The sequence below is a fragment of the Streptomonospora sediminis genome (assembly GCF_054778995.1).
In genome coordinates, this window is sequence record NZ_BAAGYZ010000066.1 from 1 (window position 1) to 57,506 (window position 57,506).

Sequence of the window (57,506 nt, forward strand, 5' to 3'; positions counted from 1 at the left end):
CGGCGCCCGGCCCGGGTCCGGGGCCGGGCACCGGTGCCGCGTGCTCGACCGGGTGCTCGGCGGGCGGCGCGGGTGCGGCCGGGTCCTGTGCCGGGTCCGGACCGGGCGCAGGCGGCTGCGCGGCGGGGGTCGTCCCGGCGGTCGGAGCGCCGCCGGCGGGATCGCGGCGGCCCAGCAACCGCATCAGCAAGTCGGCCGAGGTGGGCCGCTGCGCCGGATCCTTGGCCAAGCAGCGCCCGGCGATGGAGCGCCAAGGCTCCGCAACGGCGGCCAGATCCGGATCGGCCGACATGACCTGGTGGATGACGGCGGGGACCGAGTCGCCGGAGAATGGGGCGCGCCCGGTGGCCGCGAACACCATCACCGCTCCCCAGGCGAAGATGTCCATGGCCGGATGCACGGCCTGGCCGTCGATCTGTTCGGGCGCCATGTAACCGGGCGTGCCGATGGCCGACTGCGTCTGCGAGCGGGTCACGTCGCCGGTCTGGGAGATCCCGAAGTCGATGACCCGCGGCCCCTCCGGCGCCAGCAGCACGTTGGCGGGTTTGAAGTCGCGGTGCACGATGCCCGCTTCGTGCACGGCCACCAGCGCGGTCGCGGTGGCGACGGCCAAGCGGTGCAGCTCGGTTCCCGAGCGCGGCCCGTTGCGTTCGACCTCCTCTTTCAGCGACGGGCCCGGCACGTACTCGCTGACGATGTAGGGCTGTTCGATGTCGAAGGCGGCGTCGAGGACCTGCGCGGTGCAGAAGGACGCCACTCGCCGGGCCGACTGCGCCTCGCGCTCGAACCGCCGCCGAAAGTTCGGGTCGTCCGCCCACTCGTGGCCGAGCACCTTGACCGCAACGGCGGTGCCGTCGGGCGCGATACCCGCATAGACGATGCCCTGGCCGCCCTGTCCCAGTCGGCCCGTCAGCCGGTACCCGCCCACACTCGCGGGATCGCCTGTCTGCAATGGCCGGCCTGCCGGCATCCGTCCCCCTCGTGGCTGCTCTGAACGCCGCACGGCGGTATCCGCCCGCCGGGGCCCACCCATCCATCGCCGCCCGTCCCCCGGACGCCGACCGCGGCCGTCGGAGCCGGCGCCGCACCTGCACCGACCCAACTCCGCTGCGGTGCATAAGACGCACTATGTCCGATTCCGGTTTCGTTGGGCACCGGATGTTACGTGATCGATGCCGGGTCCGGTGTCCAAGTACCCCTCGGCGAAGCAGACCGCAACCGGGCCGCGGCGCGGCGCGGCGTTGTGCTGAAAGTGCTGCCTACCACTGGTTCATGCGGTTCCCTGCAGTCATGCATGCGTGCACGCTATGGTGCCCGCCATGGGCGAGATGACCGCGATCCGGATAGGCGGCCTGCCCGCCGAGGCGGTCGAAACCCTCCGGGCCCGAGCCGCGGACACGGGGCGGTCGCTGAACGCGTATTTGCGCGAACTGATCGTGGAAGAGGCGGCCCTCCCGGAACCCGCCGAAACCATGGAACGGATCGCATCCGACGAGCCCGTCCACTACTCGCCGGAAGACCTGCGGAAGTTCCGGGCGGACGGGCGCCGATGAGCGGGTCCCACCGCGACTCTCCCCGGTCGGCTCAACCCACGATCGGGCGCTCCTCCGGGAGGTCGTAGAGCCGCACCTGGCCGCGCAGGGCAAGGGCCGAAGCCAGGGTGATCGGGCCGATCCGGCCGACGAACATCAGAAAGACCAGGATCAGCTCGCCCGGCACCGGCAGGTCGGCGGTGATACCGGTCGACAGGCCCACGGTCGAGAACGCCGAGATCGCCTCGAAGAGCACCTCGTCCAGCGTGAACGGGGTTATCACGAGCAGGCAGAAGGTGGCCGTGAACACCAGGCCGATGGCCAGCGTCAGCACCGTCACCGCCTGCTCCGCCACCCCCGACGCCAGGCGGCGGCCCGCGATGTGCACGCTCGACTCGCCGCGGATGTTGGTGTAGATGATGAACGCCAGCAGTGCGAACGTGGTCACCTTAATGCCGCCGGCCGTGCCTGCGCTGCCGCCGCCGATGAGCATCAGCATGTCCGTGGCCAGCAGGGTCTGCGGGTTCATCTCGCCGAACGGCAGCGAGTTGAACCCGGCGGTGCGCGGCATCACGCCCTGGAAGACCCCGGCGATCAGCTTGCCGCCGGTGTCCATGCGCCCCATCGTCTGCGGGTTGTTCCACTCCAGCACCGTATAGACAGCGACCCCGGCCGCCAGCAGCACCGCCGTGGTGACCAGCGTGAGCTTGGCGTGCAGCGACCAGGCCAGGCGTTCGCGGCGGGTGCGGCGGGAGTGGCGCCACAGCTCCAGCCACACCGGGAAACCGAGGCCGCCGGCGACCACCGCGGCGGCGATCGGCAGCGAGATCCACGGGTCGGCCGCGAAGCCTTCCAAACTGTCGGAGTACAGCGCGAACCCGGCGTTGTTGAACGCCGAGACCGCGTGGAAGACACCGAGCCGCACCGCCTGGCCCGCCGACTCGCCGTACCCGGCCCAGAACCGCGCGGTGAGCACCGCGGCCAGCGTGACCTCGAAAGCAAGGCTGACGAGCACGATCCCCTTGACCAGCTGGCGGACCTCGCCCAGCGACAGGCTCCGGGTCTCGGAACTGGCGCGCACCTGCATGGACAGCCGCATCTTGCGGGTGACCACCAGGCTCAGCACGGTCGCCAGCGACATGATCCCCAACCCGCCGATCTGGATCAGGCCCAGGATCACCCATTCGCCCAAACCCGACCAGTAGGCCGGGGTGTCGACCACGATCAGACCGGTCACACACACCGCCGAGGTCGCGGTGAACAAGGCCGTGACGAACCCGGCGCTGACACCCTCCTCGGTCGCCGCCGGCAGCGCGAGCAGCGCGGTCCCCAGCGCGATCGCGGCACCGAAGGCTCCGGCCGTCAGCTGCGGCGGCTTGCCCCACGACGCCAAGCGGCGCAGGCCCAGCTCCATCGCCAGTTGCCGGCGCCTGCGCCAGCGCGCCCACCGCGACCGGCCGCCCGCCTCGGACCGGCGCCCCCTGACCGGAGTCCCCAACTGGTCTCTCCCTGCGCGTTCGCACTGCCTCCTGACACAACCGCCCCGCAGCGGAATCCGCCCGCCGCGGCTTGGGCTCCACACCGCCACGCGGCCCGCCGGAGCGTTAGGGTTGCCAACGCCCGGTCGGGCGGCCCTGCCCCCGTGGAAACGGATGCCGCAGGACAAACTAAACCACCCGTGAGCGGGGCCGCAGACGGCGGCGGGCCGCTGGGCGTGGCGTACCGCGCGCCGGCCCGCCCCACGCGGGTAGACCGTCGGAGAAGCGGCGGCGCGGCGGCCGGCCGCGCAGAGACAGCCGAAGCACCGGACGAAGCACCGGACACACACCAGCACGAGGGGAGATCCGACCCATGCCTGGACGCTACGGGGGACAGGAGCGCCGCCAGGGCCACGGACGCCCGGAGCGGCGCGGCGGCCCGGGCGGCGGCGGAGGCGGCCGCCGCGACGAGCCCGAAATCCGCGGCCGCCGCGACGACGCACGCCTGGCCGAGGAACTGCGCAAGATGGACGGGTCCTCCTACGGCCGCTACAAGTCCCTCACCGGCGACTGGACCTTCCCCGACTTCACCCTGACCATCGAGCGCGTACAGTCCGACCCCTTTGCGCCGCCGTCCCGCGTGGCCGTGCGCATGCCCGCCGACGTCGCCGCCCTGCCCGACTCCGCCTGGCACTCGCCGGTGCGGCGCCGGGCCACCGCCGACTACCTGGTGCGCCGCGCCTACCGCGAACTCAAGGGCGCCCGGCTGCGCATCGACGCCGGCGGCCAAGAGGTGCTCGACCGCGCCGCCTGCCAGATCCGCGACGGCGAGGTGCTGCTGCGGCTGGGCATCGAACTGCCCGGCCACGGGCGCCGCATCGACGGCCGCACCGCCGAGCGCGAACTGTGCGAACTGCTGCCCGACATGGTCGACGCGCTGCGCTGGCCCGAACTGGACGAGGCCGAGGCCGGCGCCTTCGCCGACACCGTCGAGGACACCTGCGCTCTGCGCGACCGGCTGGCCGGGCTCGGCCTGGTGGCCTTTGTCGCCGACGGCTCGGTGCTGCCGCGCCGCAGCGGTGTCAGCGACCTGCCCATGCAGGGCACCGCGGTCCCCTTCCGCTCGCCCGAGAGCCTGCGCACCACCGTCGAGCTGCCCCACTCCGGCGAGGTCAGCGGGCTCGGCATCCCCGAAGGCATCACCCTCATCGTCGGCGGCGGTTTCCACGGCAAATCCACCCTGCTGCACGCCCTGGAACGCGGCGTCTACGACCACGTGCCCGGCGACGGGCGCGAGCTGGTGGTCTCCCGCGCCGACGCCGTCAAGATCCGCGCCGAAGAGGGCCGCCACGTCGAGCGCACCGACGTCAGCGCGTTCGTGCGCAACCTGCCCACCGGCGCCGACACCTCCGACTTCTCCACCGAGAACGCCTCGGGCTCCACTTCGCAGGCCGCCAACATCGCCGAAGCACTGGAAGCCGGCTCGCGCACCCTGCTCATCGACGAGGACACCACGGCTACCAACCTGATGATCCGCGACGCGCGGATGCAGCGCCTCGTGCACGGCGACCGCGAGCCGCTGACCCCGTTCGTGGACCTGGTGCGCCCGCTGCGGAAGGGCCACCAGGTCTCCACCGTGCTGGTGATGGGCGGCAGCGGCGACTACTTCGACGTCGCCGACCAGGTGATCATGCTCGACGGCTACCGCCCCTACGACGTCACCGAGCGCGCCCGCGAACTGGCCGCCGCCCGCACCGACGCCGACTTCGCCGCACCCGCCCGGCGCGTGGTCGACGCCCGCTCCGTGGACGCCACCGCGCGCGGCCGGTCCCGGATCAAACGCCGCGACATGGACGTGCTGACGTTCGGCGAAAACGACGTGGACGTGCGCAACCTGGCGCAACTGGTCGACCCCGGCCAGATCATCGGTGTGGGCTTGGCCATGCGGCTGCTCGCCGAGGGCGGCCTGCTCGACGGCGACCGGACCTTGGGCGAGGCGCTGGATGCGCTGGAGGAGCGGCTGGGCGACGACGGCGTCACAGCGCTCGGCCGGGGCTATGCGGGCGACTACGTGCTGCCGCGGCGCTACGAGATCGCCGGCGCCCTGAACCGGCTGCGCAGCCTGCGGGTACTGCGTTCGGGCCACCCCGGCTAAATGGGCCCGCCCCGATGGCGGACCCGCGCGTGCCGGATCCGGCGGAGGCGGCGGCCGCCGTCCGGAATTGGGGGCGCGCCCAGCTTGCTGGACTATTCTGGAATACATCCACCCGCGCGTTACACCGCCGCGCGTTCCAGTCACTCCGTGTGCGAATGGAGACTCTTCCAGGTGCGTGACCACGCTGACCTTTACCAGCTCCGTCCCGGTGCCGACGAAACCACCGCGACGGCCATGCTGGTCGTTCTCGACGGGTTCGTGGACGCCGGGACGGTCGGCCGCCAGGCCGTCGACGCGCTCTTTGCCGCGTTCGACGCCCAGGAGGTCGCCGCCTTCGACGCCGACCGGCTGATCGACCACCGCTCCCGCCGGCCCGTCATGACCTTCGTCGAGAACGCCTACACCGAGTACACGCCGCCCAAGCTGTCGCTGTACCGCATGCACGACAGCGAGAACACCCCGTTCCTGCTGCTGCACGGTCTCGAACCCGACCACGAGTGGGAGGCGTTCGCCGCGGCGGTGCGCGACCTCATCGAGCGGTTCTCGGTCACCCTGACCGTGGGCGTGCACGGCATCCCCATGGCGGTACCCCACACCCGCCCGGCCACCGCCACCGCCCACGCCACCCGCGCCGAGCTGGTGTCCGACCACACCCCCTGGGTCGGCCAGGTCAGCGTGCCCGCCAGCGCCGCGGCTCTGCTCGAACTGCGCCTGGGCGAATCCGGGCACGACGCGCTCGGCTATGCCGTCCACGTGCCCAGCTATCTGTCGCAGTCGGAGTACCCGCGTGCGGCGATCGCGGCGCTGGACTACGTCGCCGGCGCCACCGGCCTGGCCCTTCCGGGCGCCAGCCTGGAGGCGACCGCACTGCGTACCGACGCCGAGATCGAGGAGCAGGTCCAGGCCTCCGACGAGGTGCAGCGGGTCGTGGCCAACCTGGAGCAGCAGTACGACGAGTTCATGGCGGCCCGCGAGAACGCCGGCGAGTCCGGCGCCGACCGCCCGCTGTTCGGCGAAGACGGCGGCGACCTGCCCACCGCCGACGAGCTCGGCGCCGAACTGGAGCGCTACCTGGCCGACCGCGAACACGGCGACGGCTGACCGCTGCGGCGCGGTGCCGTGGCCGCCGCGCCGCAGCGGACCCGCCGTGTGCCCTGCAACCCCATCCGAACGGCGCCGCCCCGGCAGGGGCAGGCGCCCGCAACCGCAGTCGAATCCGGGAATCCCGTGCTCTACCAGTTCCTCTTCTCCGCAGTGCTGCGGCGCACCGACGCCGAATCCATCCACCGGTTGAGCTTTGCCGCACTGCGCGGCATCGCAGCGGTGCCCGGCGCCGCCGATGCCATGCGCGGGATCCTCGCCCCCCGCCGGCCCGAACTCGCAGTGCGGGCCTTCGGCCGCGAACTGCCGGGTCCGCTGGGCATGGCGGCCGGGTTCGACAAGAACGCCGAGGGTGTCACCGGACTCACCGCCCTCGGGTTCGGCCACGTCGAGGTCGGCACCGTCACCGCCCACCCGCAGCCGGGCAACCCCAAACCGCGCCTGTTCCGGCTGACCGCCGACTCGGCGATCGTCAACCGCATGGGCTTCAACAACCTCGGCTCGGTCGTGGCAGCCGACCACCTGCGCGAACTGCGCTCGCGCCGCGGCGGGCACCGCCCTGTCGTCGGCGCCAACATCGGCAAGACCAAGTCGGTCCCCGAATCCGAGGCCGCCGCCGACTATGTCGCGGGCGCTCGCCGCCTTGCCCCCTTCGCCGACTACCTGGTGGCCAACGTCAGCTCGCCGAACACGCCCGGGCTGCGCGACCTGCAGGCCGTGGAACGGCTGCGGCCGCTGCTGGCCGCGGTCCGCGCCGCCTTGGACGAGGACGGCCGCACGGCCATGCCGCTGCTGGTAAAGATCGCCCCCGACCTCGCCGACTCCGACATCGACGCCGTCGCCGACCTCGCCGTCGAGCTTGGCCTGGACGGGATCGTCGCCACCAACACCACGGTCTCGCGCGAAGGCCTGCGCAGCCCGGCCGGCGAGGTCGCCGCGGCCGGCAGCGGCGGCCTGTCCGGCGCCCCGCTGCGCGCCCGCTCGCTGGAGGTGCTGCGCCGCCTGCGGGCCCGCGCCGGCGACCGGCTGCTGCTGATCGCGGTCGGCGGTATCGCCACCCCCGAGGACGCCTGGGCGCGCATCCGAGCGGGTGCCACTCTCGTGCAGGGCTACACCGGCCTCATCTACGGCGGGCCGCTGTGGCCCCGCCGCATGCACCGCGGTCTGGCCCGGCTGGTCCGCGCCGCAGGCTACGCATCGGTGGCCGAAGCGGTCGGCGCCGACGCCCCCGCCTGTGCCGCGGCCGGCTGATTCCGCCGCTGCGGCCGCCCCGGCGGATCAGGGGCAGCCGGCCAGCCGGATGCATTCGGTGTTGGCCGCCGGGTCGGCGCTGTAGTAAAGGCCGCCCGGCTCGGTGCGTCCAAGCAGGTCGGAGACCGTTACCAGGGTGTAGCCCTGCGAGTCGAAGTACTCCAGGATCCGCGGCAGCGCCGCGACCGTGGCCTTCTCGCCGTCGTGCATCAGCACCAGGCCGTTGGGCGGCGTCTCGGAGGTCACGTTGGCGGTGATCTGCGCGGCGCTGATTCCGGTCCAGTCGCGGGAGTCGGTATCCCAGATAACCTGCGTCTGGCCGTGTTCGGCCGCGGCAGTGGCGACCGATTCGTCGGTGTCGCCGAACGGCGGGCGGACGAGGCCCACCGGCACCCCGATTTCGCGGCGGATCAGCGCGTCAACGGCCGCCAGCTCCGCCTCCAGCTCCGAGCGGCGCAGCTCCGGGAAGGACTCGTGGGTCTCGCCGTGGCTGCCGATCTCGTGGCCTTGGGCCCACGCGCGGCCCACCGGCTGCGGCCGGTTGCGGATGGCGTTGCCCGACAGGAAGAACGTGGCCGGCGCGCCGTGTTCGGCGAGCACGTCCAGCAGTTCGCCGGTGCGCTTGCCGGGCCCGTCGTCGAACGTCAGCGCCACGCACGTGGTTTCGGTCCCGCACTTGTGGTCGGGGCCGCCGTGGCTTGACCCGGGGACGTCGGGGATGCCGGGGTCGTCTGCAGCGCCGCCGTCGGGCGGGGAATCCACGGAGAACGCCCGCGGTCGCCGCTGCGAGGCCGACAGCGCGCGCTCGCCCAGATCGGACAGGAGCGGCCGGGCGTCGGCGGCGGCGATGACGGCGGTGGTGCGGCCTGCGCCGATGGGTGCCGCCTTGCCCGCGTCGAACTCCACGAGCAGGTCGCCGTCGCCGTTGAACCCGATGGAGTCGTAGAGCCGGAACCCGGGGTGCAGGGCCGCCGGCTCGCTCCGGGGGGCCGTCAGCGCCGCAGCGGCCATCCGGTCCAGCTTCTGCAGTTCGGTGTCGCCCGCCAGCAGCTCGGTGGAGTACGCCAGGCGGCCGGTGCGGGTGTCGTAGTAGTAGGTGGAGTAGGAGTCGTGGCTGCCGCGGTGGTCGGTCTCGGTGCGGGTGAGCCGCACGCCGACCAGTCCGCTGCCCGCAGCGGTCAGCTCCCAGTCGGCCTCCAGCCGTTCGGCGGTTTCCACGGCGTTGCGGAAGTCGGCCGCCTCGCGCTCCAGGATCTCGGTGAGGCGCTCGGTGAGCCGGCCGGCGTTGGGGATCTCGGGCACCGTCGCGCGGACGGTGAGGCCGCCGCCGCTCAGGTCGCCGCCGATGCTGCGCTCGCCGAGGCCGGGCAGGTTCTCGGCGGCAAACGAGGTGAACTGCGTGGGCGGGGGAGCGGGCAGCGCCAGCGCGTTGCAGCCGGTCGCGGCGGCCAGCGCAGCCGCGCATACCAGCAGCTTGGCGCGCCGGGCGGTGCCGGACCGGCGGGGGAGCGGGGCGGGGGTGTTCGGTGCGGCGCAGACGGGGGAGGGGGACATGCGCCGGGGTCCTTCCACGTGTCCGGGCGGCCCGGCACGCGCCCGGACAAGGGCGCCGAACAGGCTGCGCCGCCGCCGGGTCCGGGCTGTGCGCCGGATTCTTCCCCAGAAACGTAGAACACCCGGTCGGCGCGCAGAACAGCAAGCCGCCAACTGACCACATCAGGTCAATGGACCGGCAGCGGGCAACGCGGCGCGCACGACCGCGTCCCGGGCCAGCGGGGTTACCGGGGAGCCAGCGGCAGCGCGGAGTAGTCCAGTTCGGCGCCCAGCAGCGGGCCGGCCAGGTGGGAGGAACGTATCCGCACACCGGTGACCCGGTCGGCCAGCGCCAGCACCGCGGCTCCGGGGTCGGTGTCGGGGGCGGCACCGCCGAGTCCGACGGCGTTCATATGGGTGTCGAGCGTGTCGGGGCGGGTACCCCGGCGCACCCGCGGAGCGCGGGCGTCGAAGAAGGTCTGCAGTACGCCGTCGATTACCCAGCGGAACTCGTAGCGGTGGTCCATCAGCACCCGCACCGACACGAGTTCGGTCTCGGCCGAAAGCGTGCGGTAGCACTCGGGCCGGGTGACCCGGCAACCCGTGGGCTCGACGATGACGGTCCAACCGCCCACCGACAGCGCGTGGACGGTCATCGGGGGGCGGCCCTCGGTGCACAGGGCGGCTTCGACGGCCTCGGCGATGGGCAGTAGACGCAGGTCGCGTTCAGCGACGCCGAGCCGGCCCAGTGCGGTGGCCTTGCTGAGTCCTCGGACGTAGGAGAGGCAGTACGCTTCGGCGAGGTCCGGCTGGGTTTCCCGCAACCAGGCATAGTCGCGGGCCAACGCAACGGCCATCGAAATTCCCTTCACATCCACGGGGCACGCTGTGGCTGCTCTCATCGTCGGGAACGGCCGCCCTTTACCATCGCGTTCCCCCAGGGCCGCCTGGCAAGCGGCCGGTTGAGGACACGAATAGGGCGGTTGGGCGGCCCTTGCGCGGGTAACCGGGTATCCGGCGAAGTGTGTCCCTGCACCACGGCGCACACCCTACGCGCGAGCGCGGGGTGCCCCGCACTTGGGACACCCCGCGCCCGGATGATCCGCGTCGCACTGTACGTGACCGCCGCCGATCGCAAAAGCCCAGGTGGCGCCGGTGGTCAGTCCGACTTCTCGGTCGAGGGCGAGGGCGAGGGCTCCGGTGGGTAGCCGTCGATGTACTCCTCGCCGGGCTCGGTCTCGCTGAGCAGTTGCGACACCGTGACCATGGTGTAACCCTTCTCGGTCAGCCGCTCCAGGATGTCGGGTACGGCGTCGATGGTGCTGCTGTGGATGTCGTGCATCAGCACGATGGATCCGGGCTTGGCACGCTCCACCGCCCGGTCGCTCACGACCTCCGGATCGTGGTCGCGCCAGTCGTTGGTGTCGATGCTCCACAGGATCTGCGCCTGCCCCAGCTCCTCGGTGACCTTGGCGACGGCGTTGTTGGTGGCTCCGTAGGGCGGGCGCATCACGTCCATGCTCAGCCCGGTCTCGCGGCGCACCAGGCCGTTGACCGTGGTCAGCTCCTCCAGAGTGCCGTCGTCGCTCAGCGAGGTGAGGTCGGGGTGGTGCACGGTGTGGTTGCCCAGTTCGTGCCCCTCGGCGTACTCGCGGCGCACGGTCTCGGGGTACTCGCGCACCGGGGTCCCCGTGACGAAGAATGTCGCCTTGGCGTCGTGCTCGGCCAGGGCGTCCAACAGCTCCGGCGTGCGCGGGCCGGGGCCGTCGTCGAAGGTCAGCGCGATGCACTTGGAGTCGGCGGCGCGGCAGTCGACCTTCTCGCCGTCGGTGCCGGTGGCGAACATGCCCGGCACGCTGCCCTCGGCCGGGCCGCCCTTGGGAGCGGCCGCCTTGTCGATACTGAACTTGGGCGTGACCACCACGGCGGCCGACTGCGCGCGCTTTCCGAACGGGGAAAGCAGCGGATCGGCGTCCTTCTTGGGCACCACCGCGTGGATGCGGCCGGCCTTGGCGGGTGCGATCTGGCCCTCGTTGAACTCCACCACCAGGTCGCCGTCGGGGTTGAACCCGATGGAGTCGTAGAGCTTGGCGATGGGGTGCAGCTTGGTGGTGTCGGCGTCGCCGTCCTTGAGTTGCTTCTTGACCAGCGAGTCGAGCTTTTCCAGCTCCTGCTGGCCGGCGAGCAGCTCGCTGGAGTACGCGGTGTGTCCGGACTCTGTGTTGTACCAGTAGGTGGAGTAGCCGGTGCGCTCGCCGTCGCCGTCCTTCTCGTGCTGGGTGAGCCGGACCGCCATCACGTTGCCGCCGGCCACGCTGACCTCCCAGTCGACGGTGTAGGACTTCGCGCCCGCCGCGGCTTCGGCGAAGTCCTGCGCCCCTTGCTCGCTGACCTCGGCGAGCCGGTCGGCGAACGGGCCGGCCTTGGGGATCCGCGGGTAGGCGAGCTCGACGTCGACGCCGCCGTCGATGTCCTCGGTCGAGGTCTCCTCCTTCAGGCCGGAGATCCGGTCGGCGTCGACGGCGGTCAGCTCATCGTCCTTGCCAGTGGCGGGTGTCGGCTGGGGAGACCCCCCGGACGATGCAGGGTCCGTGCCGCCTCCCGTGCAGGCAGTGAGCGTTAGCAGTGCCAGCGCAGCCGCTGCGGAGGCGGCGCGCAGCGCCACCGAACGGCGGGGCGAGGTCTCAAGGGCCGGGGTACGGGACGACGGGTGCGGGCCGACGGGCTGGTGCTTCAACGGATGAGCGTCCTTCAATGGTCTGAATACGGGTGCCGGTGACTCTGTCGCCCTAGGAATCCGCGCAGGTTCTGCGAATGATATTGCAATTCGGACACGGTCCATCGGTCGAGCGTAGAACGCGGAATGGAAGCGCAGGCAACACGGAGCGTAATGAAGCTGGCAACAACCGCACAAGGTTCGCCAATGGGTCCGCAGCGTGGCACAAGACGCACAGGGGCATGGCGGGGCCTCGTCGGCTCTGGCGGGCACCCGGGCGCTCCGTGGGCAGGAGGCGCCCTCCGGCGCTCGTGACGGACTCGTCTATAGTTGCAGCCGCGGTTGGTACACGCACGGCCTGCTGTGCGTGTCGCAAGAGGGAACCCGGTGCGAATCCGGGACTGCCCCGCAGCGGTAAGTGGGAACGAAAGCCGCCAACGGCACTGGGCGCCGAGCCTGGGAAGCCGCGGCCGGTAGGAGGAGCGGTCCGACAGGGCCGCGCCGTGCCCGCAAGTCCGAATACCTGCCACCGCCCGCGAGCGCGGATGCGCCCGCGGTGGTCCGTGCGCCTCGAGGGAGGGCCAGGGCGGTGGCCTGCTCGTTCGGGCACCTCTCCCGCGGCCGCGGATCGTCGGGCTTATCGACGAGGGAGAGAACAAGCCATGCGATACGGCCACAACGCGGCCCAGGGCGGTGCCGCCCGATGAACACGACCGTCCACGGGTATCCGCGCATCGGACCCGACCGCGAACTGAAGCGGGCCTGCGAGTCCTACTGGGCCGGCGACAGCACCGCCGCCGACCTCGACGCGGTTGCGGCGCGGCTGCGCCGCGGCACCTGGGAGTCGCTGCACGGCGCCGGTATCGGCACCGTGCCCTCCAACACCTTCTCCTACTACGACCACATCCTCGACACCGCGGCTCTGTTCGGCCTGGTGCCCGAGCGCTTCCGGGCGCTGGTCGAGGGCGCGCACGACCGCGAGTCCGAACTCGCGGCCTACTTCGCGATGGCACGCGGCACCGGCGAGCTGCAGCCGCTGGAGATGACCAAGTGGTTCGACACCAACTACCACTACCTGGTCCCGGAGCTGTCGCCCGCTGACCGGCCCCGCCTGGCCGGCGGCAAGCCGCTGTCGGAGTACACCCAGGCCAAGGCGCTGGGCATCGACACCCGCCCGGTCCTGGTCGGTCCGCTGACGTTCCTGCTGCTGGCCAAGCCCGCCGCGGACGCGCCCGAGGGCTGGCGGCCGCTGGACCTGCTCGACGACCTGCTGGAGTGCTACGCCGAGCTGCTCGCACGGCTCTCGGCGGCCGGGGCCGGCTCCGTACAGCTCGACGAGCCGGTCCTGGCCGCCGACGAGGGCCGCGCGCGGACGGGCGCGCTGGAGCGCGCCTACACCTATCTGGGCGGCCTTGCAGCCCGGCCCGACCTGCTGGTCTCAACCTACTTCGGTGCGATCGGCACAGAGGCCCTGGAGGTGCTCAAGAACAGCGGTGCCGAGCAGATCGGGCTGGACCTGGTCAGCGGCCCCGAGGGGGTCGGCGAACTGGCCCGGGTCTCGGGCCTGGGCGACAAGACCCTGGTGGCGGGCATCGTCGACGGGCGCAACGTTTGGCGCGCCGACATCCCCGCCAAACTGTCGACACTGGGATCCCTGCTGGGTCTGGCGGGCGAAGTGGTGGTGAGCACGTCGTGCTCGCTGCTGCACGTGCCCATCGACCTGGACGCCGAACCCGGCATGGACCCGCTGCTGCGCGAGCGCCTGGCGTTCGCCCGCCAGAAGGCCGACGAGGTCGTGCTGCTCGGCAGGGCGCTGCGCGGCGACCCCGTCGGCCCCCAGCTGCGGGCGGCGGCACGGGCCGGCTCGCCCGCGTCTTTTGCCAATCCCCGGGTGCGCGCCCGCCTGGAGGCGCTGGGTGCGCAGATTAGGCGCGTGGGCGACGGCCGGCGCACCGCGGCAGGCAAGGAGCCCGACCTGGCCACGACCACCATCGGCTCCTTCCCGCAGACGGCCGAGGTGCGGCGCACCCGCGCCGAGCACCGGGCCGGGCGCATCACCGATGCCGAATACCAGCGGCTGATGCGCGCCGAGGTCGACCGGGTCATCGCGCTCCAGGAGGACATCGGCCTGGACGTGCTGGTGCACGGCGAGCCCGAGCGCAACGACATGGTGCAGTACTTCGCCGAGCGGCTCGACGGCTACACCACCACCGCCAACGGCTGGGTGCAGTCCTACGGGTCGCGGTGCGTGCGCCCGCCGATCCTCTACGGCGATGTGTCGCGCCCTGCGCCGATGACGGTGGAGTGGATCACCTACGCCCAGTCGCGTACCGACAAGCCCGTAAAGGGCATGCTCACCGGTCCGGTGACCATGCTGGCGTGGTCGTTCGTCCGCGACGACCAGCCGTTGGGCGAGACCGCCCGCCAGGTTGCGCTGGCGCTGCGGGACGAGATCGCCGATCTGGAGCGCGAGGGCATCCGGCACATCCAGGTCGACGAGGCTGCGCTGCGCGAGCTGCTGCCGCTGCGCGAGGAGCTGCGCTCGGCCTACCTGGACTGGGCCGTGGGCTCCTTCCGACTGGCGACTTCGGGCGTCGCGGCGAGCACCCGCATCCACACGCACATGTGCTACTCGGAGTTCGGCCGGATCGTCGGCGCGATCGAGGCCCTGGACGCCGATGTGACCAGTGTGGAGGCCGCACGGTCGCACATGGAGCTGGTCGACGACCTCGCCGCTTCGGGCTTCCGGCGCGGGATCGGGCCGGGCGTCTACGACATCCACTCGCCCCGGGTGCCTTCGGTCGAGGAGATCGAGGCGGCGCTGCGCAAGGCGCTGCGCGTGCTCTCGCCGGAGCAGCTGTGGGTCAACCCCGACTGCGGGTTGAAGACCCGCGGTTACGCCGAGGTGGAGCCGGCACTGCGCAACATGGTCGAGGCCGTGCGGCGGGTCCGCGCCGAGCCGGGCCGCTGAGCCCGCCGGGCCGGGGCGCCGTCCCCGGCCCGGACCTCCGCCGACCGCGCAACCGCGGGCAGGTCCGGCAGGCCCGCCGGCTTGCCGAAGCGCGGCACGCGGCTCGCAACCGGCGCGGGACATGAGCGGGACGCGAAAGGGGGTGCGGCCCGCGGGCCGCACCCCCTTTCGCCGATCCAATGCCGGTCCACCACTGCGACCGGCCGCCTACTAGCCGCCGATCGGGCTCAGCGACTCCTCGCCCAAGTCGTGCATCATCGACTCGACGTCGGAGAACTTCAGCGGGGCCGGGGTGTCCTCGCCGGCATTGAGGCCGGGGGAGAGGGTGTAGCGCACCTCGACGTTCATGTTGCCCTTGCGGATGAGCATCGTGGCCACGGAGTCCTGCGTGGTCAGCACCACCTCGGTGGAGAAGACCAGCACGGCCTCGTCGCCGAGGTCGGCCTCCTCCTCGTTGTGGACCGTGAGCTCGCTGTAGCTGTTGCTCTCGTCGGTGGCGTAGTCGACGTTGTTCTGGAACTCCTCCTTGGCGGCCTCAACGGAGTCTGACCCGGAGTAGGGGGTCTGGTAGGTGACCGAGAAACCGCCGTAGGTGTCGCCCTCGCCTTCGACGTACCAGTTGCAGGCCGAGGAGGCATCGGTCAGGTTCTTGCTGCCGTCCTGGATGCCGTGCTCGGAGAGCGTGTCCGACGAGAAGGCGCTGCACGGGTCCTCGGGCAGCGCGTAGGGCGCGCCGCTGTCGGCCGGCTCCGCCGGACCCCCGCTGGGAGTGTCGTCAGCGGAGGGCTGGGGCTGCGAGGGGCTCGCCGGCCCGGGTACGGGCGGCTCTTCGTCGGGCTGGCGCACCAGCACCACCAGCACGGCGATCACCAGCACCACGATGACCAGCCCGCCGCCGATGACGACGAACAGCCCGGCGTTGCTCTTCTTGGGCGGCGGGTAGCCGCCGCCCGGGTCCATCGGGCCGCCCGGCCCGGGGCCGTAGGGCGGCTGCCCGCCCGCGTACATCTGCTGCTCGGGCGGCGGCTGGAACTGGGGGCCGCCCTGCGGCTGCTGCGGACCGTATCCGGGAGGCGGAGGACCGTAACCGGGCTGGCCTCCGGTGGGATCACCGTAGGGACCGCCCTGCTGCTGGGGGTAGGGCTGTTGCGGACCCTGGTAAGGGCCGCCCCCGTAGGGCTGGCCCGGATGGGGCCCCGCCTGGTCGGGGCCGGGTTGGCCGTGGCCGCCGCCGTAGGGCGGCTGCTGCCCGCCGGGGCCGCCCTCTCCCCCCTCCGGGTACTGCGGAGGCTGTGTGTAGGGCCCGTTGTCGCTCATGACTCCCCTCGCGCCGGCTACGTACTGAATGCTTCCTACGACGCGCTTGGGCGCGTTCCTGGTTCCACCACCGTGCGGCCTTGCCGCGGCCGCCGCTTGCGGCCGGCGTGCCAGGCTCCGCATCCGGTTCCGGAACGTGTCCGGAACCCGTCGATGGAGCCCGCACCGTTGGCGCGGGTCGATCGCCGCCCCGGGCGCACCGCCGCCGCCCGGCTCCGCGCTGCGGCGGGCCGGGGGATCGGGGGCAGGAGCCGGGGATTGGCATCCTAACGTCCGATTCTGACCGGGTACGGGGCCGCGGTGGCTGCGGAGCCGCGGATCGTCACCGTATCGTCGTCGGAACGTACTCTTCCGTGCTCCGTACTGCGCGGATGTCCGCGCTGGCAGCAGGGCCGTGCCGCCGGGGCGCGCGGAACCGTCGGCGGGTCCGGTGCCGCGATCGTTGCGCGATCGAAATCGCCCGTTTTAGCGGGTCCGTTCGCGGCCGCGTGCAGCCGACTACGGTAGGAAGCGCCCGCTGCCTGTCTTCGTCCGCCGTCCTACCGCCCCGCGCCCGCTGCGGCGCCAGGGCAGAAAAGGCCCGCCGATGCCCTCTTCGGACTCCCCGCCACCCACCGGCCCGCGGCGCGGGTACGGCGTTGGGGCCTGGACCGTGTTCGTGCTGGCGATCGTCTCAGTGCTGACGCTGCTCGGCGGCTGCCTCTCGGTGCTATACGGGCCGTTGCTGACCGGAGGCTGAGTGGGCCCGCGGACGCGCGCCTGCGCAACCGCGTACGGCGGGACCGGGCCACCGCCGCAACGCCACACACGCGACACAGAAGGACCGAGCATGACCGAAGACGTGCCGCAGCCTGCGGGCGAGGGCTACTTGGCGCTGCGTTTCCAACGGCGGTTCGCGCACCCGCGCGAGGTGGTCTGGCGCGCCCTGACCGAACCGGCGGGGCTGGGCTTCTGGTACCCGTTCGAGGTCGACACCATCGACCTGCGTGTCGGCGGGCAGATCGTCTTCGACGCCGAGGAGGGCGGCGCGCCGGACACCCGGATCACCGAGCTGGACTCCCCGCAGGTCTTCGCCTTCGACCAGTTCGACGACGAAACGGCGGAGACCCACGGACTGCACTTCCGCCTTGAGGCCGAACCCGGCGGCTGCACGCTGTTCTTCACGCACACGTTTTCCGAGCGGCTCTGGGACGAGGGCGCGCAGGAGTCCGGCTGGCGCTACTGCCTCGACGACCTCGAAATGCTGCTGGAAAACCCGGAGGCGGCGCAGCCCGAGGGCGCGCCGGCGCAGCCGTAGAGCCGACCGCCGCCGCGGACGAGGACGCACGAGCACGCGGAAATGCCGGGATCCAGCGCTGGATCCCGGCATTTCCGCATGGTCACCGCCCATCGGGGCGGACTAGAACATCGAGATGTGCACGTGGTCGAAGTGGTTCTCGGTGATGCTGCCGCGGTCGGACATGTCGCGCCAGCCCTCGTCGCCCCGGCGGATATCCCAGATCTGCTGGCGGTAGATCACGTACATGATCCCCAGCCGGTCGGCGTTGTCCTGGGCCCAGTCGGCGATCCGCTGGCCGCGTTTGTTCTCCTCGGGCGGCGGCATCTGGCCGTTGGCGTTGACCATGAAGTCGCAGGCCCGCCCCTTGGGGTGCTCGCCCACTACGTAGCCGCCGTCCGGCCGGTAGCAGCCCACGCCGCCGGTTTCGGGGCTCTCGCCGAATTTCTCGATGATCAGCTCGCGCATCTGCTCGGTGCGCGGCGTGATGTTGTAAGGCCCCTGCATCTCCTGGGCGGGGTAGTCGGCGATCAGCTTCTGCACGTCGGCGCGCTGGCTCTCCAACTCGTCCAGGTCCTTTTCGACCTTGTCCGCCTTCTCCTGCGCGTTCTCCTGGGCCTTCTCATCGCGCGCGATGGCCTGTTCGAGCTGGTCCACCTTGTCCTGGTTGGTGTTTGAAAGGTGTCCCACCAACTGGGCCTGGTCGATGATGGCCTGCGGGTCGTCCTCGACGAACATGGCCAGGGCGGGGTCGATGCCGCCGCTGGTGTAGCTGGCCGCCGCCAGTCGGCGGACCTGTTCCTGCGCCTTGTTGACCTCTTCGCGGGTGCTGTCGGCACGTTCCTTGGCTGCGTCGGCCGTGTCGATCACGGCCTCCATGTCGCGCAGTTCGCCGCGGTACTCGTCGCTCAGGTTGTCGGCGCGGTCGCGCAGCTCTTCCAGGCTGGCGTCGGTCGGCAGCGGGGCGGCCAGGCCGGCCGAGGGCACGGCGACCAGTGTGCAGGACGCCAGTACCGCCGCGGCCAGGACCGCGGCGGAGCGGCGGTGGCGCGGCGGGACGGCGGAGGTTTCGGGCGTGTCGTCGAGGTGGCGCGGGCACGGGGGGTCGGGCGCCCAGAAATCGGCGAAGTCGTCCGCATGGGCGGATCGGTGGGGCTCCACGTGGGTCGCTCCTCGGCTTGCGCGGCGCCGGTTCGGGCGGGGGCGCGCGCACTCGGTCGGATGCGTCGGATGCTTGAGCGGCGCGGCGATCGGGGCGGGCACCTGCGAGTGCCCCCGATCGGCGGCGCGGCCCGATGCAGGGTAGGGCAGTTAACCCCGTTTGCCAATTGAACGCCTGCGCTTGGGCCGCACTTTGATTGTACGGAGGTGGCGGCCCTGCGCGGGTCGCGGACAGGCCGAACCGCAGACCGCCAACGACCGGCAGCGCCGGCCCCGCAGCCCGCGCCGCCGCCCACCGCGGGCGGCGGAGACGGGTGTACGGACGGATACGGGGCGGCGGCTTGGCGGTTGCACGGCGAAGGCGCCGGGATGTCGGCGACATTGCCGCTCGGAGCGGCCGATCCGGGGCGCCCGAGGTGTTTCGCCCGCGCCCGCCGCGAGCGGCGCCGGGTTCCGTTGGGAAACAGCAGGTCATCAGGTTGGTCCGGCGGGCATGCGCCCCTGGAAGGCGTGTGACGCGGGGGGTTTGGGATGCCTGCTGTGCCCCGTCTCCGGTAACGGTTGGGTTTCTTCGGTATGTCCGGGCATTGACTGCGGCAGTGTGACCGGATTCTCTTATGGGAGCGCTCCCAAAAGACGGTACGGGGACGCGGTCAGTCAGGAATCCTCGTGTGACATAAGGGGTCGCAGATGATCAAGCTTAGGCGCGGTGCCAGAGCGGCCACCGCGGTAATCGGTGGCGGAGCCCTGCTCCTTGCCACGGCCTGCGGCGGTGGCGGAGACAGCGGTTCGGACGGCCAGGTCGAACTGGTTCTCGACACGTTCGGCGTGATGGGCTACGACGCGCTCATCAAGCAGTTCGAGGAAGAGAACCCCAACGTCACCATCGAAGAGCGCAACGTCACCGACGTCGGGAACTACACGCCGCAGCTCCAGCAGAACATGGCTGCCGGCAGCGGCGCAGGCGACGTGGTAGCGATCGAGGAAGCCAACGCCGCGCAGTTCTTCGCCCAGCCCGACCAGTTCGTCGACCTCAACGAGCACGGCGGCGCCGAGCTCGAGGACAACTACCTGGACTGGAAGTGGGAGCAGGGCCACGGCGCCGACGGGCAGCTGCTGGGCCTGGGCACCGACATCGGGTCGTTGGGCATGTGCTACAACGTCGAACTCTTCAGGCAGGCCGACCTGCCCACCGAACCCGGCGAGGTCGGCGAGCTGTGGCCCACCTGGGACGACTTCGTCTCCACGGGTGAAGAGTTCATGGATGCCGATACCGGCGCCTCGTTCGTCTCGACCATCCAGCCCAACTTCCGCGCGGTGCTCGCTCAGCACGGCGGCGCGCCATACCAGAACCGCAACGGCGAGTTGGTCATCGAGCAGACGGATACCACCCGCGCCGCCTACGACACAGTGACCGCGATGTCGGAGGCCGGGCTGTCGGCCAGCCTGCCGATCTGGTCGCAGGAGTGGAACGCCGGCATCCAGAACAACACCTTCGCCACCCTGCCCTGCCCGGCATGGATGCTCGGCCACATCGAGTCCACCGCGGGCGACGAAGGCAACGGCCAGTGGAACGTCGCCGACGTCCCCGGCGAAGGCGGCAACTGGGGCGGCTCCTTCCTGGCCGTCCCCACTCAGGGAGAGAACCAGGAGACGGCCATCGAGCTGGCGAAGTTCCTGTCCAGCAAGGAAGGCCAGCTCGGCGCATGGGAGGAGGCCAATGTGCTGCCTTCCAACCCCGAGGCGCTGAAGGACCCGGCGGTCACCGAGTTCACCCGCGGCTACTTCAACGACGCTCCGGTGGGCGAGATCTACAGCACTACCGCCAGGGAACTGAAGCCGGTCTACTTCGGCCCCGACACTCCTGCGATCGACGCGGGGTTCCAATCCGCCCTGCAGGCCGTCGAGCAGGGCAACGTCTCGCCCGACGAGGGCTGGAACAACGCGCTGGAAGAGGCTAAGCGCGCCACCGGCGAACGCTGACCTTCCGGCTGATTTCCCCGGCTGATTTCCCCGGTTCACCTTTCCGGCGGATCTCCGCCGACCCGGCGGCCCGGCCCCTCCCCTTTTTGCGGTGGTGGCGAAGCCAATTCGCCACCACCGGGCCGGGCCGCTTCGCACGTCGGCACAGGCCCCGCCCGTGCCGGCCACCCGGTCCGTACATCCCCCAAAGAAAAGGAAAGGAGCGCGACGCGTGACCTCACTGCAGCCCGGCGCCCCGCCGTCACCCGCGCCGGGGCCGGCGAACGGCGCCGGTACGAAGCCTCCCGACTCGCCGGAGCGGGCGCGCGCGCGTGCGCGCCGCAGCCGGATGTTGAGCCGGCTCGACATCCGCACCTCGCCCTATCTGTTCATCGCCCCGTTCTTCCTGCTCTTCGGAGTTTTCGGGCTGTTCCCGCTGCTGTACACCGTGTGGGTCTCCCTGCACGACTGGAGCCTCATCGGCGGCAACGAGGGCTTCGCCGGCCTGGACAACTACGTCCGCCTGGTGAGCGACGAGGTGTTCTGGAACGCCCTTTACAACACCCTGGGCATCTTCGTCATCGCGGTCGTCCCCCAGCTCCTCTTCGCCCTGCTGCTGGCCGACACGCTCAACCGCCGTATCCGCTTCGCCGGCGTCTTCCGGATGACGCTGATCCTGCCCTACATCACCTCTGTCGCCGCGCTGGCCATCGTCTTCGGCACGATCTTCGGCGGCGAGCAGTTCGGACTGATCAACCAGGTGCTGACATCGGTGGGGCTCGACCCGATCGCCTGGCGCAGCGACCGCTACTGGTCCTGGACTGCCATCGCGGTGATGATCGACTGGCGCTGGATCGGATACAACGCGCTGATCTACCTGGCGGCAATGCAGGCGGTTCCCAAGGACGTCTACGAGGCGGCCGATCTCGACGGGGCCTCGCGTATCCGCCAGTTCGTACAGATCACCATCCCGCTGCTGCGGCCCACCATCATGTTCACGGTCATCATCTCCACCATCGGGCAGATGCAGCTGTTCACCGAGCCCACCATCTTCGCCGCGAGCCAGGGCTACGCCGGCGGCAACCAGGGCCAGTTCCAGACCGTGATGATGCTGGTCTTCCAGGAGACCTTCAACTACCAGAACTTCGGCTACGCCGCGGCGGTCTCGTGGGTGCTGTTCATGATCGTGGTGGTCCTGGGCCTGATCAACGTGTGGCTCACCAGCCGGATCAAGGGGGCGTAATGACGGCCACGACAAGTGCGCGGCCCGCGGAGCGGCGCCGGCCCCAGCACCGCAGCCCGCGGAACAAGCGCCGCGGCGGCCGCATGCGCCGCATGCGCCAGGCCACGCCGCTGACCTACTTCGCGCTGCTGATGACGTTCGTCCTCTCGGTCTTCCCGCTGTGGTGGATGTTCGTCATCGCAACACGCACCACCACCGCCGCCACCCAGTTCCCGCCGGCGATGTTTCCCGGCGGCAACTTCATCGAGAACACCCGCCGGCTGTTCGAGAACGCCTCGGCGAACTTCCTGACCGGCCTGATGAACTCGCTGATCGCCTCTACCACGGTCGCGGTCTCGGTGGTGTTCTTCTGCTCGCTGGCCGGGTTCGCCCTGGCCAAGCTGAACTTCAAGGGCCGCGGGTTCTTCACCATCGCGGTGATCGTCACCATGGCCGTGCCGGTGCAGATCGGCCTGGTGCCGCTGCTGATCCTGATGGACTGGCTGAGCTGGCGCGGCGAGCTGCAGTCGGTGATCGTCCCGTTCATGGTCAGCGGGTTCGGCGTGTTCATGATGCGCCAGTACGTGCTGCAGACCATTCCCGACGATCTGATGGAGGCCGCCCGCATCGACGGGTGCTCCACCTTCCGCATCTACTGGAGCGTCGTGCTGCCGGCGCTGCGGCCGGCCATGATCGTGCTGGGGCTGCTGACGTTCATGCAGACCTGGAACGAGTTCATCTGGGCGCTGGCGGTGCTCTCCCCGGAGAACCCGACGGTGCAGTTCTCCATCCAGCAGCTGAACCAGTCCGCCTTCGCGCGCGACTTCGCCCTGATGTTCACCGGCGCGACCTTCGCGACCCTGCCCCTGCTGGTCATTTTCTTCTTGTTCGGCCGCCAGTTGGTCGGACGCATCATGGAAGGTGCGATCAAAGCGTGACCCAATCACACGTGTCCACCGTCGCCGATCCGACCACCGGCACCGATCGGGAGGCCGCGGTCCGCTTCCCCGAGGGCTTCGTGTGGGGCGCCTCTACCGCGTCCTTCCAGATCGAGGGGGCCACTACCGCCGACGGCCGCGGCCCCAGCATCTGGGACACCTTCGCGGCGGCCCCGGGCAAGGTGCTCAACGGAGACACCGGCGAGCCCGCAGTCGACCACTACCGGCGCTACACCGAGGACGTCGCCATCATGCGCGACATGGGTATCGGCGCCTACCGGTTCTCCCTGGCCTGGCCGCGGATCCTGCCCGAGGGCGGGGGAGCGGTCAACCAGGCGGGGCTGGACTTCTACGACAGGCTGCTGGACAGCCTGCTGGAGGCCGGCATCACCCCCTGGCCCACCCTCTACCACTGGGACCTGCCCCAAGCCCTGGAGGACAAGGGCGGCTGGCCCAACCGCGACACCGCCTACCGCTTCGCCGAGTTCGCCGAAGTGCTGCGCGAGGCGTTCGGCGACCGGGTCCGCGACTGGACGACGCTGAACGAGCCCTGGTGCGCCGCCTTCCTCGGCTATGCCCAGGGCGTGCACGCGCCGGGCAGGCGCGAGCCGGCCGCCGCGCTGGCCGCGGCCCACCACCTGCTACTGGGCCACGGCCTGGCGGCGGGGGTGCTGCGCGATCCGGGCGGCGACCGCCGCGTGGGGCTGACCCTCAACCAGACCACGCTGCGGCCCTACACCACCTCGCCGGCCGACGTGGCGGTGGCCCGCCGCGCCGACGCTGTGCGCAACCGGGTCTTCACCGGCCCGCTGTTCCAGGGGAGCTACCCCGCTGACATGGTCGAGGACCTCGCCGGCATCAGCGACTTCGGGTTCGTCCGCGACGGCGACCTGGAAGTGGTCTCGGCGCCGCTGGACCACCTGGGCGTCAACTACTACACCCCGCACTGGGTATCGGCCACCACCGACGGCATCGACCCGGCGCGTATCGAAAGCGGCGGCGACGGCGGGGCCTTCGTCGGCTGCGACGACGTCGTCTTCGTCAGCCAGGGCCTGCCGCGCACCGGAATCGGCTGGGAGATCGACTCCACCGGGCTGTACGAGGTCCTGGTGCGGCTGGCGGCCGAGTGCCCGGGCGTACCCATGTACATCCATGAGAACGGTGCGGCCTACGACGACGAGGTCAGCGCCGACGACCAGGTGCACGACCCCGACCGGGTGGCCTACATCGATGCCCATCTGCGCATCGTGCACGAGGCACTCAAGGCCGGTGTGCCCATGCACGGGTACTTCGTCTGGTCGCTACTGGACAATTTCGAGTGGGCCTGGGGCTACTCTCAGCGTTTCGGGGTCGTACACGTCGACTACGAGACCCAGCGCCGCCGTGTCAAGGACAGCGGGCACTGGTACGCCGATGTGGTCCGCCGGGGTGGTCTGCCCAGGTCGTAGCCGTGCAATGCTTGTAGGGGTGTGACCGCGGGGGCCGCGGTCACACCCGACGCTGCGGGGTATGGGGGAAAGGTGTTGCGATGAGTGGCCTCCGGCGACCGACGCTGGAGATGGTGGCAACGCGGGCCGGGGTAGGTCGCGGCACCGTTTCACGGGTCATCAACGGGTCGGACCAGGTCAGCCCGGCGACGCGCGAGGCTGTGCGCGATGCCATCGCCGAGTTGGGCTATGTGCCCAACCATGCCGCGCGCACGCTCGTGACCCGGCGCACGGACACGGTCGCGCTGGTCGTGCCCGAGCCCAACGACCGCCTTTTCGCCCAGCCGTTCTTCGCCCACATCGTCCGCGGTGTCAGCGCCGCGCTCAACGAGCGCGATCTGCAACTGCTGTTGACGACGGTGCGCTCCCCCGACGAGTACGGCCGGCTGGGCGACTACCTGACCGCCCACCACGTCGACGGTGTGCTGCTGGTCTCGCTGCACGCCGACGACCCGCTGCCGGACCGCCTGGCCGAAGCGGGGGTGCCGTGCGTGATCGGCGGCCGGCCCTCGTGGCAGACACACCACCCCATCCACTATGTCGACATCGACAACATCGGCGGGGCGCGTACCGCCACCACCCGACTTGTCGAGACCGGGCGGCGGTGTATCGGCACGGTGGCCGGACCGCCCGACATGGTCGCCGGCGAGGACCGGCTGGAGGGCTACCTGACGGCCATGCGCGACAGCGGTCTGCCCACCCCCACGACCCAGATCGCCCGCGGCGACTTCAGCTACGAGAGCGGCGAGGCCGCGATGCGGGCGCTGCTCGAATCCGCCCCCGGGCTCGAAGCCGTGTTCGTCGCCTCCGACCCCATGGCGCTGGCGGTGATGCGGGTCCTGCGGGCATCGGGGCGGCGCATACCCGACGACGTCGCCGTCATCGGCTACGACAACTCCTCCTTCGCCTCGCACAGCGACCCGCCGCTGACGAGCGTGCACCAGCCCACCGAGCGCATGGGCGGCGAGATGGCGCGCATCCTGGCCGATGTCGCGATCCCGGGCCACGCCGATTTCAGCGAACAGGTCCTGGACACCCATCTGGTCATCCGCGAATCCGGCTGAACACACCGGCCGGAAGTGTGCGGGATCAAAGATCCGCGCATGCAGACTTGCGGGAGGGCAATAGCGGTCCGGCGACCCCTTTCACCGGGATAGCGTGAAGCTGGGAGGAAATGGCCGAAAGGCCCAGCGGCTGCGGGGAGGGGAGCATTCGATGCGGTGGGTCACCTACCTTTCGCCGAGTGGCGGTGAGAAGCGCTCGGGCGTCATCGACGACGGCTGCGTCTTCGGATATCCGGGCGCGCAGAGCGTTTCGGAACTGCTGAAGCAGAGCCGCGACATGCTCGCCGACGCGTACCACAAGGCGCTTGCCGCCCCGGTCGAGATCATCGTCGAGTTCGAGACCCGGCTGTGCGCGCCGGTGCATTTGGAGCGGCCGATATCCGCCCGGGTGGACGGCGCCTGGACAACCCTCGACCCGGCGCTGGTCCGCGGCACCGACGACGGTGTCGTGCTGCCCGCCGGAGGATCGGCCGTCACCGCCACGGTCGGGGTCCTGGCCCTGTTCGGCGGCCAGGGATACCACGCGGGCTACACCCCGGCGTGCCTGTGGCGCACGCCTGAGGGCGGCCAGGTGGCGCTGAGCCTGGGCCCGGCCATAGTCACCCACGACGAGTTCGACGGTTCGCCGCTGCGTGTGGAAGCCGCGGTCGAGGGTACGGCGCTGGCCCAGGCCGAGCTGGACGGCGGCCCGGACTGGGCCGCGGTCGGCCGCGAGGGCTTTGCCGTGGCGGCGCTGACCTCCTGCACCCGGCCGCTCGAACGCGGCGAGGAGCTCTACATCGACGGTGGCGGCCTCGGCGAGTTCGAGGTGCGCGTCGGCGCAGGGGTCTGAGGCCTGCACGGGGCGGCGCGTGACGACGGTCTCTTCTGGGGGAGTGATCCCGGTGATCATGGCCCTGTGCAGCAGCGAGGCCCCCGGGTGGACCGCCCGCCGCCCTCGGCGCCGCTAACACACACTTCCCAAACAGGGCTTAAGCCGTGTACTCCCAGTGCCAGGGCTCGAACCCGCCGCGCGCCCATGGCGGGTTGTGCCATCCGTGTCCAGGGGCGTTGCGCAGCATCCAGCGGTACTCGGGCGAGCCGTTCCGGTTGATACCGCCGCACAGGTCCACCGCCGTCCCGCTGCCGTGGGCGCTCGTTCCCGGGCTCGCCGCCTTGCCCGCCGCTTTCTCGCGGAAGAGCCGGACCTGCTCGGAGAACGGCCGGTAGGAGTCGGTCACACAGATCGGACGTCCGAAATGTTCGCGGAACGCGCCATCGAGCGCGGTGAAGGCCGCGGCGGCGCCGGGCCGCAGCAGTTGGCCTGACTGGGGCAGCGGGCACAGCGCCGCGGCCGGGATGCGGCCGTTGGGATGGGTGCCGGGACCGGCTTCCGCCGCCGGCGCGCATACGCCTTGGGCCCGGCCGGAACCCGCACCGCCCGCACCGCCCGCTTCGGCTGCGCCGCCCGTTTCGCCTGCACCGGAGCCGCGTGCGCCGGCCAGGTCGGCCAGGTCGGCCTGGATGGCCGACTGCTCGGCGGTGAGGTCGGCCAGGGCGTCCTCCTGCTCGGCGACGGCCTCCAGCGCGTCGTCCTCGGCCCGGGCCGCTTCCTCGGCTGCGGTGCGCCGGTCGGCCTCGGCCGCGTCCGCGCGTTCGCTGAGGGTTTCCGCGGCGCTGAGCGCTGCTGCGGCGGTGCCGACCGCGCTGCTGCGCCGGTGCCCGATGAGCGCCAGGTCGGCGCCGCGGTCCAGGGCCTGCTGGGGTCCCTCGGCCGTGCTCCAGGCCAGGGCCGGCCCGGTGTCGGCGCCCTTGTAGGCGGCCGCGGCATAGGCGGCGGCGTCCTTGCGGGTTTCGGCGGTCCGGTCCCGCGCGCGTTCGGCGGCCAGGTCGGCCGACCTGCTGTCCTCCTCGGCCTGTTCCAGTTCTGCGGCGGCATCGGCGTAGTCGAGGATCCGATCGTCGGCACGGGCGTAGAGGCGGTCCAGGCGGGCGTGCACCCCCGCGAGGCGGTCCGCCAATGTGTCCGCGGAGTGCTGCCCGCGGCCGCCGGTGGAGGCGGCACCGGCCGGTGCCGCAACGAAGGTTGCGGCGCACAGTGCCAGGCACAGGATCTCCGCTGCGCGGCCGCACCGGCTGCGGTGGCGGCCGGGCCGCAGCGCATGCCGTCGCCTCTGGTCCACATGCGCCCCCTCGGCTCGCCACGGCTCTCACCTGGGACGATGACACGAAGCGGTGGTAGATGTACCCATAGTCGGGGGCGTGTCCAAAAAGTTATTTTTGTGATTCGGGCGGACCGATATCCGTCGGATCGCCCCGGCATGGACCGCGGGTCGGGCCTGGTGGCGGCACTGCCGCACGCGCGGAGCGGGCGGTGCGCCCGCCGTGTGTCCGAAGGTGAGCGGCGCGGCATCTGCGCGGATTGGTACGCTATCAACCTCACGTGCACCATTTTTGGTTTATGGTGCACAACGCCTCTTCATTCCCCCTGAGGGTGCACCCGGGCGCGGAATCCCACCCTATTCCGCGCCGACCGCCGCATGCGGCGGGCCGAGTCGGGTTCGACCCCATAGGCCCAATCGGCTTCACGCGGATCCGGTATCGCCCACGGGGAAACAGGAATCCGGCGGTTGAGGCGGTGAAACACGAAAGGTTGCGAGGGTCCGTGCCGACACGAGCGACAGATGACGGAGGCGGTGCGCCTCCGAGCGCACCGCAAGCCGACCGCGGTGCCGCGCCGGCGGAGCCCCGGCGGCGGTGGTGGTCGCTGCGCGAATGGCGCGTGCGGCCCCGGTTGGTCGCCCTCATCGTGATCCCCACAGCGGTCGCCCTGATCCTGGGCGGCCTGCGGATCTCGGAGAGCATCGTCAACACCGTGACCCACGACCGGATCGAGGGAGCGGCCGCTCTGGGCGAGGCGGTTGTCGGTCTGGCCGCCGAGCTGGGGAGCGAACGGGTGGCGGCCGCCGGCTACATCGCCGACAACCCCAACTACGAGGAGCGCTCCCAGCAGTCGCTGGAGCTGCTCCAGGAGCAGATCCAGGAGAGCCGCCAGGCCCAGCAGGAGGTCCAGAACCTCATCGACGGCATGAGCGACCCCGGTAGCCAGCTGGCAGCCAACCGCCTGAGCAGCATGCAGGCCGCGATGAGCAACCTCGACCGGGTACGCGACGAGGTGCAGAACACCCGCTTGACCGTGCTGCCGATGGCGACCAAGTACGGCCAGGTCCTCGATTCGCTTTCCGACTTCAACCAGACCATCGCAGAGGGCACCAGCGACACCGAGCTGCGCGAGAGCGTGCGGGCGCTGACGGGTATCAGCAAGGCGGGCGAGCAGGTCTCCTACGAGGGCGCGCTCATGCTGCACTCGCTGCTGCGCGGCAACATGTCCGAGGGCATCCGCTCCGAGGTTGAGGACAGCCGCGCAACCTTCGAGAACGAGCGCGAGAACTTCCGAAACAGCGCGACCACCGCCCAGCGCCAGTTCTACGAGGAGACGTTCGTCGGCGCGGAGGTCAGCCAGATGGCCACCACCCGCCTGCGCATCGTCATGCGCGCCCGGGACGGCCAGAACCTCAGCGGGCTGACCCCCGGCGACACCCCCGCGGCCTACGAAAAGGTCGTCGGAGTGGTGCTGGACCGGATGGCCGATATCGAGTCGAACCTCGCCTCCTCGGTCCGCGCCCAGGCCGACGGGCTGCGCACCGGCGCACTGAACCGGGCCGTACTGGAGTCCGCTCTCGTGCTGGCCGTGCTCATCGCCGTCTTCATGCTGACCACCACGGTGGTGCGCTCCCTGGTACGCCCGCTGCGCGTACTGCGGGAGGGCGCACTGCGCGTCGCAGAGGACGACCTGCCCGGCGCGATCTCGCGCATGCAGGAGTCCAGTACGCCGGACGGCGAACCGGACGTCGTACCCATCGAGGTCCTCAGCCGCGACGAGATCGGCGAGGTCGCCCGGTCCTTCGACGAGGTCCACCGCGTGGCGCTGCGCCTGGCATCGGACGAAGCCGCGCTGCGCAGCAACGTCAACGCGATGTTCGTCAACCTCTCCCGGCGCAGCCAGACCCTGGTGGAACGCCAGTTGCGGCTGATCGACGGTCTGGAGCAGGGCGAGCAGGACTCCGAGCGGCTGTCCGACCTGTTCCAGCTCGACCACCTCGCCACCCGCATGCGCCGCAACAACGAGAACCTGCTGGTGCTTTCCGGTCAGGACAACACGCGCAAGTGGGCCCAGCCGGTTCCGCTCGTCGACGTGCTGCGCGGCGCCATCTCCGAGGTCGAGGAGTACGAGCGCATCAACGTGCGGGCACCTTCGCACATCTCGGTGCTGGGCCGCCCGGTCAACGACGTCATCCACCTGGTGGCCGAGCTGGTCGAGAACGCCACGTCCTTCTCCTCCAACGAGTCCCAGGTCGCCGTCAGCGCCCAGGTGCTGGAGAACGGCGGGGTGCGCGTGGAGGTCATCGACAGCGGTATCGGCATGCCGCCGGAGGAGATCCGCGCCGTCAACGAGCGGCTGTCCCAGCCGCCGGTCATCGACGTCGGCGTTTCGCGCCGGATGGGCCTGTTCGTGGTCAGCCGCCTGGCCGCCCGGCACGGTATCCGGGTGCGCCTGGACGAGGCGCACAACGGCGGTGTCACCGCCATCGCGATCTTCCCGCCCGACCTGCTGATCACGCCGGTGGAGCAGCCGCCGGCGCTGGAGGCCCCGGCCCAACCCGGCGCCCCGGACACCTATGCCGAGGCCACGGCGGCGTTCGCGGCCAACCCCGCCCCGCCGGAGCCCTCCATCTGGGGCGAGCGGCGCGAGCCCGCCCAGCCCCAGCTCCCCAAGCGCGACCCGGGCACAAGCAACCGCGCCGGCCAGGCCGCCGAGGAGCACCCGCCCAGCGGTGAGGACCTGTGGTCGGGCAGCGGCTGGAACCTGCCGCCCGCCAACCCCGAACCGAGCCGGCCGCCGCAACCTCCGGCCGCACCGGCCCAGCCTCCGGCCGCACCACCGGCGCAGCCCGCTGAGCCGCCCCGTGCCGAGCAGCCTCCCAGCGCAACGTCGCAGTGGGACGCCTGGGACACCGGGCAGCGGCGCCAGCAGCAACGGCGCCCCGAACCGCAGCAGCGCCCCGAGGAGCAGCAGCGGCAGGACTCGGCATCCGCTGCGCCCTTCGGCCGGCCGGCCGAGGACTCGAACCCCTGGGGCGCCGCGCCGCCCGCGCCGCCCGCATCGGCTCCGGCCGACCGCGGCTGGGCCAACGGCGCCAACGGAACCAATGGTGCCAATGGTGCCAACGGGTACGAGCAGCCCCGCGAGTACCGTCCTCAGGAACACCGCCCCGAGGAGCACCGCGCGCAGGCCGCCGGTGCCGACGGAGGGCGCCAGGAGCGGAACGAGCCCGAGAACCGCGACGGCTACGGCTCGACCGCCTACCTGTCGCGGCGCTACGGCGGCGGCTCGGGTGCAGGCGCCGGGCAGAACACCGTCGTGCCGCCCTCGCCCGAAGGCGGCTCGGAGACCCTGCCGATCTTCGATGCAATAGAGTCCAACTGGTTCCGCCGGCGCAGCGGCGGCCCCGCGGCCGAGCCCGAGACCGGGCCGCTGCCGAGATTCGGAGCCGACCCCGGTGCCGGTGCCGCGGCCCAACGCGGTCGCCCGGAGCAGCCGCAGCAGCGCCCCCAGGCGGCGGAACGGCCGCGCTACGACGCCGCCCCCGCCGAAACGGGCGGCGCGAACGGATCCACTGGGCCCCACGGTGATGAGCACATGCAGCACGACCAGGGCCCGCAGGGCGCCGCCCAGCCGCCGGCCGAACCCCCGGCCCGGCCGCGGGCCGAAACCCCGGCACAGCCCCAGAACGGCACCGATCCTGCTGCCGCGCAGCCCTACCGCACCGAGGACGAGTGGCACTCGGAGGCCGACCGCGGCTGGCAGGCGGCGCAGACCGCCGCCGAGCCCATGGCGGGCGGACTGACGACTTCGGGCTTGCCAAAACGCGTTCCGAAGGCAAACCTTGTGCCCGGAACCGCTCCGACACCGGAGAACGTCAAGCAAGTCCCGACCCGCTCCGCCGACCGGGTGCGCAACCGCTTCTCGGGTTTCCAGCGCGGGGTGCGGGAAGGCCGCAACCAGGCCGGCGATCCGCAGAACGAGGAGAACTAGTGCTCAGTGCGAGTACGGTCAGGCGCGGTCCGACTCGCCGCGGACCCGAACCGAAACCCATCCCCCCACCACCCCGAGGCCCTGACATACCACGGAAAAGCGATGGATTACCATCAGCGGAACGTCCCGTGATGATCAGCAGCAAGCAACCGAATAAGGTCACTACAGGAGCCCACTCGGCCGACGGCCGGCCTGCGGGCCGCCGCCGATCCCCCGGCCGAAACGGACAGGAGAGCAGATGAATCAACCGGTGAACGAGCTCAACTGGCTGATCACTGACTTCGCAAACCGCGTTCCGGATGTTGCGCACGCGATCGTCGTCTCGTCGGACGGGCTCCCACTCGCTTCCTCGACCGGGTTCCCCGCGGACCGGGCCGACCAGTTGGCCGCCATCGCCTCGGGGTTGTCGAGCCTGACCCAAGGGGCCTCCAGGGTCTTCGAGGGCGGCGCCGTCGCGCAGACCGTCGTTGAGATGGAGCGCGGGCTCCTGCTGATCATGTCGATCAGCGACGGTTCCTGCCTGGCCGTACTCGCGGCCGCTGAGTGCGACCTCGGGCTGGTCGCCTATGAAATGACGCTGCTCGTCGAGCGGGCCGGGCGTGCGCTGACTCCAGCGGCGCGTACCTCGGGAATCCACTGAACCACCACCGACAGGAGGACGTGGTGGCACCTCACAGTCGAGATGCCGGGAACGCCTCGTGGTTCGGGCAGCAGCAGTCCGCCGGCGCCGCCAGGCCGCCGGCGGCCGGCCCGGGCGGCGCGGACGTTCCACGACCAACCCAGAACAACGCCGACCAGCAGGCGGCGGCCAACAGCTCCCACAGTTCCCTGGTGCGCCCCTATGCTGTGACCAAGGGGCGCACCAAGCCGAAGTCCCAGTTGCCACTGGAGACCCTGATCTCCTCGACCGACACGGCGCGCGCCGAATCGGGGACCCTCACTCCCGAGTGCCAGGCCATCAGCGATCTGTGCCGCGAATGGCGCTCCGTGGCCGAGGTTTCGGCACTGCTGCGTATTCCGCTCGGTGTCGCGCGGGTGCTCGTTGCGGACATGTCCGAACAGGGACTGCTGCAGATCAGGTCGTCGAACAACACCGACAGTCGGCCCAACGCCAACCTTCTTGAAAGGGTGCTCAGTGGACTTCGCAAGCTCTAGCGCGGCCGACGAGGGCGCTGCCGCGGCGAGTGCGATGACGTCGGTCAAGATCGTCGTCGCCGGAGGCTTCGGTGTCGGAAAGACGACCTTCGTCGGCTCCGTCTCCGAGATCGTGCCGCTGACCACCGAGGCGGTCATGACCAGCGCCAGCGTCGGGGTCGACGACCTCGCCAAGACGCCGGACAAGCAGACCACCACCGTGGCGATGGACTTCGGCCGGGTGTCCCTGGACTCCGACCTGATCCTCTACCTGTTCGGTACCCCGGGCCAGCACCGCTTCTGGTTCATGTGGGACGACCTGGTCAAAGGCGCCATCGGCGCCGTGGTACTGGTCGACACCCGCCGCTTGGCCGACTGCTTCCCGGCCATCGACTACTTCGAAGAGGCGCGGCTGCCCTTCATCGTGGCGATCAACGGCTTCGACGGGTACTACCCGCACGCCGCCGCCGAGGTACGCGACGCACTCACCCTCAGCCCGGAGATCCCCATCGTCCAGCTGGACGCGCGCGACCGATCCTCCACCAAGCAGACCCTCATCACCCTGGTGGAGCACGCCATCACCGTCGGAGACCCCGGCAGTGCGGGCCAGCCCACGTCAACGGGCGGGCAGGGCTCCTGGAGGTAAGCCGGGCCGGCCGGGCATCCGGAGGCAGGCAACGATATGCGGGCCGGCGCCCGACCCGCCGCGGGTCGGCGCGGCCCCGGCACGGGCCGGCGGGATGACCCGCCGGCCCGTGCCGTTCGTGCTCGGGGCGGTGCCCGCCACGAGGTGGCGGTGCCGGTGCCCGCGGCGGCTTACACGGTTGTGCCCGTACCCGTTTGCATGGCCACGGCGCGAACCGGTGCGCCGTCGCCGCTGCTGAGGTGGATCGGCAGGGCGCAGAACAGCGGGTCGGCGAAGTCGATCCCCTCCAGGCCGCAGAGGTTCTCGATGATGGTGCCGCCCGCTCCCAGCACGGCCAGGTGTGCCGCCCAGTCGCCCTGCGGATGCGGGCCGTGCGGTGTGGAGTCGGGGCTGGGCGCGTCGATGCCCACGCAGCGGACCCCCGAATCTGCGAGCAGCCGCGCCGCCGAGCCGTCGAGATAAGGGTGGTCGAAGTAGCGCGGCGTGCCGTAGTAAGCCGCCCACCCCGTGTGCACCAGCACCACCGCACCCGGCACGAAACGGTCGCGCCAGGCACCGAGGTCATCGGCGGTGATGGGGGAGCGGTCGGCGCGTCCGGTCGCCTCGACCACCACCGCGGGCCCGGTGAACCGCTCCAACGGCAGTTCCTGCAGCCGCGGGCCGTCCGGGAGGAAGTGGTAAGGCGCGTCGGCGTGGGTACCGCTGTGCGAGCTCATGTGCACGCCCGTGGAGTTGTACCCGTCGGCTGCGACTGTGGCCGAGCGCTCCAGGTGCGGCTGGAGGTCGCCCGGAAAGGCCTGGGTCTCGGGGCCGATCGGCCTGCTCAGGTCGACGATGCGGATGATGCGGGTGCTGTGCACGGATGTCCTCTCTCAGCTCGCGCGCCGGCGCCGGCCCGGCGCCGCGGTACCGGCACCCGCGACCCTGTGGACAAGGGGTGCGCCGCAGGCGCTGAGGAGGCAAGATAGCAGGCGATGACTTCCGACCCTTCCCAGGACCAGCCCGATCCCGGCGCCAACGCCATGACCGACCGCTTCCACTCGGCCGGCGAACGCATCCTCGACGCGCTGCTCGAGGACGCCCCCGAATGGGCCGACGAACTCGGCGACCACCGCTTCGCCGACCGGCTCCCGGATCACTCCGCCGATGCCGATTCCCGGCGGGCCGGCGTGCTCACCGACGCCCTCGGCGCCCTCGACGAAATCGACGACCTGCTGCTGCCCCCGGCCGACCGTGTCGACCTTGAGATGCTGCGCAACCGCGTTTTCGCCGACCTGTGGCAGCTCACCGAACTCCGCCCGCAGACCTGGGACCCCCTGCTGCACCTGCCCGGCGACGCCCTTTACGGCCTGATCGCCGGCGAAGACCTGCCCGCCGGCGACCGCCTGCGCGCCCTGACCGCGCGCTGCGCCGCCGTCCCCGACTTCCTCGACACCGCGCGCACCCGCCTCGCCGGCGGCCCCGGCATGCCGCGTGTGCACGTGCAGACCGCCGCCGACCGTGCTGCGGGCATCCTCGGCCTGCTCAGCGGCGGCATCGACACCCTCCTCGAACAGGTGCCGTCCCTGCGCGCCGAAATCGACCCCGCCCGCGAATCCGCCGCCGCTGCGCTGCGCCACCACATCGACTGGCTGGGTTCGCAGGTCGACACCGCCGATTCCGATCCCCGCCTGGGCGCCCGCGACCACGCCGCCCGGCTCTGGTACACGCTCGACTCCGAGCTCTCCCAGGACGCCCTGCTCACCCGCGCCGAAAGCGATCTCCTCGCCACCGAAGAAGCCATCGCCGAGGCCGCATCCGACTTCGCCGGCGCACCGCCCCACCCGGGCCAGGTCCGCGAGGTCCTCGACCGCATCGCCGCCGATGCCGCCACCACCGAACACACCGTGCGCCCCGCCTGCGAACAGGCGCTGGAGCACCTCGTCGGCCGCGTCCGCGAACTCGACTTCGCAACCATTCCCGACCACGCGGTGCGCGTCATCCCGATGCCCGAATCCCGCTGCGGCATGGCCGTGGCCTATTGCGATCCGCCCGGCCCGCTCTCGCCGGCGCCGGAACGCCCCACCCTCGTCGCCGTCGCGCCGCCGCCCGCCGACTGGCCCGCCGAACGCCAGGCGTCGTTCTACCGCGAATACAACGCGGCCATGCTGCGCGAACTCATGGTCCACGAGGGCGTACCCGGCCACGCACTGCAGCTCGCCCACGCCGCGCGCTACTCCGGCGGCACCCGGCTGCGCCAAGCGTTGAGCAGCCACACCTTCATCGAAGGCTGGGCCGTCTATGCCGAAGAAGCCCTGCAGAACGAGGGCTGGTGCGCCGACGACCCCGACCTCAACCGGCGGCTGCGGCTGGTCCAGCTCAAGACCCGGCTGCGGATGATCATCAACGCCATCCTGGACGTCCGTGTCCATGCCCGCGGCATGACCGAATCCGAGGCCATGTCGCTGCTCACCGAACGCGGGCACCAAGAAGAGGGCGAGGCCGCCGGCAAGTGGCGCCGCGCCCAGCTCTCCAGCGCGCAGCTGTCCACCTACTACGTCGGTTACCAGGAGGTCGCGGCCATCGTGCGCGATCTCGGCGCCGCGCGGCCAGGCGCCTCCACCCGCGAAATCCACGACACCGTGCTGTCCCACGGATCGCCGGCACCGCGCCATCTGCGCACACTGCTGGGGCTGCCACCGGCCTGATCCGGCCGCGCGCGCCCGGCGGGTGCCGGCCGAACCCACACCTCGGGATGCCCTAGACTCCTGACGCCCGCCCCTGCCCCCCGGCCCCCTGATTCCCGAATCCCCGGAGCTGACGACACCGCCATGACCACTGACCTGATCATCGGATTCTTCACGCTCACAGCGCTGGAGATCGTCCTCGGCATTGACAACCTCGTCTTCATCTCGATTCTGGCGAACAAGCTGCCCGAGAGCCAGCGCGCCCGCGCGCGCCAGCTCGGCATCGGTCTGGCGCTGATCAGCCGGCTGCTCCTGCTCGGTTCCATCACCTGGATCATGCGGTTGACCGAGCCGCTGTTCACCGTCGTCGGGGTCGAGTTCAGCGGGCAGTCGCTCATTCTGCTCGTCGGCGGCCTGTTCCTCATCGGCAAGGCCACCTACGAGATCCACGAAAGCCTCGAAGGCGAAGAAGGACACGCCGGCTCGCAGGTCCGCGCGGCCATGGGCGCGGTGCTGATCCAGATCGTTGCGCTCGACATCGTCTTCTCGCTCGACTCGGTCATCACCGCCGTGGGCATGATCGGCGACCAGCCCAACGGCATCTGGGTCATGGTCGCGGCCGTCGTCATCGCCGTGATCGTCATGCTCGCGCTCGCCTCGCCGCTCAGCCGCTTCGTCAACGCACACCCCACGGTCAAGATGCTGGCGCTGGCGTTCCTGCTGCTCATCGGCATGACCCTGGTCGCCGACGGGCTCGGCTTCCACGTGCCCAAGGGCTACATCTACGCCTGCATGGGCTTCTCGCTGTTCGTTGAGATCCTCAACCTGCTGCGCCAGCGCGCCCGCGGCAAGCCGGTCAAGCTGGCCAGCCGCTACTCCGAGGACGACGGCAGCGCCGGCTCCGGCGGCCCTGACACGGCTCCCGCCGCGGTCGGCGGAACCTCCGGCTCCGCGGCCGAGGACGCGGCACCGGCGCCCGCAGCGGAGTCCGCCGAGAAATCCGCCGAGTGACCTCTGCGCCCGCGCACGGTTCGGTTCCGCGGCGCCGCGCCTCATATGCTGGAGACCAGTAGACAGCGCGGCGCCGTCCGGGCCGGGCCGCGGCGCCGTCCCCGGCGCCGCTACACGACACGGTGAGGTGAGCACACCATGAACGAAGCCGACCGGGATGCCCCCTTCGGCGACCCCGACGGCTTCGAACGCCTGTGGACCCCGCACCGGATGGCCTACATCAAGGGCGAGAACAAGCCCAGCGGCCCCGCACCCGGCGACGACTGCCCGTTCTGCCGCGCACCCGGGCTTTCCGACTCCGAAGGCCTCGTGGTCGCCCGCGGCAAGGCCGCCTACGCCGTGCTCAACCTCTACCCCTACAACAGCGGGCACCTGCTCATCTGCCCCTACCGCCACGTCGGCGACTACACCGACCTCGACGACTCCGAGGCCGCCGAGTTCGCCCTGCTCACCCAGGCCGGTATCACGGCAGTGCGCAACGCCTTCACCCCGCAAGGCTTCAACATCGGCATGAACCTCGGTTCCGCGGCCGGCGCCGGTATCGCCGCGCACCTGCACCAGCACATCGTGCCCCGCTGGGAAGGCGACACCAACTTCATGCCCGTCATCGGGCGCACCAAGGTCCTGCCGGAGCTCCTCCAGCAGACCCGCGAATCCCTCGCCCAAGCCTGGCCCGATGCCTGAAGCGAGCGCCCCGGAGGTGAGCACCATGGCCACGCAGCATCCCGCACCCGTGCTGGTCTTCGACGGCGACTGCGGCTTCTGCACCAGCAGCGTCCACTTCGCCCGCCGCTTCGTCGAGCCGCGGCTGCATACGGTGCCCTGGCAGCACAGCGACCTTTCGCCGGCCACCCAGGGCCGCGCGCAGGAGGAGGTCCTGCTGCTGGACGCCGCAGGCAAGCGCATCTGGGGCGGCATCGACGCCATCGGCGTGCTGCTGCTGTCCAGCGGCCGCCCGGTATGGCCCGTCGCCGGCTGGCTGCTGCGCCTGGCACCCCTGCGCGCGCTCGGCGCCGCGGCCTACCACTGGATCTCCGGCCACCGGCACATGATGCCCGGCGGCACCCCCGCCTGCCGCCTGGACCGGCCGGAGCACGGTTCGTGACCCCAAGCGGCGCGCCTTCCGGTTGACGGCGCCCCGGAGTGCCGTGCGGCCGGCGCCCCCGCCTCCGCCATACGATCTTGAGGGATCATGCTGAGATACCTGCGTCCCCTGTCCGACCGGATGCTGCTGCCGCTGGGCCGGCTGCTGGCCCGGCTCGGTGTCACACCGAGCATGGTCACCATCGTCGGCGCCTTCGGCGTCGTCGTCAGCGCACTCGTCTTCTACCCCCTGGGATATCTCTACGTCGGTTCGGTGATCGTCACCATCTTCGTGTTGCTGGACATGCTCGACGGTGCGGTCGCCCGCGCCTCCGGCCGCACCAGCAAGTGGGGGGCCTTCCTCGACTCCACCCTCGACCGCCTCTCCGACGCCGCGATACTCAGTGGGCTGACGGTGTGGTTCTTCGGGGCCGGCGACGACCTCATCCTGGGCTGTGTAACCCTGTTCTGCCTGGTCAGCGGGTTCGGTGTCTCCTACATCAAGGCGCGTTCCGAGGCGTTGGGCGCCAACTGCGATGTCGGGGTCGCCGAACGTTCCGAACGGCTGGTGGTCATCCTGGTCGCCGTAGGCCTGGGCGGGCTGGGCGTGCCCTACGTGATGCCCGTCGGGCTGTGGCTGCTGGCCGCGATCAGCGGGGTCACCATCGTGCAGCGGCTCATCGAGACCTACAACCGGCTCACCCGGCCGCGCAGCACCGCCGACGCCGACGACACCGGAGCCTTCTGAGAGGCGGTCGGGCAATGGGCGAACGCGTTGCGGCGGCGCTGTACATCCTGTGCTGGGCGCTGCTGCGGCGCGTACCCGAGCGCGCAGGACGCGCAGCCTTCCGCGCCGCCGCCGACCGTTCGTGGCGGCGCCGCAGCGCAGGTGTGCTGCGACTGGAGGCCAACCTGGCGCGTGCGGCCGGGCCCGCGGCCGCTCCCGAGCACATCCGCGCGCTCTCCCGTGCCGGAATGCGCTCCTACCTTCGCTACTTCTACGAAATGTTCACGCTGCCCGCCCTCACCCGCGAGCAGGTCCTGGCCCGGGTCGACTGCACCGGCGCCGAAGCCGTCCGCAGCAACACCGCCGCCGGGCGCGGGGTGGTCGCCGCCCTGCCGCACATGGGCAACTGGGACCTGGCGGGGGCGTGGATCACCCACTGCGGCATCCCGCTGACCACGGTGGCCGAGCGGGTGCGCCCCGAGGCCCTGTTCGAACGGTTCGCGGCCTTCCGCGAAGGCATCGGCATGGAAGTCCTGCCGCTGACCGGCGGCCCCGGCCACAGCGCCGGGGTCCTCGCCCGCCGGCTGCGCAGCGGGCGGCTCGTCTGCCTGCTCGCCGACCGCGACCTGACCGAAAGGGGGGTGGAGGTCGACCTCTTCGGCCACCGCGCCCGGATGCCCGCCGGTCCTGCGGCACTGGCCGAGCGCACCGGCGCCGCTCTGCTGCCGGTGACCCTGTGGTATGCGGGCGAACGCATGCGGGTGCACATCCACCCGGAGATCCCGGTGCCGGCCGCCGGCGGGCGCAGCGAGCGGGTGCAGGCCATGACCCAGGAGCTGGCGCGGGTGTTCGAGAACGCCATCGCCGAGCACCCCCAGGACTGGCACATGCTCCAGCGGGTCTTCACCGCCGACCTGCCGCCCCGTGAGAATCCGGGTTCCGCGGGTAGCGGACCGGTGTCCCCCGCCGTACCGGGGTCCCCGGCTCCGCGGCGCGGTCCCAGCCGGAGTCGGAGGCGAATGAGGCCATGAGGGTCGGTCTGGTCTGCCCCTACACCTGGGAGGTCCCCGGCGGCGTCAAGCAGCACGTCGGCGACCTCGCCGAAGCCCTGCTGCACCTGGGGCACGAGGTGTCGGTCCTGGCACCGTGCGACTCCGAGGCCGAGCTTCCGCCCTACGTGGTCTCGGCCGGGCGCGCCGTGCCGGTCCCCTACAACGGGTCGGTGGCGCGGCTGTCGTTCGGATTCCGCGCCGCCGGGCGGGTGCGCCGCTGGATCCGCGAGGGCGCCTTCGACGTGCTGCACGTGCACGAACCCGCGGCGCCCAGCCTGTCGCTGCTGGCGTGCTGGGTGGCCGAGGGCCCGATCGTGGCCACGTTCCACGCCGCCAACCCCCGTTCGCGGGCGCTGGCCGTGTCAGCGGGCGCACTGCAGCCCGCCCTGGAGAAGATCAACGGCCGCATCGCGGTCTCCGACGCCGCACGCAGGACCCTCGTGGAACACTTGGGCGGCGACGCGGTGCTCATCCCCAACGGTGTGGCCGTCGACCGATTCGCCGAGGCCCGCCCCTTTGACGGCTGGCCGGGCGAAGGCGGCGCGATCGGTTTCCTGGGCCGGCTCGACGAACCCCGCAAGGGCCTGGGCGTGCTGCTGGAAGCGTTCGGCATGCTCGGCGCCAGCCGGCCCGGCCTGCGGCTGCTGGTAGCGGGTCCCGGAACCAACGGCGACATCCGCGAACGCGTGCCGGCCGGGTTGCGCGAACGCGTGGTGGTGCCGGGCCTGCTCGACGATGTCGACAAGGTGCGCGCCTACCACTCGGTCGACATTTTCTGCGCGCCCAACCTCGGCGGCGAGAGCTTCGGCATCGTACTCGCCGAGGCGATGTCGGCCGGGGCGCCGATCCTGGCCAGCGACATCCCCGCCTTCTCGCAGGTGCTGCGCGCAGGCGAGGCCGGCCACACGTTCGCCGTGGGCGATGCCCGCGACCTGGCCCGCGGCGCCGAGCAACTCCTGGACGACCCGGCACGCCGCGAGACACTGTCGCACGCGGCCCGCGCGGCCGTGCGCGCCTACGACTGGCGCACGGTGGCGACCGACGTCGTCCGCGTCTACGAGACCGTGCTGTCCGGAGGCGGCGGCCGGCAGCCGGTCACCGCCGGGCGCCGGGAAAGCGTGTAGCCGGCGATGCCCGGATGGACCTCCGCCGTTGCCCTGGCCGTTGCGGCGCTGGTGCTGCTGTCGGCGTACGTGTCGTGGCGGGCCGGGCGGCTGGACCGGCTGCACACCCGGGTCGAGACCGCCTACGCCGCACTGGATGCGGCGCTGCTGCGGCGCGGGGCGGTCGTGCTGGAGCTGGCATCGTCGCCTGCGCTGGAACCGGCCTCGGCGGTGCTGCTGGGTGACGCCGCCGGCCAAGCGCGGCGCGCGCACGGGCGCGGCCGCAGCGCGCGCGAGCTCGCCGAAAGCAACCTTTCGCGCGCCCTGCGGGCGGTGGTGGACGAACCCGGCTTCGCCACCGAACTGGCCCTGTCCCACGGCGGCAACGAGGACGTGTTCGCCGAGGTCGAGGCGGCGGCCAAACGCGTGCTGCTGGCCCGGCGCTTCTACAACGACGCCGTGGCCGGAATCCGCGAGGCCCGGTCGAGCCGGTTGGTGCGGCTGCTGCGGCTGGCCGGCAGCGCCCCGATGCCCGAGTTCTTCGAGATGGACGACGAACCGCCGGCAGGCGCCGTGCCGTGACCGTGCCGCGCGGCGCCCGAGCGGGCGGCGGCGGGCATCCGCGTGCGGCATGCCGTGTCCGCGTCGGCTCGCGCCCGCTCGCGCCCTGCTCGCGCCGGGCCCGTCCGCGCCGTGCCGGCACCCGGCTGGAACACCAGCGCCCTGCGCACTGTTGACGACCACAGAAGCCATACGAACGGGTGAACTACCATGGGATCGGGGACACCACCCGGACCGTGCCGCTGACGTGCCCCGTTCCGTCTCCGGCACACCCGCCCGTCCCCGCACCCCGCCCGCCCGAGCCTTGGGAGTCCGCAACCGTGACCAGCACCGTTGACACTACGGCCGGCAGCGCCGGCAGCGCCGTCGGCACCACCCGCGTCAAGCGCGGGATGGCAGAGCAGCTCAAAAACGGCGTGATCATGGACGTGGTCACGCCCGAGCAGGCCCGCATCGCCGAGGACGCCGGAGCCGTGGCGGTCATGGCCCTGGAGCGGGTGCCCGCCGACATCCGCCAGCACGGCGGTGTGGCGCGCATGTCCGATCCCGACATGATCGACGGCATCATCGAGGCCGTCTCCATCCCGGTCATGGCCAAGGCCCGCATCGGCCACTTCGTCGAGGCCCAGGTGCTGGAGTCCCTCGGCGTCGACTTCATCGACGAGTCCGAGGTCCTCACCCCCGCCGACGAGGCCTACCACGTCGACAAGTGGGCCTTCACCGTTCCGTTCGTCTGCGGCGCCACCAGCATCGGCGAGGCCCTGCGCCGCATCGCCGAGGGCGCGGCCATGATCCGCTCCAAGGGCGAGGCCGGCACCGGCAACGTCGTCGAGGCCACCCGCCACATGCGCTCCATCCGGCGCGAGATCAGCCGGCTGGGCACCCTCGACGAAGCCGAACTGTTCGGCGCCGCCAAGGAGATCCAGGCCCCCTATGAGGTCGTCAAGGAGGTCGCCCGCCTCGGCAAGCTGCCGGTGCCGCTGTTCTCGGCGGGCGGTGTGGCCACGCCCGCCGACGCCGCGCTGATGCGCCAACTCGGCGCCGAAAGCGTGTTCGTGGGATCGGGCATCTTCAAGGCGGGCAACCCCGCCAAGCGGGCCGACTCCATCGTCCAGGCCACCCTGCACTACCGCGACCCCGAGGTCATCGCGAAGGTCTCGCGCGGCCTCGGCGACGCCATGGTCGGCATCAACCTCGACGACCTGGACGAAAACGAGCGCTACGCCGGGCGCGGCTGGTAAACACCCGCCAACCCGGACCCGGCCGCCGGCGCGGCCCGCGGCCGAGCCGGCGGCCGGGCGGTCCGCGCCTACCGCCGCGCCGCAGGCCGGCGGCGCACCCGCGCAACCCCGGCAATGCCATCGAAGCGAGGAAGCAGTTGACCGCGACACCCACCATCGGCGTACTCGCCCTGCAGGGCGACACCGCCGAGCACCTGCGCGTGCTCGGCGGGCTGGGCGTGGCGGCCCGGCCCGTGCTGCACCCCGCCGACCTCGACCGGGTGGACGGCCTGGTTCTGCCCGGCGGCGAATCCACCACGATGGCCAAGCTCGCCGCGCGCTACGACCTCATGGAGCCGCTGCGCAAGCACATCGGCGAGGGCCTGCCCGCCTACGGCACCTGCGCAGGGATGATCCTGCTCGCCGACCGGGTCCTCGACGGCGCCGCCGACCAGCAGACCATCGGCGGGCTCGACATCACCGTGCGGCGCAACGCCTTCGGCCGCCAGCACGAGTCCTTCGAGGGCGGGGTCGACATCGACGGTGTCGGCGGTGGCGCCTTCGAGGCGGTGTTCATCCGCGCGCCCTGGGTCGAATCCGTCGGCGGCGGGGTGCGGGTCCTCGGCCAGATCGCCTACGGTGAGCGTGCCGGTAGGATCGTCGCGGTACGACAGGGCGGCCTGCTGGCCACCTCTTTCCACCCCGAACTCACCGGTGACCCGCGGATACACCGGCTCTTCGTCGACATGGTGAAAGGACAGGCATGAGCGGCCACTCCAAGTGGGCCACCACCAAGCACAAGAAAGCCGTCATCGACGCGAAGCGGAGCAAGCTCTTCGCCAAGCTCATCAAGAACGTCGAGGTGGCTGCGCGAATGGGCGGCGGGGACCCCGATGGCAACCCCACGCTGTTCGACGCCATCCAGAAGGCGAAGAAGAGTTCGGTTCCGCTGGACAACATCGAACGTGCGCGCAAGCGCGGTTCCGGCGAAGAGGCCGGCGGCGCCGAATGGCAGACCGTCATGTACGAGGGCTACGCCCCCGGCGGCGTCGCGCTGCTCGTCGAGTGCCTCACCGACAACCGCAACCGCGCCGCCTCCGACGTGCGGGTGGCGGTCACCCGCAACGGCGGTTCGATGGCCGACGCCGGATCGGTGTCCTACATGTTCAGCCGCAAGGGCGTGGTGATCGTGCCCAAGGAGGGCACCAGCGAAGACGAGATCACCCTCGCGGTGGTCGAGGCCGGCGGCGAAGGCGTCAACGACCTGGGCGAGTCCTTCGAGGTCGTCAGCGAGCCCAACGACCTTGTCAGCGTGCGCACCGCGCTGCAGGAAGCCGGCATCGACTACGAGTCCGCCGACAGTTCCTTCCTGCCCAGCGTCGAGATCCCGGTGGGCGAGGACGACGCCAAGAAGGTCATGCGCGTGGTCGACGCCCTTGAGGACTGCGACGACGTGCAGAACGTGTTCACCAACGCCGACATCTCCGACGAAGTACTGGAGAAGATCGGATAGCGCAGCGCGCCGCACCGCGAGCGCACTTTCGCCGCACGCCCCGCACCCGGGTTCCGGACGCGGGGCGTGCGGCGTTTCGGGTGCCCGGCCAAGGGCGGCGGTGGTGCCGCCGGCTCCAGCGGGCGGCCACCGCTGCGGCCCGCCGCCCGCGGTTGCGGTGGCGCGCACCGGGGCGAGGTGGGAACCGGTATGGTGACCACTCCCCGCCGGTGTCCATGATCGAGGAAGCACGCCATGACCCCCTCAGGCGAGAACCCGTACGAACCCGGTCACCCCGGATACTCCCGTCAGCCCGAGCCCGGCCACCCGGGCCAACCCGGCGATCCCGGCAGCACCGGCCACCCCGGTCAGCCGGGCTGGTCCGGCCCGCAGCAGCCGCCCCCGCACTCCTACGCCGCGTCCGGCCCCGGCTCGGCGCCGCCCGCCCCGGGATTCTTCGCGGCGCTGTTCGACTTCGAATTCCGCAGCTTCGCCACCACCCGGATCGTCAAGGCGCTGTTCGTCCTCTGGCTGGTGCTGATCGGAATCTCCACCCTCAGCGGGATGGTCGGTGCGTTCGGCCAGATGGCCATGAACCCGCTGGCCGGGCTGCTCTCGCTCCTGGGCTCCCTGGTCGGCGGCGCCGTGGCGGTCCTGCTGACCCGGGTGGGGCTGGAGGTGCTGGTTGTGCTGTTCCGTATCAGCGAAGACCTCTCCGCAATCCGCGCCCGCCGCTGAACAGGAACCTTTCAGCCCGCTGACCGGGACCGTCACCCGCGAGTTCGCGCTGACGCTGTTCGGCACCGCCGGCCCCGCACCGCGATCCTGCCGACCAGCGCCCTGATATGCGGGATGGTGGCGTTGGCGGTGGTGGCCGGTCTGCTGTACAACGGGTTCGCGGTGGTCATGGCGGCGGTGTCGGCGTTGTGACCGCACGGCGCGCGACCCGCGGCGCCCGCCGGTGCAACAACGGCACAGGCGGTGCGCCGCGGCGGCCCCGCCCCCGGGCGGACGCGCCGGGAGGCGGGGAGACGCGGTGTCGGTCCTTCCCGGTAGGCTCGGAGCCTGCGAACGGGCGTTCGACGTGTTCGGCACGTTCGCCGCGTCCGGCAACGCCGCCGCGGCGATCGGCGGGCGCAACCGCCCGGCCGGCGCCGGCGAGGGAGGAGCAGGGTGCGAGTCATGGGTGTCGATCCGGGGCTGACCCGATGCGGGGTGGGCCTGGTCGACGGTGCGATCGGCCGCCCGCTGTCGCTGGTATCGGCCGGGGTGGTGCGCACCGACCCCGGAAGCGACCTCGCCGACCGGCTGCTGGGCATCGAGCGCGGCATCGAGAGCTGGCTGGACACCCACGCCCCCCAAGCCGTCGCGGTCGAACGCGTCTTCGCCCAGCACAACGTCAGCACCGTCATGGGCACCGCCCAGGCCAGCGCCATCGCCATCACCTGCGCGGCGCGGCGCGGCCTGTCGGTCGCGCTGCACACACCCAGCGAGGCAAAGGCGGCCATCACCGGCAGCGGACGCGCCGACAAGGCGCAGGTGCAGGCCATGGTCGCCAAGTTGCTGCGGCTCGACACCGCCCCCAAACCCGCCGACGCCGCCGACGCCGTCGCACTGGCCATTTGCCACATCTGGCGCGGCGGCGCCCAGGCCCGCATAGCCCGGGCCCAGCAGGACTTCGCCCGCAAGGTCGAGCTTGCCCGCCGCCCCGGAACGACCCCCGACCCCCAGGGAAGGTGACCTGCACCGTGATCGCGTTCCTCAGCGGCCGGGTGGCCGGCCGCGCCGGCGGCACCGCCGTGCTCGAAGTGGGCGGTGTCGGCATGACCGTCCACTGCACCCCCGCGACCCTTGCGGGCCTGCACATCGGCGAGCAGGCCACCGTCGCCACGTCGCTGGTGGTCCGCGAGGACTCGCTGACTCTGTACGGGTTCGCCGACGACGACGAACGAGACGTGTTCGAGCGCCTCCAGCAGGCCGGGGGTGTCGGGCCCCGCCTGGCACTGGGCATGCTGGCGGTGCACACCCCCGACACGTTGCGCGCGGCCGTGGCGGCCGAGGACACCGCCGCGCTCAGCCGCGTACCCGGCATCGGTCCCAAGGGCGCCAAGCGGATCGCCCTGGAACTGCGCGACAAGCTCGGCCCGGCAACGGGAGCCGACCCCGCCGTTCCCGCGGCCCCCGAACACCCGGCGGGGCCCGCCGCGTCCGCCGCGTGGCGGCCGCAGGTGGTATCCGGCCTGGTCAGCCTGGGCTGGTCGGCCAAGGACGCCGAGGCCGCCGCCGACTCCGTCGCCCCCGAAGCCGACACCGGTACCGACACCGCCCCCGACGTCGCCGTGCTGCTGCGCAGCGCCCTGCGCAAACTCAGCAGGGCATAGGAGATCGAGCAGATGAGCGACTACGAGCGGGACACCGTCTCGGCTGAGGCCGACCCGGACGACACCGCCCTCGAAGGCGCGCTGCGGCCCAAGAGCCTGGACGATTTCGTCGGCCAGGAACGGGTCCGCGAACAGCTGTCGCTGGTGCTGCGCGGCGCCCAACGGCGGGGCCGCGCCCCCGACCACGTGCTGATGTCGGGCGGCCCGGGACTCGGCAAAACCACCCTGGCGATGATCGTCGCCGCCGAGCTCGGCGCCCCGCTGCGCATCACCTCCGGGCCGGCGATCGAGCGCTCCGGCGACCTGGCCGCGGTGCTGTCCACCCTGCAAGCGGGCGAGGTGCTGTTCCTCGACGAAATCCACCGCATGGCGCGGCCCGCCGAGGAGATGCTCTACGTCGCCATGGAGGACTTCCGGGTCGACGTGATGGTCGGCAAGGGGCCCGGCGCCACCGCCATCCCGCTGGAGATCGCCCCCTTCACCCTGGTCGGCGCCACCACGCGGGCGGGCCTGCTGCCGGCGCCGCTGCGCGACCGGTTCGGCTTCACCGCCCACATGGACTTCTACGACCCCGCCGACCTGGAGCAGATCCTGCACCGTTCGGCCGGGCTGCTGGGCGTGGAGGTCGCGGCCGACGCCGCCGCCGAGATCGCCGGGCGCTCCCGAGGCACCCCCCGTATCGCCAACCGGCTGCTGCGGCGGGTGCGCGACTACGCCGAGGTGCACGGCGACGGGCACCTCACCCGCGACACCGCCTGCGCGGCGCTGGCGCTGTTCGAGGTCGACGGCCACGGGCTCGACCGGCTGGACCGCGCGGTGCTGCAGGCGCTGCTCGCCAAGTTCCGCGGCGGCCCGGTCGGCCTATCGACACTGGCGGTGGCCGTGGGCGAGGAACCCGAAACCGTCGAGGTGGTCGCCGAGCCGTTCCTGGTGCGTTCGGGCTTCATCGCCCGCACCCCGCGCGGGCGGATCGCCACCCCCGACGCCTGGAGCCATATGGGCATCGAACCCCCGCCCGACGCGGCGTTCGGCGCCGCAGCCGCCGCTGACAGCGCGGCCTCGCGCAGCACCCCGGCCGCACCGGGCACCGGCGGCGCCGCCTGAGGCAGGCCGCAGTGCGGCGGCGGGGCCGGACCGCGACACCGCCGCCCGACCGCGAAGACCGGGCGGGCCGGCGGGTAAGCTGGGCAGCGGCCTCGGAAAACGGTACCGCCTTGCGAAACGGCAACGATGCCCGTGCGGTCGCGGCGGTGGGAACACACACCGCCGCCCGCGCGTTGACCTGCGGTGGCGAACGCTGTTAACGCGGCTACCGGCCACTGCAGCGGCGCCGCGCGCCGCGAAGGCCGCAAAGATCTATGGAAGGACACCCCGTGCTGGCCCAGACAATTTTGGCCGAGGGCGCCCAGGGAGGCACCGGGCTCCTCATGAGGGCCCTGCCGTTCGTGCTCATCGTTGTGGTTTTCTGGCTGCTGGTGCTGCGTCCGCAGCAGAAGCGCAAGCAGCAGGAAACCAAGATGCAGAACGAGCTGCGACCGGGTGTCGAAGTGCTGACCAAGGCCGGCTTCTACGCCACCGTGGTTGAGCTGCGCGACGATGCGATCGAGCTTGAGATCTCCCCGGGCACGCGGATCCGGATGCTCAAGGCGGGTATCGGCGAAATCGTGCAGCCCAGCGACGACACCCCGGTCGAGGACCGGCCCGACTTCCCGGGCAAGGAAGACGGCCCCTCCTAGTTCGGGGCGCGACCGTACGGGCCCCGCCGCGCGGGGCCCGCAGTCGCTTATGCCCGATCCCTGCCCACCCCCGCCGCACGGCCGCCCCTCCGGCGCCGTGCCGACCACGAAGGCGAGGCCCCCTCCACCATGTCCGCTGACCTGACCGACCTGATCAAGGGCGGACTGCGCGACGTGCCCGACTTCCCCGAGGACGGGGTCGTCTTCAAGGACATCACCCCGCTGCTGGCCGACCCGGCCTGCTTCCGGGCCGTGGTCGACGGGATCGCCGAACGCCACGAACCAGGTTCGGTCGACGTCGTGCTCGGGCTGGAGGCCCGCGGGTTCATCCTCGGCGCTCCGGTGGCCCTGGAGCTCGGCGCCGCTTTCGTGCCGGTGCGCAAGGCCGGAAAACTCCCGCGCGAGACCTATGCGGCCTCCTATGATCTGGAGTACGGCTCCGCGACACTGGAGATCCACGCCGACGCCCTCAGTGCCCACAGCCGCGTGCTGATCGTCGACGACGTCCTCGCCACCGGGGGCACGGCACGGGCCGCGGTGGAACTGGTGGACAAAGCGGGTGGTACGGTCGTGGGATTCTCGGTCCTCGTGGAACTCGGTTTCCTCCAGGGCCGGCGGAAACTGACCGACGTGGAGCCGCACGCGCTCGCCGTGCTCTAGAGGCCGGTGTCCGAAGCATTCGCCCGGACCCCCTCTCCAGCTGCCCCGACATGCGAAAACGGCCGGTCAACCGGCAGTAGACTCGCGGGCATACGAAGCTGCGGTGACGCGTTGGGCCAGGTGAAACCTGTCGTTCACGACGCAGACGCCGACCCGGCGGGCCGCGCGACGGCGACCACCGTCGCGGTGCGGCGCCTCCCTTAACAGGGGAAGCGCCTTCGGTCCTTCCGGGATCAGCCGCGGGAGGGATGTCCATGGCAGGAGACGCGGTTCCGGCCGAGGCGGCCTCCGCCGCCCTGCACGGGGCGCCCCCGAACGGGCAGGAGCCCGGCGCCCCGGCGCCCTCCGCCGACCTGCCCGCGGGCACCGGCACCCCGTCCGACACCGACGCGCCGGAAGCAGCCGACCGGCCCAGCGCCACTCCGGTTCCGGCCGGTCCGTCGTCCAGTGTGCGCGTGCGGCGCAGACTCGCCCGACTCGGCGCACAGCGGGGGGTATCAATGAACCCGGTTCTTGAACCACTGATCAAGACCGTGCGTGCGACCCACCCGAAGGTCGACGTGCGGCTGATCGAGCGCGCCTACGAGGTCGCGGCCCACTACCACCGCGACCAGAAACGCAAGAGCGGCGACCCCTACATCACCCACCCGCTGGCCGTGGCCACCATCCTGGCCGAGCTGGGCATGCAGGAACCCACGCTGGCCGCCGCACTGCTGCACGACACCGTCGAGGACACCCCCTACACGCTGGAGCAGCTGCGCAAGGAGTTCGGCGACGAAATCGCCGAGCTGGTTGACGGGGTCACCAAGCTCGACAAGGTCAAGTACGGCGAGGCCACCCAGGCCGAAACCGTGCGCAAGATGGTCGTGGCCATGTCCCGCGACATCAAGGTCCTGGTCATCAAGCTGTGCGACCGCCTGCACAACATGCGCACGCTGCGCTACCTGCCCCAGCCCAAGCGCGAGAAAAAGGCCCGCGAAACCCTGGAGATCTTCGCGCCGCTGGCCCACCGGCTGGGCATGAACACCATCAAGTGGGAACTCGAGGACCTCGCGTTCGCCACGCTCTACCCCAAGCGGTTCGACGAAATCGCCCGCCTGGTCTCGGAACGGGCACCGCGCCGCGACGTCTACCTGCAGGACGTCATCGAGGCGGTATCGGCCGACCTGCGCGAAGCCAAGCTCAAGGCCACGGTGCGCGGGCGACCCAAGCACTACTACTCGATCTACCAGAAGATGATCGCCCGCAACTGCGGCTTCGACGAGATCTACGACCTCGTTGCCGTGCGGGTGCTCGTCGACAGCGTCCGCGACTGCTACGCGGCCCTGGGCACCATCCACGCGCGGTGGAACCCCGTCCCCGGACGGTTCAAGGACTACATCGCGATGCCCAAGTTCAACATGTACCAGTCGCTGCACACCACGGTCATCGGCCCCTCCGGCAACCCCGTTGAGCTGCAGATCCGCACCCGCGCCATGCACCGCCGGGCCGAGTACGGGATCGCCGCGCACTGGAAGTACAAGGAGGAGCGCGCCACCAAGGACACCGGCCGCGGCGACGCCGCCAAGTCCAAGGGCACCGCCGACATGGCCTGGCTGCGCCAGCTCATCGACTGGCAGCAGGAGACCAAGGACCCCGGCGAGTTCCTGGAGTCGCTGCGGTTCGACCTGTCGGTGCAGGAGGTGTTCGTCTTCACCCCCCAGGGCGACGTCATCGCGCTGCCGCAGGGCGCCACCCCCGTCGACTTCGCCTACGCGGTGCACACCGAGGTCGGCCACCGCACCGTGGGGGCGCGGGTCAACGGCCGGCTGGTCTCGCTCGAAAGCGAGCTGCACAACGGCGAGACCGTCGAGATCCTCACCTCCAAGTCCAGCGACGCCGGGCCCAGCCACGACTGGCTGCAGTTCGTCAAGAGCGCCCGCGCGCGCAACAAGATCCGGCACTGGTTCACCAAGGAGCGCCGCGAGCAGGCCATCGAGCAGGGCAAGGACGCCATCGCCCGCGTCATGCGCAAGCAGGAACTGCCGATAAAGCGACTGTTCAGCGGCGAGGCGCTGATCGCCCTGGCGCGCGACCTGCGCTACGGCGACGTCGATTCCCTCTACGCCGCGGTCGGCGAGGGCCGCATCGGTCCGCAGAACGTCGTGCAGAAGCTCGTCGGTTCCCTCGGGGGCATCGACAGCGCCGAGGAGGACATCGCCGAGTCCTCCCTGCCCACCCGGGCCCGGCCCCGGCCGCGCCCGGCCGGCAATCCGGGTGTGGTCGTCGACGGCGACTCCGACGTGTGGGTGCGGCTGTCCAAATGCTGTACACCTGTGCCCGGCGACAGCATCATCGGGTTCGTGACCCGCGGCAACGGTGTCTCGGTGCACCGCAGCGACTGCGTCAACACCCGCGCGCTGGACCGCGAGCGGATGGTGAACGTCGAGTGGCAGCCCACCGAGGACTCCATGTTCCTGGTGGCGCTGCAGGTCGAGGCGCTGGACCGCTCGCGGCTGCTGTCCGACATCACCCGCGTGCTCTCCGACCAGCACGTCAACATCCTCTCGGCCACCGTGCAGACCAGCCGCGACCGCGTGGCACTGAGCAGGTTCACGTTCGAGATGGCCGACCCCACCCACCTCGGCCATGTCCTGAAGGCGGTGCGCGGGGTGGACGGCGTGTACGACGTCTACCGGATGAAGAACTAGCGGGGCTCACGGGGGCGGGCGGTGCGGGCGTGCGGCGTTTTGCGGGTGTGAGCCGCGGCCGAACGGTCAGACTGCTGGCATGAACAAGTTTTCGCTGGACGCCCTGGCACGCAAGCACATGGAGACCGCCTCGACCGCCTCGGCCGGGCGCAGCTCCGAAACCTTCTACGGCGGCCACGAGCAGACCCTCCGCCAGACCCTGATCGCCCTGACCCGGGGCAACTCCCTGTCCGAGCACCCCAACCCGGGCGAGTCCACCGTGCTGGTGCTGCGCGGGCGCGTGCGGCTCAAGGCCGGCGGCGACAGCTGGGAAGGCAGGACGAACGACCTGCTGGTTGTGCCGCACGAGGATGTGTCGCTTGAGGCGTTGGAGGACTCCGCAGTGGTGCTCACGGTCGCAAAGACCGGATGAGCCCCGGGCCCGAACGCCGCAGGCGACGCGCAGCGCCCCGCGGCGCTGCCGACCGGCTCCGGCCGCACCGGCCGGGGGACCGGCGGGGCCGGCGGTGTGCGCGTGGCCCCGCCGCGGCTCAGCTCATCTCGTCCAGCGCCTTCTGGGCCTCGTCCAGCCAGGCGCGCCGGGCGGTGAGCGCCTCCTCGACCTCGCGGACCCGGCGGTCGTTGCCGCGCGACTTGGCGGCCTCCAGATCGTCCTCCAGCTGAGCGATCGAATCGCGCAGCATGCCGGCGGTGGACTCGGCCCGCGCCCGCCCCTCGGGGTTGGTGCGCTGCCATTCGCTGTCCTCGGCGCGGCGGATGTCCTCTTCGAGCTTGCGGAACGCGCCCTCCAGCCGGTCGCGTTCGTCGCGCGGCAGCTGGCCGGCTTCCTCCCAGGCCTCCTGGAAGCCGCGCAGCCTCGCGCGGGCCTCGCGCGGGTCGGTGATCTCGGCCAGCTCCTGGCGCGCATCGTGCAGGATGCGCTCCTTGGCCTCGGCGTTGCCGCGCAGTTCGGCGTCGCGTTCGGCGAAGTAGGCATTGCGCGCCTGGAAGAACCGGTCCTGCGCCGCTTTGAACCGGCCCCACAGCTTGTCCTCGCTGGTGCGGTCGGCGCGGCCGCTGCCCTTCCACTGCTGCATCAGGTCGCGGTAGCGCCCGGCGGTGGGGCCCCAGTCGGTGGAACCGGTCAGTGACTCGGCCTCGGCGACGATGCGCTCCTTCTCCTCGCGCACCTGTTCGCGCTGCTGGTCGAGCCCTGCGAAGTAGGCCTTGCGGCGCTTGGAGAACGCGTTGCGCGCCGCCGACATCCGCTTCCACAGCGCCTGTTCGGTGGGCCGGTCAGTGCGCGGGGCGGCCTTCCACTCGTCGATGAGTTGGCGCATGCGCTCGCCGCCGGACTTCCAGTGCGTGGTCTCCTCGGCGACCCGCTCGGCCTCGGCGACAATGCGCTCCTTGGTCTCGCGGGCCTCGACGCGGGCCTTGTCCTGGGCCTGCTTCTGTTCGACCTTGCGCTCTTCGGCCTGTTCGGTGAGCGTGTCCAGGCGCCCGGCCAGGGTGTCGAGGTCGCCCACGGCGTTGGCCTCGCGCACCGCGGTGCGCAGCTTGTCGATGCTCGACAGCGCCTGGGCGGCCGACAGGTCGGTGGTGCGCAGCCGCTTTTCCAGCAGGTCGACCTCGGTCACCAGGGAGTCGTACTTGCGGCGGAAGAACGCGAGGGCCTCCTCGGGTGCGCCCGCCTGCCACGATCCGACGACGCGCTCGCCCTCGCTTGTGCGCACGTAGACCGTGCCGTCGTCGTCAACGCGGCCCCAGGGGTCCGTGGTCACCGTGTCCTCCAGCAGTCATGAGCCTGGCGCAACGCCAGGTCCGGATGGTCCGGCAGCCACTGGCCCGGGAGCCGGGGTGTGAACTGCCGTGACTATGCACGATATCCGCACACCTCACCGGATACCGTCCGCCTCCTGTCAGCGTCGTCGCACATCAGCGGCCACCCGCCGCGTCGAGGCATGCCGCCCGGAACGCCCGGACGGGTGCGACGCGACCAATATGACACTGACGGGGCGTTTGGCAAAGAGCCGCGCGTCGGGCGGTGATCGAATGGTGATGTGTCGGCACGAAGCGCAGGATGCGGACAAGGGCCGACCCGGTCGCCGTGCGCCCCGCGCCTCGATAGGCTCAGGTGCGGGCACGGGCCGCCGCCCCCGCGCCCGGTCGACGCGCCGTTCGAGAGGAAGTCAGCACCCACCGTGTTCATCTCCGCTTTTCCCGCAGGGCCGCTTGCCGCGAACTGCTACCTGGTCGCCGCGGCCGCGTACCCGGGTGCGGAGTGCGTGGTCATCGATCCCGGCCAGGACGCCGCCCCGCAGGCCGCCGCCCGCGCCGCCGAGCACGGCCTGGTGCCGGCCGCGGTGCTGCTGACCCACGGCCACTTCGACCACATCTGGTCGGCCACCCCGATTGCCCGCGAGCACGGCATCCCCGTCTACGTGCACGGGGCCGACCGCCCGCTGCTGAGCGATCCGGCCAAAGGGCTGGATCCCGGCATGGCCGAGCAGGTCCGGGCCCTGCTGGGTGCCGAGGCGCCCGACGAGCCCGACGACCTGCGCGAGCTCGCCGGCGGCGAGTACCTGCAGCTGGCCGGGCTCGAATTCTCCGTCGAGCACACCCCCGGCCACACGCCCGGGTCGGTCTGCTACGGCCTGGCGGCCGGCGGCGAAACCGGCGAGCCCGTGCTGTTCACCGGCGACCTGCTCTTCGCCGGCGCCATCGGACGCACCGACCTGCCCGGCGGCGACCACGACGCGACCATGCGCAGCCTCGAACACGTCTGCCGCGACTGGCCCGACCACACCGCGGTCCGTCCCGGCCACGGCCCGCAGACCACCATCGGCGGCGAGCGCGCCACCAACCCGTTCCTGGCGGATATCCGGGCGCGCTGACCCCGCCGCCGCGGACCGGGGCCACCCGCCGCCCAGCGCAGGCGGACACGGCCAACCGGCACCGCCGGCCGCACGAGACGGTCCCATGAGGATGACGAGCAGCAGAACCACCGCACACCCACCCCGTCGGCCCGCCGCCCGCGCCGGGCGCCGAGATAGCGGGTCGGCCCGGCCCCCGGCGCAGGGGACCGCGCCGACGCGCAGGTCAGGCAAGATGGGTAGGTACGTGAAACTTTGAAGGAGAACCCCGTTGATCCGCACGCATGACGCCGGCGCCATACGCGCCGAGCATGCAGAAGCGACCGTCGTCCTCGCCGGGTGGGTCGCCCGCCGCCGCGACCACGGCGGCGTCGTCTTCCTCGACCTCCGCGAAGCATCGGGCGTGGTCCAGGTCGTCGTCCGCGAGGACGACCTTGCCCACGACCTGCGCGCGGAGTACTGCATCAAGGTCACCGGCTCGGTACGGGTACGGCCCGAGGGCAACGAGAACCCCGAGATCCCCACCGGCGCCGTCGAGGTCGTCGCCGACGAGATCGAGGTCCTCAGCGAGTCGGCCCCGCTGCCCTTCCCCCTCGACGGTTCCCAGGAGATCTCCGAGGAGACCCGCCTGCGCTACCGCTACCTGGACATGCGCCGGCCGGAGATGGCCGAGAACATCCGTGTCCGCTCGCAGGCGACCTACATCGCCCACGAGGTCATGAAGGACAGCGGTTTCGTCTACATCGAAACCCCCTACATGACCCGGTCCACGCCTGAGGGCGCCCGCGACTTCCTGGTTCCCGTGCGTCTGCAGCCCGGCCACTGGTATGCGCTGCCGCAGTCGCCGCAGCTGTTCAAGCAGCTGCTGATGGTCGGCGGCATGGAGCGCTACTATCAGCTCACGCGCTGCTTCCGCGACGAGGACCTGCGGGCCGACCGCCAGCCGGAGTTCACCCAGATCGACCTGGAGATGAGCTTCGTCGACGAGGACGACCTGTTCGCCGTGGGGGAGCGGCTGTTCACCCGCCTGCTCCGCGAGGTCCGCGGCGTCGAGTTGCCGGAGCGGTTCCGGCGCATGCCCTTTGCCGAGGCGATGGGCCGGTTCGGGTCCGACAAACCCGACCTGCGTTTCGGCCAGGAGCTGACCGAACTCACCGGGTTCTTCGCCGACACCCCCTTCCGCGTGTTCCAGGCGCCCTATGTCGGCGCGGTCGTGATGCCCGGCGGCGCCGGCCAGACCCGCAAGGAGCTGGACGCCTGGCAGGACTGGGCCAAGGCGCGCGGGGCCAAGGGCCTGGCCTACGTGCTCGTCCACGAGGACGGCACGCTGGGCGGGCCCGTCGCCAAGAACATCGCCGAGGCCGAGCGCACGGGTCTGGCCGAAGCGGCGGGTGCGCAGCCGGGCGACGCCGTGTTCTTTGCCGCCGGGCCGCGGCAGGCGTCGCAGGAGCTGCTGGGCGCCGCCCGCTCGGAGATCGGCAAGCGGTGCGGCCTGATCGACGAGTCGCGGTGGGAGATCCTGTGGATCACCGACATGCCGCTGTTCGAAGAGGGCGACGACCCCGGCACGTGGACGGCGCTGCACCACCCCTTCACGGCGCCCGCGGTCGAGGCCGAGGACACCTTTGCCACCGACCCCGGGTCGGCGAACTCGCGCGCTTTCGACCTGGTCCTCAACGGCTATGAACTGGTCTCGGGCTCGGTCCGTATCCACCGGGCCGAGATGCAGCAGCGGGTCTTCGACGTGCTCGGGTTGACCAAGGCCGAGGCCGAGGCGAAGTTCGGGTTCCTGCTTGAGGCTTTCAAGTACGGCCCGCCGCCGCACGGGGGCCTGGCCGTGGGCTGGGACCGCATCATCATGCTGCTGGCCGGCGAGTCGACGATCCGCGAGGTCATCGCCTTCCCCAAGACCGCCTCCGGTGGCGACCCGCTCACCGGCGCGCCGACCGAGATCACTCCGGACCAGCGCACCGAAGCGGGCATCGACTACGTCCCCGAGGACGCGGCCCAGGCATAGGAGCGGTCCGCAAGTCAGGCCCGGAGGCTGCGGTCTCCGGGCCGTTGCCTCTCCCGGGGCAGGAGCCGCTCTGCGGCCGGGGTGCTCCTGCACCGGTGCCGTGTTCGCCTACACGGTTCCGCGCCGGGTCCGCCGGTCCGCGGGTTTGCCGGCGCAGGTGTTTCCAGCCGGACGTGCGGGTTTGTGCCGCAGCCGAAACGCCCCGGGTAGCCAAGCCCGCACGGCCGGCCGCGGCCGCTGGAAGATAGCGGTTTGCGCAGCGGCGGCCGAGGCGTTCCGAAGCTGTGCGGTGCGCGGTATCGGTATCGGACGCTATTTCTTTGCGGCGCCGCAGCGTTGGCAGCAGATGTCTTCGTTGTCGGGGTTGCTGTAGCTGCAGAGGCGGCACGTCCAGTTGCGGATGATGATTGCGTTCCTGATGGCGGATTCGATACTGATCTTTGGTTCACGCATGACCGAATTTTAGTCGGGACTTTTCCGGCGCGGTCGGCTGCGCGCGGCGCGGTGGGCGGGTGGCATAGGCTGGGGGCGGCCTTTACGCAGATGTGCGGTGCCGGTCACGCTGGCGTAACGATTCTGTCGAATGCCGCACTGCGGGGCCGTTGGATTCGGTGGTGTCCCTGGGATTCGCTTTGTTTTTCGTATTCTTGTGCGCTGAATGGTGCACGGGCGGCCGAAGGATCGCGGAGACCGCGGGGCCGGCTGGGTAGAGGGCGGCCTTCACCTGCACGAACGAGCGGCACTCTCGCTAGACTAAGCCGAATCGGATGTCCGGGGAGGAGTCGCGCAACTGCGCGAAAAGGGCGTCGGTGACGAAACAGGGATGATCTATTCGTGAACGGTGCAACCGGCTCAACAGGCGGCTTCGCCGGTGCCTCGGCACCGCCTGGAAACGATCCCGGCCACCGGGCCGATACCGCGTTCGGCTCGGCTCCCGCCGCCATGATCGTCGCCGACCGCGGGGCGGGCATCACGCTTGCCAACGACGCCTTCACCGAGTTCACCGGGCAGGCGCACACGGCCATCGCCGGCCGCCCCTGGCCCGAGGTTCTCGCCTGCGAAGACCCCGAATCCGCCTGGCGGCTGCACCGGGCGGCCCTGGTCGGCGCCCCGGCGCCCCAGCGCGCGCTGGTCACCGTCAACTACGAGGGCACGCCCTACCGCGTGGTCGC

At 71.4% G+C, this 57,506-nt stretch carries 51 protein-coding genes and 1 riboswitch (1 of these 52 running past the window's edge); of the genes, 40 read left to right on the forward strand and 11 right to left on the reverse strand.

All coding sequences use genetic code 11. The features are described from left to right. On the reverse strand, nt 1–928 hold a 928-nt coding region (locus tag ACYVD5_RS12765), incomplete at its 3' end, for a serine/threonine-protein kinase (RefSeq protein ID WP_461001217.1). 391 nt (nt 929–1,319) lie between these two features. Between ACYVD5_RS12765 and ACYVD5_RS12770 the strand changes: the two genes are divergently transcribed. Next, nucleotides 1,320–1,553, forward strand: a complete 234-nt coding sequence (locus ACYVD5_RS12770) for a FitA-like ribbon-helix-helix domain-containing protein (protein WP_461001218.1) — start codon at nt 1,320–1,322, stop codon at nt 1,551–1,553. A 31-nt stretch (nt 1,554–1,584) separates the two neighbouring features. Here the strand turns inward: ACYVD5_RS12770 and ACYVD5_RS12775 are convergent, their stop codons facing one another. Further along, entirely contained in the window at nt 1,585–2,946 is a 1,362-nt protein-coding gene (locus tag ACYVD5_RS12775; protein WP_461001289.1) for a TrkH family potassium uptake protein, read from the reverse strand. Nucleotides 2,947–3,383: 437 nt separating this feature from the next. On the opposite strand from ACYVD5_RS12775, the gene ACYVD5_RS12780 reads away from it, so the two are divergent. The 3 genes from ACYVD5_RS12780 (at nt 3,384) to ACYVD5_RS12790 (ending at nt 7,517) form a co-directional block, all read left to right on the forward strand. Beyond that, nucleotides 3,384–5,165: an ABC-ATPase domain-containing protein gene (locus ACYVD5_RS12780; RefSeq protein WP_461001219.1), complete on the forward strand. Its 1,782-nt coding sequence runs from the start codon at nt 3,384–3,386 to the stop codon at nt 5,163–5,165. Nucleotides 5,166–5,336: 171 nt separating this feature from the next. Continuing rightward, the gene (locus ACYVD5_RS12785; protein ID WP_461001220.1) at nt 5,337–6,266 is read left to right on the forward strand and encodes a PAC2 family protein; all 930 of its coding nucleotides are present in this window, start codon (nt 5,337–5,339) and stop codon (nt 6,264–6,266) included. A gap of 126 nt (nt 6,267–6,392) precedes the next feature. Continuing rightward, nucleotides 6,393–7,517: a quinone-dependent dihydroorotate dehydrogenase gene (locus tag ACYVD5_RS12790; protein ID WP_461001221.1), complete on the forward strand. Its 1,125-nt coding sequence runs from the start codon at nt 6,393–6,395 to the stop codon at nt 7,515–7,517. A gap of 27 nt (nt 7,518–7,544) precedes the next feature. Here ACYVD5_RS12790 and ACYVD5_RS12795 read toward each other — a convergent pair whose 3' ends face one another. From ACYVD5_RS12795 to ACYVD5_RS12805, 3 genes are all read right to left on the reverse strand, one after another. After that, nucleotides 7,545–9,071, reverse strand: a complete 1,527-nt coding sequence (locus ACYVD5_RS12795) for a polysaccharide deacetylase family protein (RefSeq protein ID WP_461001222.1) — start codon at nt 9,069–9,071, stop codon at nt 7,545–7,547. A gap of 224 nt (nt 9,072–9,295) precedes the next feature. After that, the gene (locus ACYVD5_RS12800; protein WP_461001223.1) at nt 9,296–9,907 is read right to left on the reverse strand and encodes a DUF6461 domain-containing protein; all 612 of its coding nucleotides are present in this window, start codon (nt 9,905–9,907) and stop codon (nt 9,296–9,298) included. Nucleotides 9,908–10,209: 302 nt separating this feature from the next. After that, nucleotides 10,210–11,787, reverse strand: a complete 1,578-nt coding sequence (locus tag ACYVD5_RS12805; protein WP_461001224.1) for a polysaccharide deacetylase family protein — start codon at nt 11,785–11,787, stop codon at nt 10,210–10,212. Between the two features lie 304 nt (nt 11,788–12,091). Further along, nucleotides 12,092–12,311: riboswitch (cobalamin riboswitch) on the forward strand. 158 nt (nt 12,312–12,469) lie between these two features. Here ACYVD5_RS12805 and metE point away from each other — a divergent pair. Continuing rightward, entirely contained in the window at nt 12,470–14,737 is a 2,268-nt protein-coding gene (metE, locus tag ACYVD5_RS12810) for a 5-methyltetrahydropteroyltriglutamate--homocysteine S-methyltransferase (protein WP_461001225.1), read from the forward strand. Between the two features lie 210 nt (nt 14,738–14,947). Here metE and ACYVD5_RS12815 read toward each other — a convergent pair whose 3' ends face one another. Continuing rightward, nucleotides 14,948–16,054 carry a DUF3558 domain-containing protein gene (locus ACYVD5_RS12815; protein WP_461001226.1) on the reverse strand — a complete coding sequence of 369 codons (1,107 nt, stop codon included), beginning with the start codon at nt 16,052–16,054 and terminating at the stop codon, nt 14,948–14,950. Between the two features lie 586 nt (nt 16,055–16,640). On the opposite strand from ACYVD5_RS12815, the gene ACYVD5_RS12820 reads away from it, so the two are divergent. Further along, complete coding sequence (locus tag ACYVD5_RS12820) at nt 16,641–16,793, forward strand: hypothetical protein (RefSeq protein ID WP_461001227.1); 153 nt, start codon at nt 16,641–16,643, stop codon at nt 16,791–16,793. 90 nt (nt 16,794–16,883) lie between these two features. Beyond that, nucleotides 16,884–17,351, forward strand: a complete 468-nt coding sequence (locus tag ACYVD5_RS12825; protein ID WP_461001228.1) for an SRPBCC domain-containing protein — start codon at nt 16,884–16,886, stop codon at nt 17,349–17,351. Between the two features lie 102 nt (nt 17,352–17,453). On the opposite strand, the gene ACYVD5_RS12830 is transcribed toward ACYVD5_RS12825, so the two are convergent. Next, a complete protein-coding gene (locus tag ACYVD5_RS12830; RefSeq protein WP_461001229.1) occupies nt 17,454–18,491 on the reverse strand; it encodes a coiled-coil domain-containing protein in 1,038 nt (345 codons plus the stop codon). A gap of 690 nt (nt 18,492–19,181) precedes the next feature. Here ACYVD5_RS12830 and ACYVD5_RS12835 point away from each other — a divergent pair. From ACYVD5_RS12835 to ACYVD5_RS12860, 6 genes are all read left to right on the forward strand, one after another. After that, nucleotides 19,182–20,474: an extracellular solute-binding protein gene (locus ACYVD5_RS12835; RefSeq protein ID WP_461001230.1), complete on the forward strand. Its 1,293-nt coding sequence runs from the start codon at nt 19,182–19,184 to the stop codon at nt 20,472–20,474. Between the two features lie 328 nt (nt 20,475–20,802). Then, a complete protein-coding gene (locus ACYVD5_RS12840) occupies nt 20,803–21,696 on the forward strand; it encodes a carbohydrate ABC transporter permease (protein ID WP_461001290.1) in 894 nt (297 codons plus the stop codon). Then, nucleotides 21,696–22,613, forward strand: a complete 918-nt coding sequence (locus ACYVD5_RS12845) for a carbohydrate ABC transporter permease (protein WP_461001231.1) — start codon at nt 21,696–21,698, stop codon at nt 22,611–22,613. Before ACYVD5_RS12840 ends, ACYVD5_RS12845 begins: the two co-directional genes overlap by 1 nt. A gap of 11 nt (nt 22,614–22,624) precedes the next feature. Then, nucleotides 22,625–24,061, forward strand: a complete 1,437-nt coding sequence (locus tag ACYVD5_RS12850; protein ID WP_461001291.1) for a GH1 family beta-glucosidase — start codon at nt 22,625–22,627, stop codon at nt 24,059–24,061. Nucleotides 24,062–24,141: 80 nt separating this feature from the next. Beyond that, nucleotides 24,142–25,164 carry a LacI family DNA-binding transcriptional regulator gene (locus tag ACYVD5_RS12855; RefSeq protein ID WP_461001232.1) on the forward strand — a complete coding sequence of 341 codons (1,023 nt, stop codon included), beginning with the start codon at nt 24,142–24,144 and terminating at the stop codon, nt 25,162–25,164. A 151-nt stretch (nt 25,165–25,315) separates the two neighbouring features. Next, a complete protein-coding gene (locus tag ACYVD5_RS12860) occupies nt 25,316–25,996 on the forward strand; it encodes a hypothetical protein (protein WP_461001233.1) in 681 nt (226 codons plus the stop codon). A gap of 139 nt (nt 25,997–26,135) precedes the next feature. On the opposite strand, the gene ACYVD5_RS12865 is transcribed toward ACYVD5_RS12860, so the two are convergent. After that, nucleotides 26,136–27,326 carry a D-alanyl-D-alanine carboxypeptidase family protein gene (locus ACYVD5_RS12865; protein ID WP_461001234.1) on the reverse strand — a complete coding sequence of 397 codons (1,191 nt, stop codon included), beginning with the start codon at nt 27,324–27,326 and terminating at the stop codon, nt 26,136–26,138. 482 nt (nt 27,327–27,808) lie between these two features. Here ACYVD5_RS12865 and ACYVD5_RS12870 point away from each other — a divergent pair, with 482 nt between their 5' ends. The 4 genes from ACYVD5_RS12870 to ACYVD5_RS12885 all read left to right on the forward strand — a co-directional run bounded on the left by ACYVD5_RS12870 (nt 27,809) and on the right by ACYVD5_RS12885 (nt 33,080). Beyond that, the gene (locus tag ACYVD5_RS12870) at nt 27,809–31,300 is read left to right on the forward strand and encodes a sensor histidine kinase (RefSeq protein ID WP_461001235.1); all 3,492 of its coding nucleotides are present in this window, start codon (nt 27,809–27,811) and stop codon (nt 31,298–31,300) included. 238 nt (nt 31,301–31,538) lie between these two features. Beyond that, nucleotides 31,539–31,940 carry a roadblock/LC7 domain-containing protein gene (locus ACYVD5_RS12875; RefSeq protein ID WP_040275589.1) on the forward strand — a complete coding sequence of 134 codons (402 nt, stop codon included), beginning with the start codon at nt 31,539–31,541 and terminating at the stop codon, nt 31,938–31,940. 23 nt (nt 31,941–31,963) lie between these two features. Then, nucleotides 31,964–32,455: a DUF742 domain-containing protein gene (locus ACYVD5_RS12880; RefSeq protein WP_461001236.1), complete on the forward strand. Its 492-nt coding sequence runs from the start codon at nt 31,964–31,966 to the stop codon at nt 32,453–32,455. 34 nt (nt 32,456–32,489) lie between these two features. After that, entirely contained in the window at nt 32,490–33,080 is a 591-nt protein-coding gene (locus tag ACYVD5_RS12885) for a GTP-binding protein (RefSeq protein ID WP_461001292.1), read from the forward strand. Nucleotides 33,081–33,250: 170 nt separating this feature from the next. On the opposite strand, the gene ACYVD5_RS12890 is transcribed toward ACYVD5_RS12885, so the two are convergent. Next, nucleotides 33,251–33,940 (reverse strand): cyclase family protein, encoded by a 690-nt coding sequence (locus tag ACYVD5_RS12890; protein WP_461001237.1) that lies wholly within the window; start codon nt 33,938–33,940, stop codon nt 33,251–33,253. Between the two features lie 162 nt (nt 33,941–34,102). On the opposite strand from ACYVD5_RS12890, the gene ACYVD5_RS12895 reads away from it, so the two are divergent. From ACYVD5_RS12895 to ACYVD5_RS12990, 20 genes are all read left to right on the forward strand, one after another. After that, complete coding sequence (locus tag ACYVD5_RS12895; RefSeq protein ID WP_461001293.1) at nt 34,103–35,767, forward strand: DUF885 domain-containing protein; 1,665 nt, start codon at nt 34,103–34,105, stop codon at nt 35,765–35,767. A 123-nt stretch (nt 35,768–35,890) separates the two neighbouring features. Next, a complete protein-coding gene (locus tag ACYVD5_RS12900) occupies nt 35,891–36,757 on the forward strand; it encodes a TerC family protein (protein WP_461001238.1) in 867 nt (288 codons plus the stop codon). Between the two features lie 138 nt (nt 36,758–36,895). Further along, nucleotides 36,896–37,441 carry an HIT family protein gene (locus ACYVD5_RS12905; protein ID WP_461001239.1) on the forward strand — a complete coding sequence of 182 codons (546 nt, stop codon included), beginning with the start codon at nt 36,896–36,898 and terminating at the stop codon, nt 37,439–37,441. 25 nt (nt 37,442–37,466) lie between these two features. After that, nucleotides 37,467–37,862, forward strand: a complete 396-nt coding sequence (locus ACYVD5_RS12910) for a thiol-disulfide oxidoreductase DCC family protein (protein WP_461001240.1) — start codon at nt 37,467–37,469, stop codon at nt 37,860–37,862. Between the two features lie 87 nt (nt 37,863–37,949). Continuing rightward, nucleotides 37,950–38,588, forward strand: a complete 639-nt coding sequence (gene pgsA, locus ACYVD5_RS12915) for a phosphatidylinositol phosphate synthase (protein ID WP_461001241.1) — start codon at nt 37,950–37,952, stop codon at nt 38,586–38,588. 14 nt (nt 38,589–38,602) lie between these two features. Then, nucleotides 38,603–39,598, forward strand: a complete 996-nt coding sequence (locus ACYVD5_RS12920) for a phosphatidylinositol mannoside acyltransferase (protein ID WP_461001242.1) — start codon at nt 38,603–38,605, stop codon at nt 39,596–39,598. Further along, nucleotides 39,595–40,743, forward strand: coding sequence for a glycosyltransferase family 4 protein (locus ACYVD5_RS12925; RefSeq protein WP_461001243.1), 1,149 nt, complete (start codon nt 39,595–39,597; stop codon nt 40,741–40,743). Before ACYVD5_RS12920 ends, ACYVD5_RS12925 begins: the two co-directional genes overlap by 4 nt. Before the next feature lie 6 nt (nt 40,744–40,749). Further along, nucleotides 40,750–41,304 (forward strand): hypothetical protein, encoded by a 555-nt coding sequence (locus ACYVD5_RS12930; RefSeq protein ID WP_461001244.1) that lies wholly within the window; start codon nt 40,750–40,752, stop codon nt 41,302–41,304. A 299-nt stretch (nt 41,305–41,603) separates the two neighbouring features. Next, nucleotides 41,604–42,524, forward strand: coding sequence for a pyridoxal 5'-phosphate synthase lyase subunit PdxS (gene pdxS / locus ACYVD5_RS12935; protein WP_461001245.1), 921 nt, complete (start codon nt 41,604–41,606; stop codon nt 42,522–42,524). 137 nt (nt 42,525–42,661) lie between these two features. After that, nucleotides 42,662–43,270: a pyridoxal 5'-phosphate synthase glutaminase subunit PdxT gene (gene pdxT / locus ACYVD5_RS12940; RefSeq protein ID WP_461001246.1), complete on the forward strand. Its 609-nt coding sequence runs from the start codon at nt 42,662–42,664 to the stop codon at nt 43,268–43,270. Next, complete coding sequence (locus ACYVD5_RS12945; protein ID WP_461001247.1) at nt 43,267–44,016, forward strand: YebC/PmpR family DNA-binding transcriptional regulator; 750 nt, start codon at nt 43,267–43,269, stop codon at nt 44,014–44,016. The genes pdxT and ACYVD5_RS12945 overlap by 4 nt, the downstream gene beginning before the upstream one ends. A gap of 234 nt (nt 44,017–44,250) precedes the next feature. After that, nucleotides 44,251–44,733 carry a DUF4282 domain-containing protein gene (locus tag ACYVD5_RS12950; RefSeq protein WP_461001248.1) on the forward strand — a complete coding sequence of 161 codons (483 nt, stop codon included), beginning with the start codon at nt 44,251–44,253 and terminating at the stop codon, nt 44,731–44,733. Between the two features lie 298 nt (nt 44,734–45,031). After that, complete coding sequence (locus tag ACYVD5_RS12955) at nt 45,032–45,199, forward strand: hypothetical protein (protein ID WP_461001249.1); 168 nt, start codon at nt 45,032–45,034, stop codon at nt 45,197–45,199. Further along, on the forward strand, nt 45,169–45,735 hold the full coding sequence (gene ruvC, locus ACYVD5_RS12960) for a crossover junction endodeoxyribonuclease RuvC (RefSeq protein WP_461001250.1): 567 nt from the start codon (nt 45,169–45,171) through the stop codon (nt 45,733–45,735). The genes ACYVD5_RS12955 and ruvC overlap by 31 nt, the downstream gene beginning before the upstream one ends. 8 nt (nt 45,736–45,743) lie before the next feature. Next, nucleotides 45,744–46,376: a Holliday junction branch migration protein RuvA gene (gene ruvA / locus ACYVD5_RS12965; protein WP_461001251.1), complete on the forward strand. Its 633-nt coding sequence runs from the start codon at nt 45,744–45,746 to the stop codon at nt 46,374–46,376. A gap of 12 nt (nt 46,377–46,388) precedes the next feature. Further along, on the forward strand, nt 46,389–47,480 hold the full coding sequence (ruvB, locus tag ACYVD5_RS12970; protein ID WP_461001252.1) for a Holliday junction branch migration DNA helicase RuvB: 1,092 nt from the start codon (nt 46,389–46,391) through the stop codon (nt 47,478–47,480). A 254-nt stretch (nt 47,481–47,734) separates the two neighbouring features. Then, complete coding sequence (gene yajC / locus ACYVD5_RS12975; RefSeq protein ID WP_461001253.1) at nt 47,735–48,112, forward strand: preprotein translocase subunit YajC; 378 nt, start codon at nt 47,735–47,737, stop codon at nt 48,110–48,112. Between the two features lie 129 nt (nt 48,113–48,241). Continuing rightward, nucleotides 48,242–48,772 carry an adenine phosphoribosyltransferase gene (locus tag ACYVD5_RS12980; RefSeq protein WP_461001254.1) on the forward strand — a complete coding sequence of 177 codons (531 nt, stop codon included), beginning with the start codon at nt 48,242–48,244 and terminating at the stop codon, nt 48,770–48,772. 500 nt (nt 48,773–49,272) lie between these two features. Then, a complete protein-coding gene (locus ACYVD5_RS12985) occupies nt 49,273–51,462 on the forward strand; it encodes a RelA/SpoT family protein (protein WP_461001294.1) in 2,190 nt (729 codons plus the stop codon). Nucleotides 51,463–51,541: 79 nt separating this feature from the next. Beyond that, complete coding sequence (locus ACYVD5_RS12990) at nt 51,542–51,874, forward strand: cupin domain-containing protein (protein ID WP_461001255.1); 333 nt, start codon at nt 51,542–51,544, stop codon at nt 51,872–51,874. Nucleotides 51,875–51,992: 118 nt separating this feature from the next. Here the strand turns inward: ACYVD5_RS12990 and ACYVD5_RS12995 are convergent, their stop codons facing one another. Further along, the gene (locus ACYVD5_RS12995; protein WP_461001256.1) at nt 51,993–53,225 is read right to left on the reverse strand and encodes a DUF349 domain-containing protein; all 1,233 of its coding nucleotides are present in this window, start codon (nt 53,223–53,225) and stop codon (nt 51,993–51,995) included. 420 nt (nt 53,226–53,645) lie between these two features. On the opposite strand from ACYVD5_RS12995, the gene ACYVD5_RS13000 reads away from it, so the two are divergent. Together ACYVD5_RS13000 and aspS are read left to right on the forward strand one after the other, a co-directional pair. Continuing rightward, nucleotides 53,646–54,338, forward strand: a complete 693-nt coding sequence (locus tag ACYVD5_RS13000) for an MBL fold metallo-hydrolase (protein WP_461001257.1) — start codon at nt 53,646–53,648, stop codon at nt 54,336–54,338. 250 nt (nt 54,339–54,588) lie between these two features. Continuing rightward, nucleotides 54,589–56,334, forward strand: coding sequence for an aspartate--tRNA ligase (aspS, locus tag ACYVD5_RS13005; RefSeq protein ID WP_461001258.1), 1,746 nt, complete (start codon nt 54,589–54,591; stop codon nt 56,332–56,334). A gap of 312 nt (nt 56,335–56,646) precedes the next feature. On the opposite strand, the gene ACYVD5_RS13010 is transcribed toward aspS, so the two are convergent. Further along, nucleotides 56,647–56,787 (reverse strand): hypothetical protein, encoded by a 141-nt coding sequence (locus ACYVD5_RS13010; protein ID WP_461001259.1) that lies wholly within the window; start codon nt 56,785–56,787, stop codon nt 56,647–56,649. A 381-nt stretch (nt 56,788–57,168) separates the two neighbouring features. Between ACYVD5_RS13010 and ACYVD5_RS13015 the strand changes: the two genes are divergently transcribed. Beyond that, on the forward strand, nt 57,169–57,506 hold the 5' portion of the coding sequence (locus ACYVD5_RS13015) for a SpoIIE family protein phosphatase (RefSeq protein ID WP_461001260.1). The gene runs 1,699 nt beyond the window's last position; only the first 338 of its 2,037 coding nucleotides appear in the window; its start codon is at nt 57,169–57,171; its stop codon lies off the right edge, out of view.

Excerpts from the sequence above, each read along its gene's own strand:
- ACYVD5_RS12770 (WP_461001218.1), top strand. The coding sequence starts at position 1,320 with ATGGGCGAGATGACCGCGATCCGGATAGGCGGCCTGCCCGCCGAGGCG.
- ACYVD5_RS12775 (WP_461001289.1), bottom strand. The coding sequence starts at position 2,946 with ATGGAGCTGGGCCTGCGCCGCTTGGCGTCGTGGGGCAAGCCGCCGCAG.
- ACYVD5_RS12780 (WP_461001219.1), top strand. The coding sequence starts at position 3,384 with ATGCCTGGACGCTACGGGGGACAGGAGCGCCGCCAGGGCCACGGACGC.
- ACYVD5_RS12795 (WP_461001222.1), bottom strand. The coding sequence starts at position 9,071 with ATGTCCCCCTCCCCCGTCTGCGCCGCACCGAACACCCCCGCCCCGCTC.
- ACYVD5_RS12800 (WP_461001223.1), bottom strand. The coding sequence starts at position 9,907 with ATGGCCGTTGCGTTGGCCCGCGACTATGCCTGGTTGCGGGAAACCCAG.
- metE (WP_461001225.1), top strand. The coding sequence starts at position 12,470 with ATGAACACGACCGTCCACGGGTATCCGCGCATCGGACCCGACCGCGAA.
- ACYVD5_RS12815 (WP_461001226.1), bottom strand. The coding sequence starts at position 16,054 with ATGAGCGACAACGGGCCCTACACACAGCCTCCGCAGTACCCGGAGGGG.
- ACYVD5_RS12820 (WP_461001227.1), top strand. The coding sequence starts at position 16,641 with ATGCCCTCTTCGGACTCCCCGCCACCCACCGGCCCGCGGCGCGGGTAC.
- ACYVD5_RS12825 (WP_461001228.1), top strand. The coding sequence starts at position 16,884 with ATGACCGAAGACGTGCCGCAGCCTGCGGGCGAGGGCTACTTGGCGCTG.
- ACYVD5_RS12835 (WP_461001230.1), top strand. The coding sequence starts at position 19,182 with ATGATCAAGCTTAGGCGCGGTGCCAGAGCGGCCACCGCGGTAATCGGT.
- ACYVD5_RS12840 (WP_461001290.1), top strand. The coding sequence starts at position 20,803 with ATGTTGAGCCGGCTCGACATCCGCACCTCGCCCTATCTGTTCATCGCC.
- ACYVD5_RS12845 (WP_461001231.1), top strand. The coding sequence starts at position 21,696 with ATGACGGCCACGACAAGTGCGCGGCCCGCGGAGCGGCGCCGGCCCCAG.
- ACYVD5_RS12855 (WP_461001232.1), top strand. The coding sequence starts at position 24,142 with ATGAGTGGCCTCCGGCGACCGACGCTGGAGATGGTGGCAACGCGGGCC.
- ACYVD5_RS12860 (WP_461001233.1), top strand. The coding sequence starts at position 25,316 with ATGCGGTGGGTCACCTACCTTTCGCCGAGTGGCGGTGAGAAGCGCTCG.
- ACYVD5_RS12875 (WP_040275589.1), top strand. The coding sequence starts at position 31,539 with ATGAATCAACCGGTGAACGAGCTCAACTGGCTGATCACTGACTTCGCA.
- ACYVD5_RS12885 (WP_461001292.1), top strand. The coding sequence starts at position 32,490 with ATGACGTCGGTCAAGATCGTCGTCGCCGGAGGCTTCGGTGTCGGAAAG.
- ACYVD5_RS12895 (WP_461001293.1), top strand. The coding sequence starts at position 34,103 with ATGACCGACCGCTTCCACTCGGCCGGCGAACGCATCCTCGACGCGCTG.
- ACYVD5_RS12900 (WP_461001238.1), top strand. The coding sequence starts at position 35,891 with ATGACCACTGACCTGATCATCGGATTCTTCACGCTCACAGCGCTGGAG.
- ACYVD5_RS12905 (WP_461001239.1), top strand. The coding sequence starts at position 36,896 with ATGAACGAAGCCGACCGGGATGCCCCCTTCGGCGACCCCGACGGCTTC.
- ACYVD5_RS12910 (WP_461001240.1), top strand. The coding sequence starts at position 37,467 with ATGGCCACGCAGCATCCCGCACCCGTGCTGGTCTTCGACGGCGACTGC.
- pgsA (WP_461001241.1), top strand. The coding sequence starts at position 37,950 with ATGCTGAGATACCTGCGTCCCCTGTCCGACCGGATGCTGCTGCCGCTG.
- ACYVD5_RS12920 (WP_461001242.1), top strand. The coding sequence starts at position 38,603 with ATGGGCGAACGCGTTGCGGCGGCGCTGTACATCCTGTGCTGGGCGCTG.
- ACYVD5_RS12925 (WP_461001243.1), top strand. The coding sequence starts at position 39,595 with ATGAGGGTCGGTCTGGTCTGCCCCTACACCTGGGAGGTCCCCGGCGGC.
- ACYVD5_RS12930 (WP_461001244.1), top strand. The coding sequence starts at position 40,750 with ATGCCCGGATGGACCTCCGCCGTTGCCCTGGCCGTTGCGGCGCTGGTG.
- ACYVD5_RS12945 (WP_461001247.1), top strand. The coding sequence starts at position 43,267 with ATGAGCGGCCACTCCAAGTGGGCCACCACCAAGCACAAGAAAGCCGTC.
- ACYVD5_RS12950 (WP_461001248.1), top strand. The coding sequence starts at position 44,251 with ATGACCCCCTCAGGCGAGAACCCGTACGAACCCGGTCACCCCGGATAC.
- ruvB (WP_461001252.1), top strand. The coding sequence starts at position 46,389 with ATGAGCGACTACGAGCGGGACACCGTCTCGGCTGAGGCCGACCCGGAC.
- yajC (WP_461001253.1), top strand. The coding sequence starts at position 47,735 with ATGGAAGGACACCCCGTGCTGGCCCAGACAATTTTGGCCGAGGGCGCC.
- ACYVD5_RS12980 (WP_461001254.1), top strand. The coding sequence starts at position 48,242 with ATGTCCGCTGACCTGACCGACCTGATCAAGGGCGGACTGCGCGACGTG.
- ACYVD5_RS12985 (WP_461001294.1), top strand. The coding sequence starts at position 49,273 with ATGAACCCGGTTCTTGAACCACTGATCAAGACCGTGCGTGCGACCCAC.
- ACYVD5_RS12990 (WP_461001255.1), top strand. The coding sequence starts at position 51,542 with ATGAACAAGTTTTCGCTGGACGCCCTGGCACGCAAGCACATGGAGACC.
- ACYVD5_RS13010 (WP_461001259.1), bottom strand. The coding sequence starts at position 56,787 with ATGCGTGAACCAAAGATCAGTATCGAATCCGCCATCAGGAACGCAATC.